Source organism: Curtobacterium sp. MCBA15_013 (assembly GCF_001865095.1).
Classification (GTDB): Bacteria; Actinomycetota; Actinomycetes; order Actinomycetales; family Microbacteriaceae; genus Curtobacterium.
In genome coordinates this window covers 28,002-82,703 of the sequence record NZ_MJGQ01000007.1, presented here as the reverse complement: position 1 = coordinate 82,703, position 54,702 = coordinate 28,002, and the positions used below count along the sequence as shown (strand labels likewise).

50 protein-coding genes are annotated in these 54,702 nt (G+C 71.2%); 37 read left to right on the top strand and 13 right to left on the bottom strand.

Translation table 11 applies throughout. The annotated features are described in order from the left end of the window. Nucleotides 1–45: 45 nt before the first annotated feature. The gene (locus BIV01_RS05630; protein WP_070416415.1) at nucleotides 46–1,074 is read right to left on the bottom strand and encodes a TerC family protein; all 1,029 of its coding nucleotides are present in this window, start codon (nucleotides 1,072–1,074) and stop codon (nucleotides 46–48) included. Between the two features lie 218 nt (nucleotides 1,075–1,292). Here BIV01_RS05630 and ftsY point away from each other — a divergent pair, with 218 nt between their 5' ends. Both ftsY and BIV01_RS19280 read left to right on the top strand, forming a co-directional pair. Next, nucleotides 1,293–2,162 (top strand): signal recognition particle-docking protein FtsY, encoded by an 870-nt coding sequence (ftsY, locus tag BIV01_RS05625; RefSeq protein WP_070416414.1) that lies wholly within the window; start codon nucleotides 1,293–1,295, stop codon nucleotides 2,160–2,162. Between the two features lie 58 nt (nucleotides 2,163–2,220). Next, nucleotides 2,221–2,379, top strand: a complete 159-nt coding sequence (locus tag BIV01_RS19280; protein ID WP_139199230.1) for a DUF4175 domain-containing protein — start codon at nucleotides 2,221–2,223, stop codon at nucleotides 2,377–2,379. A 96-nt stretch (nucleotides 2,380–2,475) separates the two neighbouring features. On the opposite strand, the gene lipA is transcribed toward BIV01_RS19280, so the two are convergent. The 3 genes from lipA to BIV01_RS05610 all read right to left on the bottom strand — a co-directional run bounded on the left by lipA (nucleotide 2,476) and on the right by BIV01_RS05610 (nucleotide 4,760). After that, on the bottom strand, nucleotides 2,476–3,459 hold the full coding sequence (gene lipA / locus BIV01_RS05620) for a lipoyl synthase (RefSeq protein WP_083413783.1): 984 nt from the start codon (nucleotides 3,457–3,459) through the stop codon (nucleotides 2,476–2,478). Next, nucleotides 3,456–4,163 (bottom strand): lipoyl(octanoyl) transferase LipB, encoded by a 708-nt coding sequence (gene lipB, locus BIV01_RS05615; protein WP_071302171.1) that lies wholly within the window; start codon nucleotides 4,161–4,163, stop codon nucleotides 3,456–3,458. Before lipB ends, lipA begins: the two co-directional genes overlap by 4 nt. Nucleotides 4,164–4,226: 63 nt before the next feature. Next, a complete protein-coding gene (locus tag BIV01_RS05610) occupies nucleotides 4,227–4,760 on the bottom strand; it encodes a hypothetical protein (protein WP_071302170.1) in 534 nt (177 codons plus the stop codon). A gap of 59 nt (nucleotides 4,761–4,819) precedes the next feature. On the opposite strand from BIV01_RS05610, the gene BIV01_RS05605 reads away from it, so the two are divergent. After that, nucleotides 4,820–5,527 carry a VOC family protein gene (locus BIV01_RS05605; RefSeq protein WP_071302169.1) on the top strand — a complete coding sequence of 236 codons (708 nt, stop codon included), beginning with the start codon at nucleotides 4,820–4,822 and terminating at the stop codon, nucleotides 5,525–5,527. Nucleotides 5,528–5,571: 44 nt separating this feature from the next. After that, nucleotides 5,572–7,122 carry a signal recognition particle protein gene (gene ffh / locus BIV01_RS05600; RefSeq protein ID WP_022905829.1) on the top strand — a complete coding sequence of 517 codons (1,551 nt, stop codon included), beginning with the start codon at nucleotides 5,572–5,574 and terminating at the stop codon, nucleotides 7,120–7,122. 74 nt (nucleotides 7,123–7,196) lie between these two features. Here ffh and BIV01_RS05595 read toward each other — a convergent pair whose 3' ends face one another. The 3 genes from BIV01_RS05595 to BIV01_RS05585 form a co-directional block, all read right to left on the bottom strand. Beyond that, nucleotides 7,197–8,441 carry an ATP-binding protein gene (locus BIV01_RS05595; protein ID WP_071302168.1) on the bottom strand — a complete coding sequence of 415 codons (1,245 nt, stop codon included), beginning with the start codon at nucleotides 8,439–8,441 and terminating at the stop codon, nucleotides 7,197–7,199. A gap of 23 nt (nucleotides 8,442–8,464) precedes the next feature. Continuing rightward, the gene (locus BIV01_RS05590; protein ID WP_071302167.1) at nucleotides 8,465–9,601 is read right to left on the bottom strand and encodes a tetratricopeptide repeat protein; all 1,137 of its coding nucleotides are present in this window, start codon (nucleotides 9,599–9,601) and stop codon (nucleotides 8,465–8,467) included. Between the two features lie 99 nt (nucleotides 9,602–9,700). Continuing rightward, entirely contained in the window at nucleotides 9,701–10,840 is a 1,140-nt protein-coding gene (locus BIV01_RS05585; protein WP_217637395.1) for a glutamate--cysteine ligase, read from the bottom strand. 118 nt (nucleotides 10,841–10,958) lie between these two features. On the opposite strand from BIV01_RS05585, the gene aroA reads away from it, so the two are divergent. The 8 genes from aroA (at nucleotide 10,959) to trmD (ending at nucleotide 20,454) form a co-directional block, all read left to right on the top strand. Beyond that, a complete protein-coding gene (gene aroA, locus BIV01_RS05580; protein WP_071302166.1) occupies nucleotides 10,959–14,111 on the top strand; it encodes a 3-phosphoshikimate 1-carboxyvinyltransferase in 3,153 nt (1,050 codons plus the stop codon). Between the two features lie 3 nt (nucleotides 14,112–14,114). Beyond that, a complete protein-coding gene (locus tag BIV01_RS05575; RefSeq protein WP_071302165.1) occupies nucleotides 14,115–15,284 on the top strand; it encodes an acyl-CoA dehydrogenase family protein in 1,170 nt (389 codons plus the stop codon). A gap of 78 nt (nucleotides 15,285–15,362) precedes the next feature. Then, complete coding sequence (locus tag BIV01_RS05570; RefSeq protein WP_071302164.1) at nucleotides 15,363–16,229, top strand: SDR family oxidoreductase; 867 nt, start codon at nucleotides 15,363–15,365, stop codon at nucleotides 16,227–16,229. A 4-nt stretch (nucleotides 16,230–16,233) separates the two neighbouring features. Next, nucleotides 16,234–18,366: an oxidoreductase gene (locus BIV01_RS05565; protein ID WP_083413782.1), complete on the top strand. Its 2,133-nt coding sequence runs from the start codon at nucleotides 16,234–16,236 to the stop codon at nucleotides 18,364–18,366. A 167-nt stretch (nucleotides 18,367–18,533) separates the two neighbouring features. Beyond that, nucleotides 18,534–18,950, top strand: a complete 417-nt coding sequence (rpsP, locus tag BIV01_RS05560; RefSeq protein ID WP_070416404.1) for a 30S ribosomal protein S16 — start codon at nucleotides 18,534–18,536, stop codon at nucleotides 18,948–18,950. 4 nt (nucleotides 18,951–18,954) lie between these two features. Beyond that, nucleotides 18,955–19,191, top strand: a complete 237-nt coding sequence (locus BIV01_RS05555) for an RNA-binding protein (RefSeq protein WP_022902329.1) — start codon at nucleotides 18,955–18,957, stop codon at nucleotides 19,189–19,191. Between the two features lie 19 nt (nucleotides 19,192–19,210). After that, on the top strand, nucleotides 19,211–19,756 hold the full coding sequence (gene rimM / locus BIV01_RS05550; protein ID WP_175473643.1) for a ribosome maturation factor RimM: 546 nt from the start codon (nucleotides 19,211–19,213) through the stop codon (nucleotides 19,754–19,756). 5 nt (nucleotides 19,757–19,761) lie between these two features. Next, the gene (trmD, locus tag BIV01_RS05545; protein WP_071302163.1) at nucleotides 19,762–20,454 is read left to right on the top strand and encodes a tRNA (guanosine(37)-N1)-methyltransferase TrmD; all 693 of its coding nucleotides are present in this window, start codon (nucleotides 19,762–19,764) and stop codon (nucleotides 20,452–20,454) included. Between the two features lie 301 nt (nucleotides 20,455–20,755). Here trmD and map read toward each other — a convergent pair whose 3' ends face one another. Next, nucleotides 20,756–21,547 (bottom strand): type I methionyl aminopeptidase, encoded by a 792-nt coding sequence (gene map / locus BIV01_RS05540; RefSeq protein WP_070416401.1) that lies wholly within the window; start codon nucleotides 21,545–21,547, stop codon nucleotides 20,756–20,758. Between the two features lie 166 nt (nucleotides 21,548–21,713). Between map and rplS the strand changes: the two genes are divergently transcribed. The 9 genes from rplS (at nucleotide 21,714) to BIV01_RS05495 (ending at nucleotide 28,853) form a co-directional block, all read left to right on the top strand. Next, nucleotides 21,714–22,070, top strand: a complete 357-nt coding sequence (gene rplS / locus BIV01_RS05535) for a 50S ribosomal protein L19 (RefSeq protein WP_022905818.1) — start codon at nucleotides 21,714–21,716, stop codon at nucleotides 22,068–22,070. A 142-nt stretch (nucleotides 22,071–22,212) separates the two neighbouring features. Further along, a complete protein-coding gene (gene lepB / locus BIV01_RS05530) occupies nucleotides 22,213–22,959 on the top strand; it encodes a signal peptidase I (RefSeq protein WP_070416400.1) in 747 nt (248 codons plus the stop codon). After that, entirely contained in the window at nucleotides 22,956–23,663 is a 708-nt protein-coding gene (locus BIV01_RS05525) for a ribonuclease HII (RefSeq protein ID WP_071302162.1), read from the top strand. The genes lepB and BIV01_RS05525 overlap by 4 nt, the downstream gene beginning before the upstream one ends. 102 nt (nucleotides 23,664–23,765) lie before the next feature. Next, nucleotides 23,766–24,089: a DUF2469 family protein gene (locus BIV01_RS05520; protein WP_070419101.1), complete on the top strand. Its 324-nt coding sequence runs from the start codon at nucleotides 23,766–23,768 to the stop codon at nucleotides 24,087–24,089. A 16-nt stretch (nucleotides 24,090–24,105) separates the two neighbouring features. Continuing rightward, nucleotides 24,106–24,546, top strand: coding sequence for an Lsr2 family protein (locus BIV01_RS05515; protein WP_368073346.1), 441 nt, complete (start codon nucleotides 24,106–24,108; stop codon nucleotides 24,544–24,546). A 153-nt stretch (nucleotides 24,547–24,699) separates the two neighbouring features. Further along, complete coding sequence (locus BIV01_RS05510; RefSeq protein WP_071302161.1) at nucleotides 24,700–25,068, top strand: YraN family protein; 369 nt, start codon at nucleotides 24,700–24,702, stop codon at nucleotides 25,066–25,068. Beyond that, entirely contained in the window at nucleotides 25,065–26,591 is a 1,527-nt protein-coding gene (locus tag BIV01_RS05505) for a YifB family Mg chelatase-like AAA ATPase (protein WP_083413781.1), read from the top strand. The genes BIV01_RS05510 and BIV01_RS05505 overlap by 4 nt, the downstream gene beginning before the upstream one ends. Beyond that, nucleotides 26,588–27,781 carry a DNA-processing protein DprA gene (dprA, locus tag BIV01_RS05500; RefSeq protein ID WP_071302160.1) on the top strand — a complete coding sequence of 398 codons (1,194 nt, stop codon included), beginning with the start codon at nucleotides 26,588–26,590 and terminating at the stop codon, nucleotides 27,779–27,781. The genes BIV01_RS05505 and dprA overlap by 4 nt, the downstream gene beginning before the upstream one ends. 25 nt (nucleotides 27,782–27,806) lie before the next feature. Then, nucleotides 27,807–28,853, top strand: a complete 1,047-nt coding sequence (locus BIV01_RS05495; protein WP_071302159.1) for a tyrosine recombinase XerC — start codon at nucleotides 27,807–27,809, stop codon at nucleotides 28,851–28,853. Nucleotides 28,854–28,859: 6 nt separating this feature from the next. Here BIV01_RS05495 and BIV01_RS19665 read toward each other — a convergent pair whose 3' ends face one another. Continuing rightward, complete coding sequence (locus BIV01_RS19665) at nucleotides 28,860–29,441, bottom strand: M23 family metallopeptidase (RefSeq protein WP_083413779.1); 582 nt, start codon at nucleotides 29,439–29,441, stop codon at nucleotides 28,860–28,862. Between the two features lie 334 nt (nucleotides 29,442–29,775). Between BIV01_RS19665 and BIV01_RS05485 the strand changes: the two genes are divergently transcribed. From BIV01_RS05485 to BIV01_RS05440, 10 genes are all read left to right on the top strand, one after another. Next, nucleotides 29,776–31,218: a sugar porter family MFS transporter gene (locus tag BIV01_RS05485; RefSeq protein WP_071296160.1), complete on the top strand. Its 1,443-nt coding sequence runs from the start codon at nucleotides 29,776–29,778 to the stop codon at nucleotides 31,216–31,218. Between the two features lie 300 nt (nucleotides 31,219–31,518). After that, a complete protein-coding gene (rpsB, locus tag BIV01_RS05480) occupies nucleotides 31,519–32,460 on the top strand; it encodes a 30S ribosomal protein S2 (RefSeq protein ID WP_070416392.1) in 942 nt (313 codons plus the stop codon). A gap of 81 nt (nucleotides 32,461–32,541) precedes the next feature. Then, nucleotides 32,542–33,369 (top strand): translation elongation factor Ts, encoded by an 828-nt coding sequence (gene tsf, locus BIV01_RS05475; RefSeq protein WP_071302158.1) that lies wholly within the window; start codon nucleotides 32,542–32,544, stop codon nucleotides 33,367–33,369. Nucleotides 33,370–33,522: 153 nt separating this feature from the next. Next, on the top strand, nucleotides 33,523–34,242 hold the full coding sequence (gene pyrH, locus BIV01_RS05470; RefSeq protein ID WP_070416390.1) for a UMP kinase: 720 nt from the start codon (nucleotides 33,523–33,525) through the stop codon (nucleotides 34,240–34,242). Between the two features lie 47 nt (nucleotides 34,243–34,289). Next, nucleotides 34,290–34,844 carry a ribosome recycling factor gene (gene frr, locus BIV01_RS05465; RefSeq protein ID WP_070416389.1) on the top strand — a complete coding sequence of 185 codons (555 nt, stop codon included), beginning with the start codon at nucleotides 34,290–34,292 and terminating at the stop codon, nucleotides 34,842–34,844. Then, nucleotides 34,844–35,836 (top strand): phosphatidate cytidylyltransferase, encoded by a 993-nt coding sequence (locus BIV01_RS05460; protein ID WP_175473642.1) that lies wholly within the window; start codon nucleotides 34,844–34,846, stop codon nucleotides 35,834–35,836. The genes frr and BIV01_RS05460 overlap by 1 nt, the downstream gene beginning before the upstream one ends. A 68-nt stretch (nucleotides 35,837–35,904) precedes the next feature. Then, nucleotides 35,905–36,453 (top strand): DivIVA domain-containing protein, encoded by a 549-nt coding sequence (locus BIV01_RS05455; protein ID WP_070419098.1) that lies wholly within the window; start codon nucleotides 35,905–35,907, stop codon nucleotides 36,451–36,453. A gap of 48 nt (nucleotides 36,454–36,501) precedes the next feature. Then, a complete protein-coding gene (locus BIV01_RS20185) occupies nucleotides 36,502–37,506 on the top strand; it encodes a transglycosylase SLT domain-containing protein (protein WP_254791782.1) in 1,005 nt (334 codons plus the stop codon). Between the two features lie 14 nt (nucleotides 37,507–37,520). Further along, nucleotides 37,521–37,826, top strand: coding sequence for a hypothetical protein (locus BIV01_RS05445; protein WP_070416388.1), 306 nt, complete (start codon nucleotides 37,521–37,523; stop codon nucleotides 37,824–37,826). Then, nucleotides 37,823–38,551, top strand: coding sequence for an alpha/beta hydrolase (locus BIV01_RS05440; RefSeq protein WP_071302157.1), 729 nt, complete (start codon nucleotides 37,823–37,825; stop codon nucleotides 38,549–38,551). The genes BIV01_RS05445 and BIV01_RS05440 overlap by 4 nt, the downstream gene beginning before the upstream one ends. Nucleotides 38,552–38,640: 89 nt before the next feature. Here BIV01_RS05440 and BIV01_RS05435 read toward each other — a convergent pair whose 3' ends face one another. Further along, entirely contained in the window at nucleotides 38,641–40,533 is a 1,893-nt protein-coding gene (locus BIV01_RS05435; protein ID WP_071302156.1) for a hypothetical protein, read from the bottom strand. 185 nt (nucleotides 40,534–40,718) lie between these two features. Between BIV01_RS05435 and BIV01_RS05430 the strand changes: the two genes are divergently transcribed. Continuing rightward, nucleotides 40,719–42,455, top strand: a complete 1,737-nt coding sequence (locus BIV01_RS05430; RefSeq protein WP_071296164.1) for a hypothetical protein — start codon at nucleotides 40,719–40,721, stop codon at nucleotides 42,453–42,455. Then, nucleotides 42,452–43,456 (top strand): tetratricopeptide repeat protein, encoded by a 1,005-nt coding sequence (locus BIV01_RS05425; RefSeq protein WP_071302155.1) that lies wholly within the window; start codon nucleotides 42,452–42,454, stop codon nucleotides 43,454–43,456. Before BIV01_RS05430 ends, BIV01_RS05425 begins: the two co-directional genes overlap by 4 nt. A gap of 190 nt (nucleotides 43,457–43,646) precedes the next feature. Here the strand turns inward: BIV01_RS05425 and glgB are convergent, their stop codons facing one another. From glgB to BIV01_RS05410, 3 genes are all read right to left on the bottom strand, one after another. Beyond that, nucleotides 43,647–46,403, bottom strand: coding sequence for a 1,4-alpha-glucan branching protein GlgB (glgB, locus tag BIV01_RS05420; RefSeq protein ID WP_254791781.1), 2,757 nt, complete (start codon nucleotides 46,401–46,403; stop codon nucleotides 43,647–43,649). Continuing rightward, nucleotides 46,400–48,400 (bottom strand): alpha-1,4-glucan--maltose-1-phosphate maltosyltransferase, encoded by a 2,001-nt coding sequence (locus BIV01_RS05415; RefSeq protein ID WP_175473641.1) that lies wholly within the window; start codon nucleotides 48,398–48,400, stop codon nucleotides 46,400–46,402. The genes glgB and BIV01_RS05415 overlap by 4 nt, the downstream gene beginning before the upstream one ends. Nucleotides 48,401–48,541: 141 nt before the next feature. Next, complete coding sequence (locus BIV01_RS05410) at nucleotides 48,542–50,560, bottom strand: glycogen debranching protein (protein WP_071302154.1); 2,019 nt, start codon at nucleotides 50,558–50,560, stop codon at nucleotides 48,542–48,544. Nucleotides 50,561–50,618: 58 nt separating this feature from the next. Here BIV01_RS05410 and BIV01_RS05405 point away from each other — a divergent pair, with 58 nt between their 5' ends. The 4 genes from BIV01_RS05405 (at nucleotide 50,619) to ftsX (ending at nucleotide 54,671) form a co-directional block, all read left to right on the top strand. After that, nucleotides 50,619–51,782 (top strand): cysteine desulfurase family protein, encoded by a 1,164-nt coding sequence (locus BIV01_RS05405; protein WP_071302200.1) that lies wholly within the window; start codon nucleotides 50,619–50,621, stop codon nucleotides 51,780–51,782. A gap of 61 nt (nucleotides 51,783–51,843) precedes the next feature. After that, a complete protein-coding gene (prfB, locus tag BIV01_RS05400; protein ID WP_070419094.1) occupies nucleotides 51,844–52,953 on the top strand; it encodes a peptide chain release factor 2 in 1,110 nt (369 codons plus the stop codon). A 51-nt stretch (nucleotides 52,954–53,004) separates the two neighbouring features. After that, nucleotides 53,005–53,760 carry a cell division ATP-binding protein FtsE gene (gene ftsE / locus BIV01_RS05395; RefSeq protein WP_070416382.1) on the top strand — a complete coding sequence of 252 codons (756 nt, stop codon included), beginning with the start codon at nucleotides 53,005–53,007 and terminating at the stop codon, nucleotides 53,758–53,760. After that, entirely contained in the window at nucleotides 53,757–54,671 is a 915-nt protein-coding gene (ftsX, locus tag BIV01_RS05390) for a permease-like cell division protein FtsX (RefSeq protein WP_070416381.1), read from the top strand. The genes ftsE and ftsX overlap by 4 nt, the downstream gene beginning before the upstream one ends. Nucleotides 54,672–54,702 lie beyond the last annotated feature (31 nt).

Sequence of the window (54,702 nt, the reverse complement as noted above, 5' to 3'; positions counted from 1 at the left end):
CGGTGCCAGCTGGCACCGCGCCTCCAGACCGTCAGACGGTTGCGACTAGTGCGCGTCGGCCTCGACGGCCTCCTTCGGCTCGCCCGTCGGGGTGAGCCCGCGCTCCTGGCGACGCTTCGACACCACGAGCGACGCCACCGTGGCGACCGCGATCGTCAGCATGATGAAGCCCAGCGAGAACCAGATCGGGATCTCCGGAGCCCACTCGATGTGCTCACCGCCGTTGATGAACGGCAGCTCGTTGACGTGCATGGCGTGGAAGACGAGCTTGACGCCGATGAACCCGAGGATGACCGCGAGGCCCTGCCCGAGGTAGATGAGGCGTTCGAGCAGCCCGGCGATGAGGAAGTACAGCTGACGGAGCCCGAGCAGCGAGAACGCGTTCGCGGTGAACACGATGAAGGCGTCCTGCGTCAGCCCGAAGATCGCGGGGATCGAGTCGAGCGCGAAGAGCACGTCGGTGAGGCCGATCGCGACCATCACGAGCAGCATCGGCGTGAAGAGGCGCTTGCCGTCGACCTTCGTGGTGAGGCGGTCGCCGTCGTAGTGGTCCGAGGTCGGGATGACGCGCTTGAGGATCCGGATCAGGCGGGAGTCACCCTCGTCGCCGCCGTGGTCGTTGCCGCTGCGGGCCTGCGACCAGGCGAGCCAGAAGAGCAGCGCGCCGAACAGGTAGAACACCCACGAGAAGTTGTCGATGATCGTGACGCCGAGGGCGATGAAGATGCCGCGTGCGACGAGGGCGATCGCGACGCCGACGAGCAGGACCTTCTGCTGGAACTCCTTCGGCACGGCGAAGCTCGTCATGATGATGAGGAAGACGAACAGGTTGTCGACCGACAGTGCCTTCTCGGTCAGCCACCCGGCGAAGTACTCACCGCCGGCCTGTCCGCCGCCGAAGACGAGGATGCCGACACCGAAGAGGATCGCGAGTCCGACGTAGAACGCCGACCAGAACGCGGATTCCTTGATGTGCGGGACGTGCGGGGTGCGCACGTGCGAGAAGAAGTCGAACACCAGCAGCGCGAGGATGCCTGCGATGGTGAGGAGCCAGACGAAGAGTGGGACGTCCACGGGTTTCCTTCAGGTCGATGGGCGCAACCAGGTGGTGGGTACGCCGAGGCCTGAAGGTCTCTTCCGCCGCGGTCCGCACGATGTGTCGACCACGACCGGCGCCCCGGGCCCGGATCGTTCCGGACCGTACTGACGGGGACACCGAGGAGGAATACTCCCCTTCGTGTCCCCGAGCGTACCGGGCGCAGCCCACATGCGCCGCGCTCTAAGCTGGGAACATGGCGAGTTCCTGGTCACTGTCCTCCCGGCTGCGCGGGCTGTTCCAGCGCAAGACGATCGACGAGACCACGTGGGAGGACCTCGAGACGGCGCTCATCGGTGCGGACTTCGGCCCGGACATCGCCGACGAGATCATCGAGGACCTCCACGCGCGCGTCGACCGCTACGGCACGACGGACCCCGCCGACCTCCAGCGGATGCTGCGCGAGGTGCTCGAGGAACGGCTGTCGAAGCTCGACACCACGCTGAAGCTCAGCAACCGGCCGGCGGTCGTGCTCGTCGTCGGGGTGAACGGCGTCGGCAAGACCACCACCATCGGCAAGTTCGCGAAGTTCCTCAAGACGTACGACCGCACGGTGCTCGTCGGCGCGGCGGACACCTTCCGAGCCGCCGCGGTCGAGCAGGTCGCGACGTGGGCGGAGCGAGCGGGCGTCGAGGTCGTGCGACCGGCCCAGCCCGGGCAGGACCCGGCGTCGGTCGCGTACCAGACGGTCGAGAAGGCCATCAGGGACAACACCGAGATCGTCGTCATCGACACCGCCGGCCGACTGCACACCAAGGCCGGGCTGATGGACGAGCTCACCAAGATCAAGCGCGTGGTCGAGAAGCAGACCGAGATCGCCGAGGTCCTGCTCGTGCTCGACGCCACGACCGGCCAGAACGGCCTCGCGCAGGCGCAGGCGTTCATCGAGGGCGCGGGCGTCACGGGGCTCGTCATCACCAAGCTCGACGGTTCGGCCAAGGCCGGGTTCGTGCTGAGCGTGCAGGAGAAGACGGGCATCCCGATCAAGCTCATCGGCCAGGGCGAGGGCATCAACGACCTCACCGGTTTCACCCCGCACGTGTTCGTGCAGAACCTCGTGGGCTGATTCCGGGTACCGTCTGCGCAGTACAGGGATCGTCCAGGTACACGGAAGGAGCCCTCACATGCCCGCTCTGCTGATCATCGCGATCATCGTCGGCCTCGTCCTGCTCTTCAGCGGCATCTTCGTCGGTGCCCTGAAGTTCCTGCTGTGGGTCGGGATCGTCCTCATCATCCTGGCCGTCATCGGCTGGCTGCTCAGGAGCATCCGCGGTCGCGCGTAGCGACCGACGCGTCCGTCACGGACGCATGCGCGGAACGGGAGGCGCGGTGCCAGCTGGCACCGCGCCTCCCGTCCGTCGTCCGTCCGGTCCCACCGCTCAGACGGCCTGGCGACCCGGCGTCGCGTCGAGCAGGTGCGACAGGTGCTCCGGCACCGTGCCGCCGCGGGCGACCGTGGCACGCGCCCAGAGGCGCCCGGCCCGGTAGGACGACCGGACCAGCGGCCCGGCGAGGACCCCGGCGAAGCCCATCTCCTCGGCGACCTCGCGCAGGGCGACGAACTCCTCGGGTGCGACCCATCGAGCGACCGGCAGGTGCCGCGGCGACGGGCGGAGGTACTGCGTCAGCGTGATGATGTCCGTGCCGGCGTCGTACAACCGCTGGAGGGCGTCCTCGATCTCGATGCGCTCCTCGCCCATGCCGAGGATCAGGTTCGACTTCGTGACGAGCCCCGCGTCGCGTCCCTGCGTGATGACGTCCAGGGAGCGCTCGAAGGTGAACGCCGGGCGGATGCGCTTGAAGATGCGCGGCACGGTCTCGACGTTGTGGGCGAAGACCTCGGGGCGGGCGTCGAACACCTGTCCGAGCTGGTCCGGGCGGCCGTTGAAGTCGGGCACGAGGATCTCGACACCGGTGCCGGGGGAGTGCTCGTGGATCTGGCGGATCGTCTCCGCGTAGAGCCAGGCGCCGCCGTCGGGCAGGTCGTCGCGGGCGACGCCGGTGACCGTGGCGTACTTCAGGCCCATCTCGGCGACGGAGTCCGCGACCCGGCGGGGCTCGTCGCGGTCGAGCGGCTCGGGCTTGCCGGTGTCGATCTGGCAGAAGTCGCAGCGGCGCGTGCACTGCGAGCCGCCGATGAGGAAGGTGGCCTCGCGGTCCTCCCAGCACTCGAAGATGTTCGGGCAGCCGGCCTCCTGGCAGACGGTGTGCAGCTGCTTGCTCCGCACGAGGCCGGACAGCTCGCGGAACTCCGGACCCTGGGTGGCGCGGGTCTTGATCCACGCCGGCTTGGTCTCGATCGGGGTCTCGGCGTTGCGGGCCTCGACGCGGAGCATCCGGCGGCCTTCAGGGGCGAGGGTCATACGAGGGTCTCCTGTCGTGCGGACGTGGTGGCGGGCGTGCCCGCGGCGCTGCTGATCCGGTGTCCGGAGTGCATGCCCTGCTCGGCGGCGCGGAGGCGGTCGAGCACCACGGGGACGATCTCGTCGACCGTCACGGTGCGACCGGCTGCGCGGCTGAGGGTCGTCACCCCCGCGTCGCTGATCCCGCACGGCACGATCGCGGCGTAGGCGTCGAGGCTGTTCGTGCAGTTGATCGCGAGGCCGTGGCTCGTCACCCCCTCGGCGACGTGCAGGCCGATCGCGCCGACCTTGGCGTGCGGGGCACCGGCCGGGCCTGGGACCCAGGCGCCGCTGCGTCCCGGGACCCGCTCGGCGAGCACACCCACGGCGGCCGCCGCGTCGACGATGACCTGCTCGAGGTCCCGCACCCAGGCGACGACGTCGAGCGGCTCGGCCAGCCGGACGATCGGGTAGGCGACGAGCTGCCCCGGTCCGTGCCAGGTGATCCGTCCGCCCCGGTCGACGTCGACCACGGGGGAGCCGTCCGTCGGCAGGTCGGACGGTTCGGTGCGACGCCCGGCGGTGTACACGGACGGGTGCTCGCACAGGACGACGGCCCCGGGTGAGCGGCCGGCGACGACGTCGGCGTGGAGGGCCCGCTGCAGTGCGAGTCCCTCGGCGTGGTCCAGCAACCCGGACGGGCGCACGATGTCGAGTTCCGGCATGCGCGCCAGGCTACGACAGTTTCTGTACTCCGTCCAACAACGGCATCGACGGGTGTCCGGAGGTCACGGCACGCGGACGTCCTGCCACGTTGCCGTGCGGAGCTCCTCCTCGTACAGCGCACGAGCCCGTGGCAGGTGGCGTCGTTCGACCGCGAAGACGTGCACCGCGATGCCCGCCCACAGCACCCCGGGGAAGAGCGCGAGCACGACGTCCTGCCAGTCGGTCGCACCGGCCAGTTGCGAGACGGCCGGTGCGAGGAACAGGACGGCCAGGACCGCGGAGAGCCACGCGAACCAGCTGGTCCGGTCGATGATGTGCGCGAGCCACCGGACCCGCCGTCGGGTGGGGACGCCGACCGGCTCCGGACCCCCTCGAACCCACTCCCGCAGCGCCCGCTGGGTCGCGTACCCGCCGATGGTGGCCCAGGCGACGACGACGAGGACGGTCACGAGCAACCCTGCGCCGATGCCGACGGCCACGACGGTCGACACCGGGATCGCGAACCGTGACGCGAACACGGCGGCGGCGAACCCGCAGAGCAGTGCGACGGCAGCGGCACGGGCCCAGCCGCCGAGGTCGATCTCCCGGAGGTGCATGCGACGGACAGTAGTCCGGGGCTTGACCTGAAGCGCGGTTGAGGGTGTCGGGTGGGGCCATGCACATCCGCCAGGTCCAGCTCGCCACCCGCTCCCTCGACGACACCGTCCGCTTTTACGAGCGACTCGGGTGCGCCGTGCTCGCCGACGACGACTCGGTCCGGGTCACCGTCGGGTCGTCGCAGCTCGTCTTCCGGGTGCTCGACGGGATGACCGGGGCGCACCACCTCGCGTTCACGATCCCGACCGGGACGTTCGCGGACGCGAAGCGCCGGGTGGCCGAGGTCGCGACGGTGCTCGGGGCGCAGGGTGTCGACGAGTTCGAGGGGCCGGCGGGCTGGGACTCGCGGTCGGTGTACTTCGAGGGGCCCGACCGGCAGCTGCTCGAGCTCATCGAGCGACGGGAGCTCCCCGACGCCGTGCCGGCCGCCGGGCGGGCCGCGCCGGCCGACGGGCACGCCGCGCGGGCCGACGGGCACGCCGCGCCGCTCGCCCCGCTGCTCGTGTCGGTCAGTGAGGTCGGCATCGCCGTCCCGGACGTCCCCGGGTCGGTCGAGGCCCTCCGCCGGCATGGACTCGACCCCTACGCCAACTCGGCGGGGCCCGACTTCGCCCCCGTCGGCGACGTCGACGGGCTGCTCATCCTGGTGTCGCCCGGCCGCCGGTGGTTCCCGACGCTGGATCGGGCCCCGTCGTCGGCTCCGGTGGTGGTCGATCTCGGGCTCGGCACGACGGTGGAACTGGCCGAGGGCGTCCTCCTGCGGTGAACGGGCGAGAGCGTCCGGGCGGGGCCTTGTAGAATCGACGGATCATGGCGCAATTCGGTTCACTCTCCGATCGGCTGACCGAGACCTTCCGCAACCTGCGGAGCAAGGGTCGGCTGACTCCGTCCGACGTCGACGGCACCGTCCGCGAGATCCGGCGGGCGCTCCTCGACGCCGACGTCGCGCTCGAGGTCGTCAAGGCGTTCACCGCAGCCGTCCGCGAGCGGGCCCTCTCCGACGAGGTCAACCGCGCGCTCAACCCGGCGCAGCAGGTCGTCCAGATCGTCAACGAGGAACTCGTCGGCATCCTCGGCGGCCAGCAGCGGCGTCTCGAGTTCGCGAAGCGGCCCCCGACGGTCATCATGCTCGCGGGCCTCCAGGGCGCCGGCAAGACCACGCTCGCCGGCAAGCTCGGCAAGTGGCTGAAGAAGGACGGCCACACGCCGATGCTCGTCGCGGCGGACCTCCAGCGTCCGAACGCCGTGCAGCAGCTGCAGGTCGTCGGCGAACAGGCCGGCGTGCACGTCTTCGCGCCGGAGCCCGGCAACGGCGTCGGCGACCCGGTCAAGGTCGCGAAGAACGCCATCAAGGCCGCGGTCGACCAGCAGTACGACACCGTCATCGTGGACACCGCCGGTCGTCTCGGCGTCGACGCCGAGCTCATGAAGCAGGCCGCGAACATCCGCAAGGCCGTCGACCCCGACGAGGTCCTCTTCGTCATCGACGCGATGATCGGTCAGGACGCGGTCAACACCGCCCGCGCCTTCCAGGAAGGCGTCGACTTCACCGGCGTCGTCCTCTCGAAGCTCGACGGCGACGCCCGCGGTGGTGCGGCCCTGTCGGTCGCCAGCGTGACCGGCCGTCCGATCATGTTCGCCTCCACGGGCGAGGGGCTGGACGACTTCGAGCCGTTCCACCCGGACCGCATGGCGAGCCGCATCCTCGACCTCGGCGACATCCTCTCCCTCATCGAGCAGGCGCAGGGTGCCTTCGACGAGGAAGAAGCGCGCAAGGTCGCCGAGAAGATCGCGAGCGACTCGTTCACGCTCAACGACTTCCTCGAGCAGATGCAGCAGCTCCGCAAGGCCGGCTCGATCAAGGGCATGCTCGGCATGCTCCCCGGCGCCAAGGGCATGCGCGAGGCGCTCGACAACTTCGACGAGCGCGAGATCGTCCGCACCGAGGCGATCATCCAGTCGATGACCCCGCAGGAGCGCGAGCTGCCGAAGCTCCTCAACGGCTCCCGCCGCCTCCGCATCGCCAAGGGTGCCGGCTCCACCGTGACCGAGGTCAACGCCCTCGTGAACCGGTTCGAGCAGGCCGCGAAGATGATGAAGACCGTCGCCCGCGGTGGCGTCCCGCAGATGCCCGGTATGGGGCCGATCCCCGGCATGCACGGCGGCAAGAAGCAGCAGCAGGGCGGCAAGAAGAAGTCCAAGGTCGGCAACCCGGCGAAGCGTGCGGCGCTCGCCGCGGGTGCGGCCGCGGCGCCGCAGCAGGCGCCGAAGGGGTCCGGTCTCGGGCTCGGCGGCGGCAAGGGCGGCAAGGCGCCGACCGAGGAAGAGCTCGCGTCGCTGCAGAAGTTCCTGGGTCGCTGACGCGGCTCGCGATCGCAACCGGTTGACGAACGGGAGGCGCGGTGCCGGCTGGCACCGCGCCTCCCGTCCGTCCGTCAGCGCTTGGACCGCTTGAGCCAGGCCCGCAGGTCGGCGTACGTCCCGTCGTCCTCGCCGAAGAGGACGACGTTGCGTGCGGCGTCCAGCCAGGCGCCGGTGGACGGGCGCACCTCACCGAGGGCACCGAGCAGGTCCGCCATGCCGATCAGCCGGACCGACCCGGTCGTGACGCTGTCCATGAGCGCCCGTTCCGCGGCGACCTCGCAGACGTAGGCGATGTCCGCGCCCGAGAACCCCTCGGTGCGCTTCGCGAGCGCTGCGGCGTCGATGCCCTCGACGGGTCGGTCCCGCAGGTGGCCGCGGAAGACCGCCTCGCGCGCAGGGGTGTCCGGCGGCAGCACGAGCACGGTGCGGTCGAGCCGCCCCGGTCGGCGGAGCGCGGGGTCGACGTCCCAGGGCTGGTTCGTCGCCGCCAGGACGAACACGCCCTCGTTCCCGCCGTCGATGCCGTCCAGCTCGGTGAGGAGCTGGTTGACCATCCCGCGGACGTGCGAGCTCCGGGTCTGACTGCGCCGTTGTCCGAGCGCGTCGACCTCGTCGAAGAACACCACGCAGGGCGCCGCAGCCCGGGCGGCGCGGAACACGGCCTCGATGTTCCGTTCGCTCTGGCCGACGTAGGGGTCGAGCACGTCGGTGATCGAGACGCTCATGAACCGTGCGCCGAGTTCGCCCGCGACGGCCCGGGCGATGAAGGTCTTGCCGCAGCCGGGCGGCCCGTACAGGAGCAGGCCGCCGCGGAGGCTCTTGCCGTAGAGCGTGCGCAGCTCGGGGTTCGCGAGCGGTGCGAGGAACGCCGCGGTCAGGCGCTGCTTCACGGTCTCCATGCCACCGACGTCGGCGAACCGGACACCGGCGCGCTCGACGGAGAACGCCGACGCGGGGTCCGGGTCGGGGCCGTCGTCGTCGACGAACGCCGGTTCGACGATGTGCTCCACCTGCTGCTCGGCGGCGTGCCAGTCGAACCCGGTCGCGGGCGGGGGACCGGCGGCGTCCGTCGCGGCGTCGTCCGGTCCGGGCGCGGCGGGGCCGGCCGTCGCGTCGGGTTGCAGTGCCTCGAGCATGAGCGCCCGGGCCGCGGCGTCGTCGGGGGCGACCGCGACCGCTGCCGCCGCTTCGGTCGTGGCCTCGACCCGGCGCCCCGCGTCGAGGAGCAGGCGCCCGAGGTGGACCCGGAGCGTGACGTCCTCCGGAGCGGCCACCACGGCTCGCCGGATCGCGTCGATCAGTGGGTCGTCGTCCATCGGGACTCCTCGTCCGTCGTCGGTCACCACGGGTTCCCCCAGCCGTCGTCGTCGCGGTCGGTCCGTCCCTCGTCGACGTCCTGCCGCACGGGCGTGGTCTTCGGGAACGCGCGCATCGTGCTCCGGATGCGCACCGAGGCGACGACGACCCCGGCGAACACCAGTCCCTGTGCCACCACGGCCGCATCCGGCGGGAGGAAGAGCCCCGCGACCGAGACGGCCGTCGCGGCCCCGAGGACGGCGACGGTCGTCGTCCACCCGGGCACCGCCCGTCGCGCCGCGCGCACGAGGAAACCCGTTCGGGGCCGGGTTTCGGCGGCGAACCGGAGCACGACGACCACCACGAGCGCGAGTCCGATCACCGGCGGGAGCGTCGTGTACCAGCGGTCGGCGTCCGACGGGGCGTCGAGGGAGACCAGGCACTGGAAGCCGGTCATCAGGGCGCCGGCACCGAGTCCGAACCGGATGCGTGCGAGCGGGTTGAGGACGCCGACGACGAGGTTCCGTCGCGCGAGCGCGTTCGTGGGGTCCGTCGCGAGGATCCCGGCGAAGGCGAGCGCGGACTCGCCGTCGTGACCCCGTCGGAGTCGCGACACCGCGAAGTTGTGCCGTGCGCCGCGGTCCTCCGGGGCGAGCTCGAGGCCGCGTCGGTAGGCGGCCTGGGCGTCGCGCTGCCGTCCCGCCGCGAGCAGCAGGTCGCCGTGCCTGCGGTGCGCCATCGGTTCGAGCGGCGCCAGCCGGACGGTCTCGTAGCTCGCACGGAGCGCCTCGGGCCGGCGCCGTTCGTCGAGCCAGAGGGCGTCGGCCACCGCGAGGTGTGCGAGCCACGACCCGGGATCGGCCTCGACGGATCGGCGCGCGGCGGCGACGGCTCCGGTCTGGTCGCCCAAGCGGACCAGGGCCGTCGAGAGGATCCGGAGCGCGACGGAGTCGGTGGGGGCGAGGCCGACCGCGCGTCGTGCCTCGTCCTGGGCGTCGTCCGGACGGTCGAGCGCCAGGAGGGCCAGCGCCCGCACACGGTGCCCGGCGACCGAAGCGCCCTGGTCCCGTTCGACGACGGCCAGGTCGGCGAGCGCGTCGGCGGGCCGTCCCGCGTCGATCAGCGCGGCCGCGCGCTGGACGGTCGGCCCTGCTCCGCGTTCCGCGGTCCCCCCTGTCACAGGGGAACTGTAGCGGTCGCGCGGACTCCCGCACGTCCCCCAGGACGGGAGGCGCGGTGCCGGCCGGCACCGCGCCTCCCGTCCGTCAGACGGTGACGGTCAGAGCGAGTCGCGCAGCTCGGTGACCAGGTGTCGGACGACGGCGCGGAGGTCTCCGCCGTTCTCCTGCGCGACCTGCAACTGCCGCTGGTAGGAGGCGCCGTCCGCGATCATCGTGTCGAGGTGGTGCAGCTCCTGCTGGCACCCGAGGCGGTCCGCCACCGGGTCGAGCCGCTGCACGAGGTCGTGCACCTCGTCGGTCACGAGCCGCTCGTCGCCGGCGGCGTTCGTGATGATCTCGGCCTCCATGCCGTACCGGGCCGCGCGCCACTTGTTCTCGCGGACGAACCAGGGCTGCATGGTCGGCAGGGTCTCGCCGGCGTCGAGCCGGTCGGACATCTCGGTGACGAGGCACTGGACGAGCGCGGTCACGGCCCCGACCTCGTGCAGGGTCGAGATGCCGTCGGAGACGCGGTTCTCGAGGGTGCCCCAGCCGGGCGACGGGCGGATGTCCCAGCGGAGGTCCTTGACGCCCTCGATGACGCCGGTGCGGGTGAGGTCGTCGACGACCTCCTCGAAGTTCGCCCACGCGCCGAGTGCCGGCGGCAGGCCACCGGTCGGCAGCTGCTGGAACATCAGGGCGCGGTTCGAGGCGTACCCGGTGTCGGTGCCGGCCCAGAACGGGCTCGAGGCGGTGAAGGCCTGCAGGTGCGGCACGTACGCGAGCATCGCGCCGAGGATCGGCAGCGCCTTGTCGCGGTCGTCGATGCCGACGTGGACATGGACGCCCCAGATGAGCATCTGACGGCCCCACCACCGGGTGCGGTCGATGAGGGTCGTGTAGTGCTCGCTGTCCGGTGTGATCTCCTGCTGGTCCCACACGGCGAAGGGGTGGGTGCCGGCGCACATGACCTGCGCGTCGAGGGGTTCGGCGGCGTCGACGACCTCGCCGATGATGCCGGACAGCTCGCTCGTGGCACCGCTCACCCGCGAGTGGACGCCGGTGACGACCTCGACCGTGTTCGTCAGGAGCTCCTCGGTCACCCGGTCGTGGTCACCGAGCCGCTGCTGCACCGCCTGGATGACGGCGGGGGCACGCGGGGTCAGGTCGCCGGTGTCCCGGTCGACCAGGGGGAGCTCCCACTCGACGCCGATGGTCGACGGGCGGGACTCGGTGAAACGGATGTCCATGCTGTACATCCTGCCCGGCTCCTTGTCGGACACGCACAAGGAACCGCACTCCCGGTCGTGCGGATCCGATTCACAGACGATCCACACCGGGCGTACCGTAGTAACGCTCAACAGGGAAGAGGTAGGCATGCAGCTGGTCGTGCGCGGGACGAACGCACCGCTCGTCGGAGAACTCGACATCCCGGTCTCGAAGTACCACGCGCACCGCGCGCTGGTGCTCGCGTCGCTGGCGAAGGGGACGAGCATCGTCTCCGGCATCAGTGCGACCCGGCAGGTCGAGTGGACCGTGGGCACGCTCCGTGCCCTCGGCGTCGACGTCAAGCGTCGCGGGAACGAGTACCACGTCACCGGCCTCGGCGGTCGGTACGAGGCTACCGACGTCGTCGACCACGGCTCCCGGGGCGCCGACGGGCTCCTCAACATGGGTTCCTCGGGCACCACGCTCTACTTCATGACGGGGCTCGCGTCGCTGGCGGACAAGCCGATGACCCTCTCGGGCATGAAGTACTTCCAGCGCCGCCCGATCAAGGCCCTGCTCACCTCGCTCACCCAGATGGGCATCGAGCTCGAGGCCACGAACGACTGCCCGCCGGTCACCGTGCAGCCGAAGCGTCCGCGCGGCGGCGACGTCCAGATCGCCGGCACCCTGTCGCAGTGGATCTCCGGCCTGCTCCTCGTCGCGCCCTTCGCGGAGGAGGAGACCCGGATCCACATCACCGGCGGACGGCTCAACGAGCAGCCGTACGTCGAGCTGACCGTGCGCATGATGCGCCAGTTCGGCCTCACGGTCGAGGTGTCCGACGACTGGCTCGAGTACCGGATCCCGGCGAACCAGCAGGCCACCCCGCACGACTACGTGATCCCGCCGGACATCGGCTCGGCCGCGTTCGGCATCGCTGCGGCCGGCATCCGCGAGTCGAACGTGCTGCTCCGCGGCATGACGGCGTTCACCACCGCCGAGACCGACCACCCGGAGAGCGAGTTCCTCGACCTCGCCACGGCGATGGGCGTCCCGATGCGGATCGACGAGGAGACCGGCTTCGTGCGCATCGAGCACGACGGCTCCCCGCTGCGCCCCCTCGACATCGACTGCCAGCCGATCCCGGACCTGCTGCCGATCCTGTCCACGATGGCGACCTTCGCCGAGGGCACGACCCGGCTCTGGAACGTCGCACACATCCGGTTGAAGGAGTCCGACCGCGTCGCGGCGATGCTCCAGCTCAACCGACTGGGCGGCCGCGCCGAGCAGGGCGCCGACGAGCTGCGCGTCACCGGTGTCCGTCCGGGTGACCTCCACGGGTCGCCGATGTCCTCGTTCAACGACCACCGCGTGCTCATGTCGCTGGCCGTGGCCGCGTCGAAGGCCGACGGCGTCTCCGCCCTCACCTACCCGCGCGCCTACCGGATCTCCTACCCGACCTTCCTCGAGGCGATGAACTCGGTCGGCCTCGACATGGAGGTCGGCGACGGCGCCGAGGCGCAGATCGCCCGCGACGACCGGATCGATGCCGCCGAGGCCGCTGCGGAGAGCACGGACCTGGGGGATGAGCAGGAGACGGTGACGAGCGCGCTGCCCGAGCTCGCCGGCGTCGACGCCGACCCGCTCGTCCTCAGCGAGAAGGTCCGCGCACTCTCCCAGCAGGACCCGGACGGCCTCGCCGTGATCGAGGTCGGCGGCCCCGAGCCGGTGAACACGACGTGGCGCGAGCTGCAGGACGAGGCCGACAAGGTCTCCGCCCTGCTCCTCGAGCTCGGTGTCCGCACGGGCGAGTCCGTGGCGATGCAGCTGCCGAACTGGCGCGAGTTCGTCTCGATCACCCTCGGTGCGATCCAGATCGGTGCCGTCGCGACGCCGATCATGCCCGTGTTCGGTCCCCGCGAGACCACGATGACGCTGGCCCGGTCCCGCGCCCGCGTGGTCTTCCTGCCGAACGTCTTCCGGAAGCGTCGCCCGGCGCTCGAACTGCTCGAGGTCATCGACGAGGCGAAGGCCCAGAAGCGCCGCCTGTCGGTCGAGCACGTGGTCGTGCTCCGCTCCGAGGCCCGCGGGCAGGCGGACAGCCCGACGAACCAGCCGCCGCTGCCCGCCGACGCCGCCGACCGCGTCGCCGCGAGCGAGTGGAACTGGCGCTACTTCGACACCGCGCTCGACTCGGTCCAGGTGGACGTCGACCAGATCCTGTCCCACGCGCCCGGCCCGGACGACGTCTGCCAGCTGCTCTTCACCTCCGGCACCACCGGCGAGCCGAAGGGCGTGCAGCACCCGCACCGCACGCTCGGCCTGGCGACCGCGATGCACGTCGCGCAGTCCGGCCTGACGAGCGAGGACCGGATCTACATCCCGTCGCCGCTCGCCCACCAGACCGGGTTCCTGTACGGCATGCTCCTGGCCTTCCGGCTCGGCGCACCGCAGGTCATCCAGCCCGTGTGGGACGGCACCGTCGCGCTCGAGCAGGCGTTCGGTGCCGCGAAGGCCACGTTCGTGCAGTGCGCGACGCCGTTCCTGACCGACCTCGTCGACCTCGTCGAGGCCGGGGCCGGACAGCCCGAGTCCCTCCGGATCTTCGTGCCGACGGGCGCCGCGGTGCCCCGTGCACTGGCCCAGCGTGCCGCGACGGTGCTCGGCACCGCGATCCTCGGCGCGTTCGGCACGAGCGAGACCTGCCTCGGGGCGCTCTCCAGCCCGACCGACGACCCGGCGGACGCCTACGGTCACGACGGTCGCGCGCTGCCCGGCATCCGGATCCGCATCGTCGACGACGAGGGGCACGAGCTGCCGGCGGACACCGAGGGCAACTTCGAGCTGCACTCGCCGACGATGTTCGACGGGTACCTCGACCGGCAGGACCTCACGGACGACGTCTTCACCGAGGACGGCTGGTACAAGACCGGCGACCTCGCGAAGGTCGACGCCAAGGGCTTCCTGTCCATCACGGGCCGCGTCAAGGACGTCATCAACCGCGGTGGTGAGAAGATCCCGGTCGTCGAGATCGAGAACCTGCTCTACCAGCACCCGCTCGTCACCGACGTGGCGATCGTCGCGATGCCGGACGCCCGCCTCGGGGAGCGCGCCTGCGCGTTCGTCGTGCCGGCGGCCGGTGCGGAGCAGCTCGACTTCGCCGCGATGCAGCGCGCGCTCGACAAGGCCGGCGTGAGCAAGTACTACTGGCCTGAGCGTCTCGAGTACATCGCCGAGCTGCCGCGCAACGCGGTCGGCAAGGTCCAGAAGAACGTCCTGCGCGAGCAGGCAGCCGCGCTCGTCGCGACGAAGGAGAACTGACAGATGACGATGGTCATGGAGCCGCAGACCGAGGCCGCCTTCCAGGAGCTCAAGGCCGAGGTGACCGAGTGGGTCCGCGGTCGCGGCGAGGAGTGGGCGGAGGAGATCGAGCGCACCGGCCAGGTCGCGCCCGAGCTGTTCCAGGAGCTCAAGGACAAGGGGTGGCTGTCGCTCGCCGCCCCGGCCGAGCTCGGCGGACGGGGCATCCCGTTCTCGCGCTACCTCGAGATCATGGAGATCGTGTCGCGCTCGCACGCGTCGATCCGCATGCTCGTGCACGTCATCAACGGCACCTGGCGCGCCATGCAGCCGTACGCGACGCCGGAGCAGCTCGACGAGGTCGTGAAGCCGAGCGTCGCCGGTGACAAGCTCGTCGCGTTCACGCTGACCGAGGCGACCGCGGGCACGGGTGCCGACATCCGCACGACCGTCCGCCGCGAGGGCGACACCTACGTGATGAACGGCGAGAAGCACCTCATCACGTTCGGCGTGAAGGCCGACTACTGGCTCATCGCCGCGCGCCTCGAGGGCACCACGGGCCAGGACGGCACCGTCGCGTTCCTCATGCCGAACTCCGGCCTGCCCGGCGCCGAGGTGATCGACGACTCCGACACCATGGGCATCCGTGGCACCGACCACGCGATCCTCCGCTTCACCGAGACCCCGATCCCGGCGTCCGCCCGTCTGGGCGAGGAGGGCCAGGGCCTCGAGGTCGCACTCGGCGGCTTCCTGCTGCCGAGCCGCGTGTCCGTCGCGATGAGCGCCGTCGGCCTCGCCGAGCGTGCGAACGAGCTCGCCGTCGAGTACGCGAACAAGCGCGAGACGTTCGGCAAGAAGCTCTCCAGCCGGCAGGCGATCCAGTTCTACGTCGCGGAGAACTACGCCGACATCGCCGCCGCGCGCGCCCTCGTCCTCGAGGCGGCCCGCGCCTACGAAGAGGGCCGTCCGGACGCCGGCACGCTGTCCAGCGCCTCGAAGATGGTCGCCGTCGACATGCTCGCCCGCGTCACCGACAAGGCACTGCAGGTGCACGGCGGCCAGGGCTACTGGAAGCGCAACGCCATCGAGCGCGTCTACCGCGACGCGCGCGCGCAGCGCTTCGAAGAGGGCACCAACGAGATCCAGAAGTTGGTCGTCGGCCGCGCCGTCGTGACCGGCCAGGCCGGGTTCTGACCCGCAACCACTCCATGGCCTGGAGGCGCGGTGCGGGCCCGCACCGCGCCTCCAGGCCCTGACAACGCAAGGAACACATTGGCTGCAACCACTGCTCCCATCGCCCTCATCACGGGTGCCTCCCGCGGCATCGGCCGCCTGCTCGCGCAGAAGCTCGGCCAGCGCGGCGTCACCGTCGTCGTGACGTACAAGGGCAACGCCGACCTGGCCGAGGAGTCGCTCGCCGACGTCAAGGCCGCGGGCGGCGACGGGATCACGGCGCAGGTCGACATCGAGCAGCCCGAGTCGATCGACGCGCTGTTCGACCTGGTCCGCGACACCTACGGACGCCTCGACTACTTCGTCGCCAACGCCGCCGCGAGCGCCTTCAAGCCCGTCGCGGACCTCAAGCTGCACCACCTCGACCGCAGCTACGCCACGAACGCCCGCTCGTTCGTCCTCGGTGCGCAGCGTGCCGCGCAGCTCATGGACAGGGGCGGCCGCATCGTGGTGGTCACCTCGTACGGGTCGCTCCGCGCGTTCCCGACCTACGCCGCGCTCGGTGCCGCGAAGGCCATGAGCGAGTCCTACATGAAGTACATGGCGGTCGAGTTCGGGCCCCGTCAGATCACCGTGAACGCGGTCAACGGCGGGCTCATCGACACCGACTCGCTCGAGTACTTCTACACGAAGGTACCCGGTCAGGCGCCGATCGACACCGTGTTCGAGAAGCTCCCGCTGCAGCGTCCCGGCACCGCCGACGACATGGCCGACGCGGTGGACTTCCTGCTCTCCGACAAGGCCGGCTACATCACGGGCCAGGTGCTGTCGGTCGACGGCGGCCTGACCGTGATCGCGCCGCCGTTCTGGGCGGACACGACGTCCCCGCTGCGCGACGCGGTCCTGCCGCCGGCCGACGCTGCTGCCGACTCGGCTGCCGACTCGGCTGCCGACACGGCAGAGTAGGCGCATGAGCACCGTCGCCATGCCCGACCTCGCCGTCGTCTCCTCGCCGTGGACGCTCGGCCCCCTGACCCTGCCGAACCGGGTGGTCATGGGGTCGATGCACACCGGGCTCGAGGTGCACGACGACGGCGGGGCCGGCATGGCGGCGTTCTACCGTGAGCGCGCCGCGGGGGGTGCCGCGTGCATCATCACCGGCGGCATCGCGGTGAGCGACGAGGCCCGTGGTGGCCCGGACTTCGCCGTGTTCGGCGTCGGGGGAGCGGACGAGCGGTTCCGTGCGGCGGTCGACTCCGTGCACGACGCCGGTTCGGTGATCCTCGCGCAGCTCTTCCACGCCGGGCGGTACGCGCTCGCGTCCGGCATGGTCGACCGGCACGGGGAACCCCAGCGCGTGGTGGCCCCGTCCGCGTTGCCGTGGGCGGCTGCCCGCGGCGTGGTGCCGGTCGAGCTGACCGCCGCCGAGATCGAGCAGACCATCGAGGACTTCGCGGACGCCGCCCGGTCCGCGCGGGACATCGGCTTCGACGGCGTCGAGATCATGGCGTCCGAGGGCTACCTCATCAACCAGTTCCAGTCGCCGCTGACGAACCTGCGCGACGACGAGTGGGGCGGGGACGCGGTCCGGCGTCGTCGGTTCACGGTGGCGGTCGTCGACGCCGTCCGCAGGGCGGTACCGGACCTCGCCGTGACGATCCGGCTCTCCGGCGCCGACCTGATGCCCGGCTCGTCGACCGACGACGACGTCGACGCGCTCGTGCACGAGTTGCTGCCCCTCGGCCTCGACGGGATCTCGGTCGGCATCGGCTGGCACGAGTCCCGCACGCCGACCGTGCAGGCAGCGGTGCCTCACGGCGCGTGGCTCGCGTACGCCGCCCGCATCGCCGGCGTCGTCCGCGCTTCGGCGTACCCGGACGTGAAGGTCATCGCGTCGAACCGGATGACGGACCTGCGCGACGGTGAGGCCGTGCTGGCCGACGGGCTCCTGGACGCGGTCGCCCTCGCGCGCCCGTTCCTCGCCGACCCCGCGATCGTGAACCGGTCGCTCGCCGGCGCCTTCGACCTCGTCAACACCTGCATCGGCTGCAACCAGGCCTGCCTCGACCGCTCGATCGTCGGCCAGCCCGTGTCGTGCCTGGTCAACCCGCGCGCGGCCCGCGAGGTCGCGTTCCCCGCCCGCCCGACGACCGACCCGAAGCGCGTCGACGTCGTCGGTGGTGGCCCGGCCGGGCTCGCCGCCGCGGTCGACGCCGCTCGTCGCGGCCACACCGTGACCCTCTGGGAGGCGTCCGACCGGCTGGGCGGACAGTTCGACCTCGCCGCGCTGGTGCCCGGCAAGGAGGACTACGCGGCGACGGTCCGCGCCGCCCGCGCCGAGCTCGAGGACCGCGGCGCGACGATCCACCTCGGTCGGGCCGCCACGGCCGCGGACCTCACCGCGAGCGAGGCCGTCGTGCTCGCCCCCGGTGTCGTGCCCCGGACGATCGACGTCCCCGGTGCCGACCTGCCGCACGTCCGGTCCTACGAGCGGGCGCTCCGCGAGGGCGTCCCCGCCGGGACCGTCGCGATCATCGGCGGCGGTGGGATCGGCGTCGACACGGCGGCGTTCCTCGTCGAGTCGCCCGACGAGGCCCGGCGTGCCACCGAGTTCGGCGTCCGCTGGGACCTCGACGTCGCCGACACCGTCGTGGGGGACGTGCCGCAGCGGCTCCCCGTGGCGACCCGCACGCTCCGACCCGGCGGCGACGTCACCGTCCTCCGTCGCACGGGCAAGTTCGGGCAGGGCATCGGCATCACCTCCCGCTGGGTGGCGATCGGCCGGCTCCGGGACGCCGGCGTGCACCTGGTCGGCGGCGTGCAGGAGTACCTCCGCATCGAGCCCGGTGTCCTCTGGATCCGCGACGAGCACGGCGAGGAGCGCGGCGTCCCCGCGGACAACGTGGTGGTCTGCGCCGGGCAGGAGCGGGCGCTCGGAACGGATGCCGAGGCGGGCGCAGGGCCGTCCGACGGACTCGAGCCGGGCCTCCTGGCAGCCGGTGTGCCGTACGCCGTCGTGGGCGGCGCACGCGACGCCCGGAGCGTCGACGCGGTGCGTGCCACGTCCGAAGCGCTCGAAGCGGTTCGACGACTCGCACCCTGACGGCGCGTCCCGACTCGCTTCTCGCTCGGAAACCTGCAAGAATGAACGGTCGAATCGTGTCCGCTCGACCCTCTATCCAGCGGATCACGGTCTCATCGAGCTTCCACCGTGTGTGCCCCCACGCCCGCGGTCCGGTTCAACCACAACAACACGCAACAGGAGCATTTGTGGCTGTCAAGATCCGTCTCAAGCGTCTCGGTAAGATCCGGGCGCCGTACTACCGCATCGTCGTCGCCGACTCGCGCACCAAGCGCGACGGTCGCGTCATCGAGGAGATCGGTCAGTACCACCCGACCGAGGAGCCCTCGGTCATCAAGATCGAGTCCGAGCGTGCGCTCTACTGGCTCGGCGTCGGCGCGCAGCCGACCGAGCAGGTCGCGGCCCTCCTCAAGCTGACCGGCGACTGGGCCAAGTTCAAGGGCGAGAAGGACACCGAGTCCAAGGTCAAGGTCGCCGAGCCCAAGCAGGCGTTCGTCGTGGACTCCTCCAAGAAGGCCGTCCTCAAGCCGAAGTCGGAGAAGACGGCCCCCGCCGCCGCTCCGGCCGAGTCGGCCGACGAGACCGCAGAGACGACCGAGGCGTAATTCCTTGCTCGAATCCGCGCTGACGCACCTCGTCAAGGGGATCGTCGATCACCCTGACGACGTGCGCGTCGCCAGTTCCACCTCCGCGCGGGGCGAGGTCCTCGAGGTGCGTGTGCACCCCGAGGACCTCGGCCGCGTGATCGGTCGCGCCGGACGGACCGCAAAGGCGCTGCGCACCCTCGTCTCGGCTCTCGCCGACGGCAAGCGGGTGCGTGTCGACGTGGTCGACACCGATTCCTAGGGAGACGACCCAGCTCCGGGTGGGTCGCATCACGAAGGCGCACGGGCTCAAGGGCGGCATCAAGCTCGAGCTCTACACCGACGACCCGGATCGTCGGTTCACGCCCGGAGCCGTGTTCACGCTCCAGGTCCCGGACGACTCGCCCTGGGCCGGCAAGACCATCGCGCTCGACGAGCTCCGCTGGTACAACGGCCACCCGGTCGCCTTCTTCGAGGGCATCGGGGACCGCAGCGCAGCCGAGACGCTCGCGCGGGCGATCCTCTGGGTCGAGCAGGACGCCGACGCCGAGACCGGTGAGGACGACGCCTGGTACGACCACCAGCTCGTCGGGCTGACGGTCCTCCGCGACGGCGTCGAGGTCGGTACCGTCGCGCGGGTCGACCACCTGCCGGCGCAGGACCTCCTCGCCATCGACACCCCGTCGCGGGGCGAGGTCCTCGTGCCGTTCGTCTCGGCGATCGTGCCCGCGGTGGACATCGCCGCCGGCACCGTCACCGTGACGCCGCCGACGGGCCTGTTCGAGGACCCCGAGGACACGTCCCGACCCGAGACCGTGACGGACTAGCGCGCGTGCGCATCGACATCGTCACGATCTTCCCGGAGTTCTTCTCCGTGCTGGACGTCTCGCTGCTCGGCAAGGCCCGCTCCGGCGGCCTGCTCGACCTGCACGTGCACGACCTCCGCTCGTGGACGACCGACCGGCACCGCACCGTCGACGACACCCCGTACGGCGGGGGAGCGGGCATGGTCATGAAGCCCGAACCGTGGGCGCTCGCGCTCGAGTCGCTGTTCCGGGCCGACGGCTCGTCGACCCTGGTGGTCCCGACGCCCGCCGGCACGCCGTTCACGCAGTCGATCGCGCGCTCGCTCGCGTCGACGTCGGACCACCTCGTGTTCGCCTGCGGGCGGTACGAGGGGATCGACGCCCGGGTCTTCGAGTGGGCCGCGGCGCACGCCACGGTCGTCGAGCTCTCGTTGGGCGACTACGTCCTGAACGGCGGCGAGGTCGCTGCGATGGCGATGATCGAGGCCGTCGGGCGACTCGTGCCCGGAGTCGTCGGCAACCCGGAGTCCCTCGTCGAGGAGTCCCACGAAGACGGGCTGCTCGAGTACCCGTCGTACACGAAGCCCGCGTCCTGGCGTGGCTTCGACGTGCCGGACGTGCTGCTCAGTGGGCACCACGCCCGCGTCGGTGCGTGGCGGCACGAGCAGCAGGTGGAGCGGACGCGGCGCGTCCGGCCGGATCTGCTGCCGGACGCGTAGCGCGCGGCTGGCGCTGCGGGCGGCTGCGCTGTGCGCGGCTGGCGCTGCGTGCGGCTGCGCGCGGGCGGCTTCGCGCGGGCGGTCGGACGCGCGCTCCGCGAAAGCGACAGCAGTGCGCCACCTGCTGGCGGGCGTCTGTCGCTCTCGCGGCACGGACCGCGCCGCACGGCTGTGACCTGTTGCTTTCGCGGCTTCGGCGCCGGCCGCGCACTGCGAGACGGGAGGCGCGGGAGCGGCCCGCACCGCGCCTCCCGTCCCGGACGTGACCACCTGGGCTCGGTGCGCCGCCGGTTGCGGACCCTCAGGCGGTCGCGTCGGCGCGCTGGGCGCGACGCAGGGTGAGGACCTCGGGACCGGCGTCGGTCACGGCGACGGTGTGCTCGACGTGCGCGGCGCGCGAGCCGTCGACGCTCTTGAGCGTCCAGCCGTCGTCGTCCTGGAACAGGTCGGCGGTGCCCTGCATGAGCCACGGCTCGATCGCCACGACCAGCCCCTTCTGGAGCTTGAGACCGCGCCCGGGCCGGCCGTCGTTCGGGACGTGCGGGTCGCCGTGCATCGTCCTGCCGACGCCGTGCCCGCCGAACTGCAGGTTCACGTCGTAGCCGGCGTCCTTCGCGACGCGACCGATCGCGTACGACACGTCGCCGAGCTTGTTGCCCGTGCGGAACTGGGCGATGCCCGCGGTGAGCGCGCGCTCGACGGTGTCGATCAGGCGCTGGTCGTCCTCGCGCGGGGTGCCGACCTGCACCGTGACGGCGGAGTCCGCGACCCAGCCGTCGACACTCGCGGCGAAGTCGAGGCTCACGAGGTCGCCGTCGACGAGCACACGGTCGTACGGCAGGCCGTGCAGCGCCGCGTCGTTGACCGAGGTGCACAGGTTCTTGCCGAACGGCGACTTGCCGAACGAGGGGTGGTAGTCGACGTAGCAGCTCACCGCGCCGCGGTCGGCGATCATCCGTGCGGCCACCCGGTCGAGGTCGAGCAGGTTCACGCCGACGTCGACGGTGTCGAGCAGTTCGTCGAGGACGTCGGCCACGAACCGACCGGCGGCGCGCAGGCCGTCCAGCTCGGCGGGGGTGCGGAGTTCGATCATGGGACCATCCTCGCGCGTTTTGCGGACGTGGGTTGCTGTGGCAAGATGGGTAGCCGTGCCCTGGCTGGACTCTGCCACGGGGGAGTCGCCGACACCGGGCACACACCTTCACTTACCGAATTCGATCCGCGGCGACCCGTGTGCGTCCGCAGAGAGTGACCCAATCATGAGCCAGCTCCTCGACCACGTCGACGCAGCGTCGCTGCGCACCGACGTCCCGGACTTCCGCCCCGGCGACACCATCAAGGTGCACGTCAACATCATCGAAGGCACACGCTCGCGTGTCCAGGTGTTCCAGGGCGTCGTCATCGGACGCCAGGGTCACGGCCTCGGCGAGACCTTCAAGGTCCGCAAGGTGAGCTTCCAGGTCGGCGTCGAGCGCTGGTTCCCGGTGCACTCGCCGATCATCGACCACATCGAGATCGTCACCAAGGGTGACGTCCGTCGTGCGAAGCTCTACTACCTCCGCGAACTCCGCGGCAAGGCTGCCCGTCGCAAGATCAAGGAGAAGCGCGACTCCTGATCGCCTTCACAGTGAGCGTCCGCGAGCCGGACGCCGCTGTCGGCCCCTCGTCCATGTACGGTTGTGCATCGACGGGGGGCTTTCCCTTTTTCGTGGACTCCTGCGGTCCGCGACGGGATCCTGTGGTTGAACGAGAGCGGAAATGACGGACACGACTGACGAAACCGGGCGCCGGCCCCGTGTCGAGAAGAAGCGGAACGGTGTCCTCACCTTCCTCCGCGACCTCGTCATCATCTTCATCGCGGCGTTGCTCGTCTCGTTCCTCGTCAAGACCTTCCTGATCCGGTCGTTCTACATCCCGTCGGCGTCGATGGAGAACACGCTGCAGATCAACGACCGCGTGATCGTCAACGAGCTCGTGCCCGACGTGGTGTCCCTCAAGCGCGGCGACGTCGTCGTCTTCAAGGACCCGGGCGGGTGGCTCACCGGGTCCGAGGTGCCGAGCGTGACGCCGACGACCCAGCCGGCGAAGGCCATCGACTGGCTCCTCACCCAGGTCGGCCTCGGCACCGGCGACAGCGACGACCACCTCATCAAGCGCGTCATCGGCCTGCCCGGCGACAAGGTGTCCTGCTGCAACGACCTCGGGCAGATGTCCGTGAACGGTGTGCCGATCAAGGAGCCGTACCTCAAGCTGCCCACGGGGGAGACCCGCGCCTCGGGGACCGACTTCTCGGTGACCGTGCCGAAGGGCACCATCTGGGTGATGGGCGACAACCGCTACGACTCGAAGGACTCGCGGTACAACGGCGACACCCCGTCGAAGGGGTTCGTGCCGCTGTCCGACGTGACCGGCCGTGCCTTCGTCATCTCGTGGCCGTCGAGCCGGTGGACCTGGCTGGACGACCACCCCGAGGTGTTCGCGGGCGTGGAGGAGCGAGAGAAGTGACCGCCGTCCGGCCGTCGCTCCGGCTCGAGAAGAAGCTCCTGGCCGACGGCCGGGTGACGGTCATCGGGATGGACGAGGTCGGCCGCGGCGCGATCGCCGGGCCCGTCGCCGTCGGGGTCGCTGCCGTGACGCTCGACATCGGCCGGGTGCCCCAGGGGCTCGCGGACTCGAAGCTGCTCACCGCTGCTCGTCGCGAGGCCCTCGACCCCGTCGTCCGCCGGTGGACCCGGACCGCGGTGGGGATGGCGTCCGCCTCGGTGGTCGACGAGCAGGGCATCGTGCCGGCGTTGGGCCAGGCCGGGGCGTCGGCGATCGCCGCGCTGGTGGCGGACGGACTCTCGCTGGATGGCGCCGTGGTCGTGCTCGACGGTTCGTTCGACTGGCTCACCCGTGCCGTCCCCGTGACGCTCCGGCTACCGTCCGACCCGCTCGAGGTCGTCGTGGGGGTCAAGGCCGATCGGGACTGCGCTTCGGTCGCTGCGGCCTCGGTCGTGGCGAAGGTCGCCCGTGACGCGCTGATGACGGCTGCGCACGACGAGGCGCCGCACTACGCGTGGGCGTCGAACAAGGGGTACGGGTCGACGGCGCACTACGACGCGATCCGGTCGGTGGGGGCGCACGCGCTGCACCGGAAGAGCTGGTTGCACCAGGCGTCGAGCGTGGCGCTGGACGGGTTCGCCGAGTTGGACGCGCTGGCGGGCTGAGCGCGTTCGGTCGCGCGTCGGGCTGTGGGTCGGTCGCGCGTTGTGGTGAGGGTCGGTCGCGGTGTGTCGTCGGTGCTTCCATCGCCGTAGACTGTGGGCGCGATGGATGACGACGAATTCGACGACTACGACCGCGAGGTCGAACTGGCCCTGTACCGCGAGTACCGCGACGTCGTGTCGCAGTTCCGGTACGTGGTCGAGACCGAGCGACGTTTCTACCTGGCCAACGAGGTGGAACTCGCCCGCCGTGACACTGAACACGATTTCTACTTCGAATTGACGATGAACGACGTCTGGGTGTGGGACGTCTACCGTTCCGACCGCTTCGTGAAGTCCGTCCGGGTGCTGACGTTCAAGGACGTGAACGTCGAGGAACTCACTTCCCGCGAACTCGAGCTGCCGAAAGAACTCGCGCTCGACGAGTGATCTTCACTTCTTTTCGGTGAATCTGAGAATCGCCGAGACAATTGTGCCGGAATGCATTCCGCCCGCTAATGTGAAGGGGATTTCCCGTCCCCTGTACAAGGAGCACGTCATGGCACAGAAGGTCACCGTTCAACTCGTCGACGATCTCGACGACACGCCCATCACCGCCGGCTCGGGTCGGACCGTCGAATTCGCCTTCGACGGATCGTCGTACGAGATCGACCTGACCGACGACAACGTCGACAAGTTCCGTGAGGCGATCTCCGACTACGTCGCCGCTGCGCGCAAGGTCTCCGGCCGCCGATCCGGTGGGACTGCCCCGAAGGCGGCGCCGAAGCGCGGCAACTCGGAAGAGCTCGCCAAGATCCGTGAATGGGCGAAGGAGAACGGGTACGAGGTCTCGACCCGCGGGCGTATCTCCACCCAGGTGCAGGAAGCGTACGCAGCCGCACACTGAGTGCCCCTGCTGCAGGACCCCGGACGGCTTCGGCCGACCGGGGTCCTTCCTTGTCCTCCACAGGTCGTCGTCCGCCGATTCCCGTCCACAAATCGTCGAGGTGCGACTTGATGGCGCGTCGATTCCCGGGATCGTCGTGGCGGAGGCAACGACATGGAACGAACACCGCTGCGGAACAGCAGTCTCGGACGATTCGGCGAAGAACAGGCTGCGGAATGGCTCGAACGCCACGGGTTCCGCGTCGTCGAACGCAATTGGCGATGCGCCCGCGGGGAGATCGACATCGTCGCGTGGCAGTCCTGCACGCTGTGCTTCATCGAGGTGAAGACCCGGTCGGGGAACGCGACCGGTCATCCGTTCGAGGCGATCACGGCCTCGAAGGTCATACGACTGCGCCGTCTCGTGCCGGCCTGGTTCGCGGACCATCCCGAGGTGTCGGCGCGGATGATCCGCATCGATGCCGTCGCCGTGCACGTCGACGGTGATCGCGTCGGGGTCGAGCACGTGGCGGGTGTGCTGTGACGACGGACATCGGGCGCGCGTCGGCGATCGCGCTCGTCGGGGTCCAGGGGCGCGTGATCGAGGTCGAGGCACACCTCACGAGCCAGCTGCCCGGCTTCAGCATCATCGGTCTTCCCGACGCGGCCCTGGGCGAAGCGCGTGAGCGGGTCCGGTCGGCCAGCGCCGTCGCCGGCTGTCCGCTCCCGGCGCGGCGGATCACCGTGAACCTCACCCCGGCGTCGATCCCGAAGCGTGGTTCCGGGTTCGACCTCGCCATCGCCATGGCGGTCCTCGGGGCCGAGGGCATCGCGCCGCAGGTCTCCCGCGACGTCGCGTACATCGGTGAGCTCGGACTCGACGGGCGGGTCCGGCCCGTGCCCGGGGTCATCCCGATGGTGATCGCCGCGCGGGACGCCGGCATCCACACGGTCGTCGTGCCGTTCGGCAACGTCGAGGAAGCCCGGATCGTGCCGGGCGTCGAGGTGATCGGCACACCGTCGCTCCGGGCGAGCGCGATCACCGCCGGAGCGCTCCTGCCGCCGGTCGAGACCGACCCCGTCCTGCAGCCCGCCGTGGCAGAGGTCCGTCCGGACGTGCACGACCTGGCTGACGTGATCGGCAACGCCGTCGGCGTCCGGGCGGTCATCGCGGCCGCGGCCGGAGGGCACCACGTGTTCCTGCTCGGCCCGCCCGGTGCCGGCAAGACGATGCTCGCCGAGCGGCTGCCGGGCCTCCTGCCGGACCTCGACCCCGAGGCAGCGCTCGAGGTCGCGGCCGTCCGCTCCGTCAGCGGGCTCGGCAACCAGTCGTGGAGCGTGCGACCGCCGTGGGAAGCGCCGCACCACTCGTCGTCGGCGATGGCCCTGATCGGCGGGGGCTCGGGGCTCCTCCGCCCCGGTGCCGTGTCGCGGGCCACGCGCGGGGTGCTCTTCCTCGACGAGGCGACCGAGTTCCCCCGGGCGGTCCTCGACGCGCTCCGCCAGCCGCTCGAGTCCGGTCGGATCACGATCCACCGCAGCGTCGGCAGTGCCGAGTTCCCCGCACGGTGTCAGGTCGTGCTCGCGGCGAACCCCTGCCCGTGCGGGAACGCGGGGACCCGGGGTGGCCCATTGTGCTCCTGCAGTCCGAGCACGGTGCGGAAGTACCTCGGACGCCTCTCCGGACCGCTCCTCGACCGGATCGACATCCGCGTGGCGGTGCCCCGGGTGACGACGGGCACGATCCGCTCGGCGGAGGGCACCGCGCCCACCACGGCCGAGGCGGCAGCGCGTGTGGCCGCAGCCCGACGTCGGATGGCCGATCGGCTGCACGGCACCGGCTGGGCCTGCAACGCCGAGGTCACCGGGCCGTGGCTCCGGTCGGAAGGTCGGGCAGAGCCGGGCGCGACGGCACCCCTCGACCGGGCACTCGACTTCGGCACGCTGACGATGCGGGGGTGGGACCGGGTCATGCGGTTGGCGTGGACGATGGCCGACCTCGACGACGTCGAGCGTCCGGGTTCCGCCGAGGTCCGGCGCGCGCTGACGCTGCGGAGCGCGCTGTGAACCCGTCGTCCGGCGACGACACCCTCGCCCGGGTCGTCTGGAGCGTCCTCGCCGAACCGGGCGATGCCGTCGCGGGAGAACTCGTCGCGGCGCTCGGACCGGACGAGTCCCTCGCACTGGTCCGTCGTGCGGCTGCGGGCGGCGCGAGCGAACTCCTCGAGCAGGTCGGTACGGACGCGTCGTTCGCCGACGGCCCCGACCGGGTCCGCGCGGCGCTCGAGTCGGCGTTCGACCGGTGGCGACCGCGCCTCGGGGGAGCGGACGACCGCGCCGTCGCGGCCATGGCGTCCGCCACCGCGGTCGGCGCGCGCCTCCTCGTCCCGGGCACGCCTGAGTGGCCGAGCGGGTTGGAGGACCTCGGGCCGCACGCGCCGTTCGTGCTGTGGAGTCGTTCGGAGCTGGACGACCCGGTCGGTGCAGCCGGCTGCCGCGGGGCGCTCGCGATCGTCGGGTGCCGGGCGAACACCGTCGCCGGTGCCGAGGCCACGGCGGAGATCGCCTCCGTCGCGGCGGACGACGGCGTCGAGATCGTGTCCGGCGGCGCGTACGGCATCGACGCCGTGGCCCATCGGGTCGCCGTCGCCGCCGGGACCCCCACGACGGCGGTGCTCGCCGGCGGGGTCGACCAGTTCTACCCGGCGGGCAACCACGACCTGCTGCGCAACGTGCTCGGACGGGGCCGGGTGCTGTCCGAGTCGCCACCGGGGACCCGGCCGACGCGGTGGCGCTTCCTGCACCGCAACCGGCTGATCGCCGCGCTGTCCGGGGCGACGGTGGTCGTCGAGGCCGCTGCTCGTTCGGGGGCGCTCAACACCGCCCACCACGCGCTGCACCTCGGTCGTCCGGTGTTCGCCGTGCCCGGTCCCTTCGCGTCGGCCGCCTCGGTCGGGTGCCACCGGTTGATCGCCGACGGCACCGCGCAGATCGTCGTCCAGCCCCGCGACCCGGTCGCAGCGGTGTCCGCGGTCGTCGTCCACGACGCGCCGCCGGTGGCGGAGGTCCTCGTCCTCGGGACCCGGTCGGATCCGCACGTCACGCGGGCGCTCGACGCACTCGACCGGCGGCCGCTCCCGGTGGAGGAGATCGCCCGTCGCAGCGGGCTCTCCGTCGACGACACGGCGGACGCCCTCGCCCTGGCGCAGCTCGAGGGGCTGGTGGTGGCACTGGCCGAGGGATGGTGCCGTCGATGACGGACGTCGGACCTACGCTGGGCGGGTGACGGAACGCACCGGGGAACGGCTCGCAGTGGCGGTGGACGCGTTCCTCGCGCACGCCCGCCACGGCCGCGGGCTCAGCGAGCAGACCGTCCGCGCCTACGCCAACGACCTCGAGCAGTTCGTCGCGTTCGCCACCGCCCGCGGAGTCGATCGGCTGTCGGACCTCGGCCTCGAGCTGCTGCGCGACTGGCTGTGGGACGCCGACCACCGGGGCCTGGCTCGGTCCACCATCGCTCGCCGGTCGTCGTCGGTCCGGGCGTTCACCCGGTGGGCGAGCGAGTCCGGGTGGATCGCGTCCGACCCGGGCGTGCGGCTCCGGGCGCCGAAGGGGGCGTCGCACCTCCCGCGCGTGGTGTCGTCCGACCAGGTCCGGACGATGCTCGACGGATTGGCCGCTCGGGCTGCGACCGACGATCCCGGCGCGCTGCGCGACCTCGCGGTCGTGGAACTCCTGTACGCGGCGGGGATCCGGGTGAGCGAACTCGTCGGCATCGACGTGCGCGACCTCGACCGGGGCCGGCTGACCGTCCGGGTGCTCGGCAAGGGCGGGAAGGAGCGCGTCGTGCCGTTCGGGGTGCCCGCACGCGACGCGCTCGAGGCGTGGCTCGACCGTGGTCGCCCGGCGTTGCTCGCCAGCGCGCATGCGGGCGACGGCCACGCGGCGGGCGATGGCCGCGCGTCGGGCGATGGCCGCGCGGCGGGCGATGGCCGCGCGGCGGGCAACGGCCACGCGGCGGTCAGCGGTGCCCGGAACGCCGCGCCGGCTGCGGACGCGCTGTTCCTCGGTGACCGCGGCGGTCGGCTCGGCGTCCGTGGCGCGTACCGGATCGTCGCTCGGCTCCTGCAGGACCTGCCGGGCGAGGGCCCGAGCGGTCCGCACACCTTCCGGCACACGGCGGCGACGCACCTGCTCGACGGGGGAGCGGACCTCCGTGCCGTGCAGGAGCTGCTCGGGCACGCGAGCCTCGGGACGACCCAGATCTACACGCACGTCTCCTCCGCACGGCTGCGCGAGGTCTACCGGACGGCCCACCCCCGCGCCTGACCGGACTCACCCCGTCCAGGCGGTCTCGGGCAGCAGCACCGGCCACGCCGCCGCGGGCAGGTACGGCGTCGGATCGGCGTACCGGTCGTCGAGCCGTGCGCCCAGGTGCAGGCACGGGTCCGCTGCCGGACAGTGGCCGACCGACACCGTGCCCACCGCGTCACCCTGCGCCACGGTGTCTCCCGTCGCGACCCCGGGCGCGACTGAGTCCACCGTGCTCCGGAGCCCGCCGCCGTGGTCGATCGTCACGACCCCCCGTCCGGCGACCTGCCCGGCGAACGTCACCGTCCCGTCGTCGACGGCCACCACCACGGTCCCGATCGGTGCCCCGACGTCGATCCCGCGGTGGCCCGCTGCGTAGTCGTCCGCCGGGGCCTCCCACGGCCGGCCGACCACCCGGCTACCGGTCGGCCACACCCACGGTGCCTCCGCCGACGCAGGCGTCGGGCGGTCACGGGCGACGTCGTTCCGGACCGGCGATGACGTGGCGATGGGTGACCCGGTCGCACGGGAGTCGATCCCGTGCTGCAGTGGGCACAGGAGCAGCAGGAACACGACGACGACTGGGCCCAGGTGACGGAACGACATCCGCCCAGCATCGCGGTGCGTGGCGTCGACCGCGCCGGAGGTGACCCGTCCTGTGGACGGTGATCCGCGCCTCCTGGACCGTGGAGGGGAAGCGGGAGCGATCCGGACGAGCAATGCGACACTCCACCAGCGGTTCGACGCGCGGAATGTCGAAAGACTCGTGGATCGCACCAACCGGCCACCCACCGCCCCGCGCGCCCGGTTGGCCCCCGCGCCCGATCCGGGAGTACAGTCGGGGCCGCTCCGGAACACGCAACGCCGCTCGGACGGCGAACCAGCCGACCGCCGGGGCACCGTGCAGCATCCCGCACGGCGGCGGGAAACCTGGAGCATCGTGTCGAACGCGACAACGCAGCACGGCGAAGACCGTGCCTTCAAGGGGAAGGTCACGCTGTTCGCCATCGCGGCAGCGGTCGGCGGCTTCCTCTTCGGATTCGACTCGTCCGTCATCAACGGTGCGGTCGAGGCAATCAAGGGCGAGTTCGGTCTGTCCGAGGCCGCAAGCGGCTTCGCCGTCGCCTCGGCACTCATCGGCTGCGCGTTCGGTGCCTACTTCGCCGGCCGCCTCGCGGACCGCTGGGGTCGCACGCGCGTCATGTTCTGGGCCGCCGTCCTGTTCTTCGTGAGCTCGATCGGCAGCGCGTTCGCGTTCGCCACCTGGGACCTCGTGATCTGGCGCCTCGTCGGCGGTCTGGGCATCGGCACCGCGTCGGTCATCGCGCCGGCGTACATCTCCGAGGTCTCGCCGAAGGCCATCCGCGGTCGCCTGGCCTCGTTCCAGCAGCTCGCGATCACGCTCGGTATCTTCGCCGCGCTCCTGTCCGACCAGCTCTTCGCGGTGACCGCCGGCGGCGCCTCGGAGCAGGTGCTCGGCCTCGCCGCGTGGCGCTGGATGTTCCTGGTCGGCGTGATCCCCTCGGTCGTGTACGGCGTCCTCGCCATCACGCTCCCCGAATCGCCGCGCTTCCTCCTCGCCAAGGGCAGGACGGACGACGCGCGCGAGGTGATGGGCAAGATCGTGCCGCGCGACACGGTGAACACCAGCCTCGAGGAGATCCAGGACGGCATCAAGAAGGAGGCCAGCGAGAAGAAGGGCTCCATCCGGGGCAACCGCTTCGGACTCCAGCCGATCGTCTGGGTCGGCATCATCCTCGCGGTGCTGCAGCAGTTCGTCGGCATCAACGTGATCTTCTACTACTCGACGACGCTCTGGCAGGCGGTCGGCTTCAAGGAGGACCAGTCCTTCCTCATCTCGACCATCACCTCGGTCGTGAACGTCGCCGTCACCTTCATCGCGATCTTCACGGTGGACAAGCTCGGCCGGAAGCCGCTGCTCATCGCGGGTTCGACGGGCATGTTCGTGTCGCTGCTCATGGTCGCGATCGCGTTCTCACAGGCGACGATCGTGAACGGCGAGCCGAACCTCCCCGGTGCGTGGGGCGTCATCGCGCTGATCTTCGCGAACCTCTTCGTCGTGTCGTTCGGCGCCACGTGGGGTCCGCTCATGTGGGTCCTGCTCGGTGAGATGTTCCCGAACCGCATCCGTGCGACCGCACTCGGCATCGGGTCCGCGGCGAACTGGATCGCGAACTTCCTCGTCACCATCACGTTCCCCGTCCTGTCCGGCTTCAACCTGACCGTGACCTACGGCATCTACGCGCTGTTCGCCCTGCTCTCCCTGTTCTTCGTCATCGCGAAGATCCCGGAGACCAAGGGCCGCTCCCTCGAGGAGATGGGCATCACGGCCGAGGGCGACACGGTGGACGCCAAGGCCTGACGCACCAGCGTCACCACCGTCCAGGAGGCGCGGTGCGGGTCCGACCCGCACCGCGCCTCCTGTGCGTCCACCGTCTGCTAGCATCTCCTCAGCAGTGCGCTCCGGCGCGCTGACTTCGCGTGTCCACAGCGCCGTCACCGGCGCGGCACCCGACCATCGGTCTCGCTCTCACGAGCGGGCGGTCGCGTGCCAGGGCACCAGGGACCACGACCGACGGTCGTGATCGACACAACCGCAACAGGTCCGCAGCGACGTGCGAGAGCACGGCTGCGCGCCGAGAAGACAGAAGGAGGACGGCACATGGCCGTCGTCACCATCCGCCAGCTGCTCGACAGCGGCGTCCACTTCGGACACCAGACCCGTCGGTGGAACCCGAAGGTGAAGCGATTCATCCTCGCCGAGCGCTCCGGCATCCACATCATCGACCTGCAGCAGTCGCTGGCCTTCATCGACCGCGCGTACGACTTCGTCAAGGAGACGGTCGCGCACGGTGGCACGATCCTCTTCGTGGGCACCAAGAAGCAGGCCCAGGGCTCCATCGCCGAGCAGGCGACCCGCGTCGGCCAGCCGTACGTCAACCAGCGTTGGCTCGGCGGTCTGCTCACGAACTTCCAGACGGTCTCCAAGCGCCTCGCGCGCATGAAGGAGCTCGAGGAGATCGACTTCGACGACACGACGAAGGGCTTCACCAAGAAGGAGCTCCTCATCAAGAAGCGCGAGCTGGACAAGCTCCACAAGACCCTCGGTGGTATCCGCAACCTCACGCGGACCCCGAGCGCGCTCTGGATCGTCGACACCAAGAAGGAGCACCTCGCCGTCGACGAGGCGCAGAAGCTCGGTATCCCGATCATCGGCATCCTCGACACCAACTGCGACCCCGACGAGATCACGTACCCGATCCCGGGCAACGACGACGCGATCCGCTCCGTCGGTCTCCTCACCCGCATCGTCGCCGACGCCGCGGCCGAGGGCCTGAAGACCCGCCACAACGGTGGCGACGACGAGGCTGCGGCCGAGCCCCTCGCCGAGTGGGAGCAGGAGCTCCTCGGTGGCGAGACCGCCGCGCCGGCCGCTGCGACCGCGACGCCCGCCGCCGCCGAGGCCGAGACCCCGGTCGAAGAGAACGACGCTGACGCGCAGGTCGCCGCGAAGGAGATCGGCGAGCCGATCGCCGACGACGCGAAGAACGCAGAGCCGACGGCCGAGGCCGAGGCCGCTGCGGAGACCACCCCCGCCGAGTGACCATCGGGGGCGTCGGGCCGATCGGTCCGGCGCCCCTGCTCCACTCTCCACAAACGCTCAGTCCAGAAAGGACTCCAGTCAATGGCCAACTACAGCCTTGCTGACGTGAAGAAGCTCCGCGAGGAACTCGGGGCCGGCATGATGGACGCGAAGACCGCGCTCGTCGAGGCCGACGGCGACTACGACAAGGCCGTCGAGCTGCTCCGCATCAAGGGCGCGAAGGCCGTCGCCAAGCGCGACGACCGTGCGACCTCCGAGGGTGTCGTCGTCGCGTCGACCGACGGTGGCGCCGCGACCGTCGTCGAGCTCGCGAGCGAGACCGACTTCGTCGCGAAGAACGAGAAGTTCACCACCCTCGCCGACAAGGTCGTCGCCGCGGTCGCCGCCGCCGGTGCTGCCGACGTCGAGGCCGGCAACGCCGCGCCGCTGGACGGCAAGACCGTCGCCGAGGTCATCGACGAGGCCGCCGCCGCGCTCGGTGAGAAGCTCGCGCTCCGCACGGTCACCCGTGTCGAGGGCGACGCCTTCGAGGTCTACCTGCACAAGACCAGCCAGGACCTCCCGCCGCAGATCGCCGTCGTCATCGCCTACTCGGGCTCCGACGCGGCCGAGGCCCGTTCCATCGCGCAGCACGTCGCGTTCGCGAACCCGACCTACCTCACGCGGGACGAGATCCCGGCCGAGGCGATCGAGAAGGAGCGCGCGACCGTCGAGGCGATCACGCGCGAGGAGGGCAAGCCGGAGGCCGCCCTGCCGAAGATCGTCGAGGGTCGCCTCAACGCCTACCGCAAGCAGGTCGCGCTCCTCGACCAGGACTACGCGAAGGACAACAAGATCTCCGTCGCGAAGGCCGCCGAGAACGCCGGCATCACGATCCAGGGCTTCGCCCGCGTCAAGGTCGGCGCGTAACGAACCCGTGACGGGGCTCGGAACCACCAGGTTCCGGGCCCCGTTTTCGCGCGCCGACACGCGCGAGCACCGACTGGAGGCGCGACCCGCCTCCGCCGGACCGGCTGCGGCCGGGTAGATTCCCACGAGACATTCGACGAAGGGTGCGACCACATGACGAACGAGAAGACCGGACGCCGCCGGGTCCTGCTGAAGCTGTCGGGGGAGGCGTTCGGTGCCGGTTCGCTCGGTGTGAACCCGGACGTCATCAGCACGATCGCGAAGGAGATCGCGGTCGCCGCGCAGGAGGTCGAGGTCGCGATCGTTGTCGGCGGCGGGAACTTCTTCCGCGGTGCCGAGCTCTCCCAGCGGGGCATGGACCGCGGGCGCGCTGACTACATGGGCATGCTCGGGACGGTCATGAACGCCCTCGCGCTGCAGGACTTCCTCGAGCAGGCCGGAGCCGCCACGCGCGTGCAGTCGGCGATCAGCATGACCCAGGTCGCCGAGCCGTACATCCCGCGGCGCGCCGAGCGGCACCTCGAGAAGGGGCGCATCGTCATCTTCGGTGCCGGAGCGGGCCTGCCCTACTTCTCGACCGACACGGTCGCCGCGCAGCGTGCCCTCGAGATCGACGCGCAAGAGGTCCTCGTCGCCAAGAACGGCGTCGACGGCGTCTACACGGCGGACCCGAAGAAGGACGCCACGGCGGAGAAGCTCCACCACGTCACCTACCAGGACGCGCTCCTGAAGGGCCTCAAGGTCGTCGACGCCACCGCGTTCTCGCTCTGCATGGACAACGGCATGCCGATGCACGTCTTCGGCATGGAGGGCGACGGCAACGTCGCCGCCGCGATCCGGGGCGAGCGCATCGGCACGGTGGTCAGCAACTGACCCCGTCCGCTGACTAGACTCGACGCCAGTACCGAAGGAGTAACACCGTGATCAGTGATGTCCTGACCGAAGCCACCGAGAAGATGGCGAAGGCGGTCGAGGTCGCCAAGGACGACTTCTCGACCGTCCGCACCGGCCGCATCAACGCGGCGCTCTTCCAGAAGATCCCGGTCGAGTACTACGGCACGCCGACGCCGCTCGCGCAGCTCGCGTCGCTGCAGACCCCCGAGGCCCGCACGCTCATCGTGACGCCGTACGACAAGACGGCGCTCAAGGAGATCGAGCGCGCGATCGCGACGTTCCCGAACCTCGGCGCCAGCCCGACGAACGACGGTGACATCGTCCGCGTGACGATCCCGGAGCTCACGCAGGACCGCCGCAAGGAGTTCGTCAAGCTCGTCCGGAGCAAGGGCGAGGACCACAAGGTCGTCATCCGCAACATCCGCCGCAAGGCCAAGGACGACCTCGACGCGCTCAAGGGCGAGATCTCGGACGACGAGATCTCCCGTGGCGACAAGGACCTCGAAGCCCTGACGAAGAAGCACGTCGACCAGATCGACGACTCGCTGAAGAAGAAGGAAGCCGAACTCCTCGAGGTCTGATGCACCGTCCGGACCAGGGCGGTGACCGCCCCACAGCAGAGAAGCGTTCCGCCAAGGGGCTGCGTCAGGACTTCGACGCGCGCGCACGAGCCGCACGCACCGACTTCGAGGCGCAGCTCCGGCAGCGGAAGGCCGACTTCGGCGCCCGCAACGAGGCGCTGACGGCACGCACCGGACGCAACCTGCCGGCCGCGATCGGGATCGCCCTGGCGTTCGCGGTCGTGATGCTCGGCTCGTTGCTCATCTGGAAGCCGTCGTTCATGGTCGTCGGGGCGTTCCTGCTCGGCGTCGGCGTCTACGAGCTCGCGAGCGCCATGCGGTTCGCCGGGCGCGACGTGCCGCGCATCCCGAGCGTCATCGTGAGTGTGGCGATCGTGCCGGCGGCGTTCATCGGCGGTCAGATCCCGGCGCTGTTCACGCTCCTCGGCGGCATCGTGTTCATCAGCCTCTGGCGCCTGGTCGAGGTCGCGATCGCGCGTCCGAAGCCGGCCGCGGGCAACGTGGTGCGGGACCTCACGAACGGCTTGTTCGTGCAGGCCTACATCACGCTCCTCGGCGCCTGCGTCGTGCTGCTGGCGGCACAGCCCAGCGGGCAGCTCTGGGTGATCGGCTTCATCCTCGTGGTCGTCGCGGTCGACACCGGCGCGTACGCCACCGGGCTCAACCTCGGCAAGCACCCGATGGCGCCGCGGATCAGCCCGAAGAAGACGTGGGAGGGCTTCGCCGGCTCGGTCGCCGCCAGCATCATCGTCGGCATCCTCGTCTCGTGGCTCATGCTCGGGCTGCCCTGGTGGACGGGCATCATCCTCGGCGTGCTCATCTCCGGGTCCGCCACGCTCGGCGACCTGACCGAGTCGATGATCAAGCGCGACCTCGGCATCAAGGACATCTCGTCGTTCCTGCCCGGGCACGGTGGACTCCTCGACCGCATCGACAGCATCCTGCCGTCCGCCGCCGTCGCCTACGTGCTGTACCTCGTCGTCAACCACTGAACGGACCCCTGGCCCACGCCCCAGCGCGTCCAGGTCACACCATGGTCCGGTCCTGGCAGAATGTCGCCGTGGCCACCACCTTCCCGAACGCAGACCGCTCCGCCCTCGGATACGACGTCGACGAGGTCGAGCGCTTCCTCGAGGACGCCCGCCGCGCCTACACGGCGAACGACACCGCTCCGGCGATCGAGGCCGCGAAGATCCGGGCCACCGCCTTCTCGATGCGCAAGGGCGGCTACTCCACCGCACACGTCGACGCCGCACTCGAACGGCTCGAAGACGCCTTCGCGGCTCGTGAGCGCGAGCGGGAGATCGCGGACATCGGGCAGAAGGCCTGGTACGCCGAAGCCCGGTCGAAGGCCTCCGACGTCGTGGCGCGTCTCGAGCGTCCGGACGGACAGCGGTTCGGTCGCGTCAGCTTCCTCGGCACCGGGTACCACCCGAAGGACGTCGACGCCTTCGCGAAGCGGCTCGAGGGCTACTTCCGCGACGGCAAGCCGCTCAGCCTGACCGAGGTCCGCTCGATCGTCTTCCGACCCAAGCACGGCGGCTACCGCGAAGCGCAGGTCGACGCGCTGCTCGACGCCGTCGTCGAGGTCATGCTGGCTGTCCGCTGACGACGCGCTGGTGGCGGGTGCTTCGCTTTCCGTGATCGTTCCGTTATCATGGTCGAACTCATGGGCAGGCACACGGCAGACATCAGCTCCGACCGCGATACCCGCGAGCACCTCGGCCTCACGGCCGCCGGTGAGCGCCGCGCGGCACTGAACCGAACCCGCACGGCGGAGAACTCGGTCCTCCCGGCGAACCCGACGGTGGTCACGGCATCGGTGCCGACCGCTCCGGCCGTCGCCCCCAAGTCGGTCGCGGCGAACCGCGTGTCGGACACGACGGACGCGCAGGCGTCGGTCGCCCACGCGGTGCCCGCCACCCCTGCCGACCCTCGGATCGTCAAGCAGCGTCGTGCCCGCGCCGTCGCCGCAGCCGCGAAGCCGTCGTCGTCCCCGCAGAGCATGAACACCTTCGTGCGCAAGCGCGCTGCAGTGCCGGTGCTGTCCTTCTTCGCGGTGTCCGGCATCGTCGTCGGCTCGCTGTTCAACCCGCTGCAGCCCGACGTGGCCCAGGCAGCGGTCTCCGCTCCGGTGCTCGTCAAGGCGCCGGCGGCCCCGCAGGAGTACACGGCGCACGGCACCTACGCCGCGTTCGACGTCTCCCGCGACGCGTACGGCGTGACGCTCCCGAAGCCCAAGGTCGTCGAGAAGCCGAAGACCGAGACCGAGACCACGGATGCCGACGCGGACACCGCCACGGACGAGACCGCCTCGGTGAGCGCCTCGAACACCCTCGCGGCGACCGCTGCGACGCCGGACCCGGGCAGCGCCCAGGCCATCGCGCAGGAGATGGTGGCCGCGCGCGGCTGGGGGACCGACCAGTACAACTGCCTCGTCTCGCTCTGGAACAAGGAGTCGGGCTGGCGCGTGAACGCGTACAACCCGAGCGGTGCCTACGGCATCCCGCAGGCGCTCCCCGGCAGCAAGATGGCCACGGCCGGCGCTGACTGGCAGACGAACCCGGCGACGCAGATCACCTGGGGCCTCAACTACATCTCCGGCGTCTACGGCACGCCGTGCGGTGCCTGGGGCCACAGCGTCGCGAACAACTGGTACTGATCGGCTGAACGCAGGTGCCGCGGAGCAACCGGCCGCGACGCCCTCGGGGCCGCGGTCCCGAGCAGGACGACGAGCCGACCGGTCTCGACCGGATGATGAGCTCGTGGAAGCGCACCGAGGTGCGCCGCGGCCGTGAGTACCTCGTGCAGCCCATCTCCGCCGCCTCGGCGCAGAAGGAGTACATCTGCCCGGGCTGCGGCGGCACGGTGCTGCCCGGCGTGGCGCACGTCGTCGTCTGGCGTGCCGACGGTGTCCTCGGGGACGAGGCCGACCTGGCGTCCCGCCGCCACTGGCACAACCACTGCTGGAGCATCGCATGACCACCGAGATCCGGTCGAACACCGAGCTGCCGGCCCGACGCACCGACATCGAGCTCGTCACGGACGACCACCTCACCCTGGTCGGTGAGCTCGCCGAGCCGCTGGAGCACGCTGCTCGCGGCACGATCGTGACGCTGCACCCGCTGCCGACCGCGCACGGTTTCATGGACTCGCACGTGCTGAAGAAGGCGGCGGCTCGGCTCCCGGCCCTCGCGGACATCGCGGTGCTCCGGTTCAACTTCCGTTCGGTGACGTCCCCGCGCGGCACGTCCGAGGGCGTCTTCGGCGACGGCGTCTCCGAGGGGTTCGATCTGCGTGCCGCCGTCACGGACGTCGTCGACCGCGGTCTGCCGACACCGTGGCTCGTCGGGTGGTCGTTCGGCACCGAGGTGATCCTCAAGCACGCGCTCGAGCACGTCGAGGCCGGCCGGGTCGCCGGTGTCGTCCTGCTCTCGCCGCCGCTGCACCGCGCCACCGACGACGAGATCGCCCGCTGGGCGGGGGTGTCCGTCCCCGTCGTGGCCCTCGTCCCCGAGCACGACGACTTCCTGCAGCCGGACGAGGCGTCACGGCGCTTCGCCAACGCGCCGAACGTCCGTGTCGTCCCGGTCGAGGGGGCGAAGCACCTCTGGGTGGGGGAGAAGTACGTCCGGATCGTGCTCGACGCGATCGCGGACCTCGTCGTGCCGGGCAGTGCACCGCTGCCGACGCACGTCGCCGACTGACGGACGGGCCGGGTCGCGGGGAACGGGTCGCGTCGACGACGCGGGCCGGTCCAGGAGGCGCGGGTCGCGCCTCCTGGACCGGCCGACGCTCAGCGCGTGGTCGCGTCCTCGTCGTCGGTGACCGTCGCGTCGTTGGTGACCGACTCGTCGTCGGGCTCGATGACGAGCTCGGCCGGCTCCGCGGTGTCGACCGACGGTGCGGTGCCGAGCAGGCCGGTCGCGTTGGTCAGGACCCCGCGGAGGTTCTCGAGGTAGCCGGCGACGGCGTCGCGTTCGGTCCGGATGGCCGCGAGGCGGTCCTCGGACTCGGCGATGATGCCGGCGGTGCGCTCCTCGGCGTCGGCGATCATCTTGTGCACGCGGTCCTGGGCGTCCGCGACGATCGTGCGTGCGTGCTCCTGCGCGTCCGAGGTGCTGGAGCGCTCGAGGTCGTCGGCCTCCTGCTGGAGGCGCTCGGCCCGTTCGCGTGCCTCGGTCGCGCGGCGCGTCGCCTCGGCGAGCTGCAGGTTCGCCTCGTCGAGGTACTTCTGCGTCTCGGTGACGGTGTCGTGGTGCTTCTGCAGGTAGTCCTGCTCGGCGTCGTCGCGTCGGGCGGCGAGTTCCGACTCGAGGGTCGTGCGGGCCTCGTCGCGTTCGCGGGCGATCTCGGCACGGACCTCGTCGCGCTCGCGGGTGAGGTCGGCACGGGCCGTGTCGATCTCCTGCCGGAGCGCCGTGCGCTCGGCCTCGAGCGTGCCGAGCTCGGCGGTGCGGCGGTCGGCGATCTCGGTGTCGACCTCGGCGTGTTCGCGTTCGCGGCGGGCGGCGAGTTCGTTCTCGTGCTCGCGGGCGGCGCGTTCCGCGGTCGCCTCGGCCTCGGCGCGCTCCCGCTCGATGCGCGTTGCGTGCTCGTCGAGTTCGCGGGCGATGCGGTCCGCGGTCTCCTGCACCAGCCGGGCGTTCTCGGCGCGGGTCTGCTCCTCGTCGACGCGGAGCTGGGCGCGTGCAGCCTCGATCTCCTGCTCGAGCGCGGCGCGAGCCGAGGCGAGCTCGCGGTCCCATTCGGCGCGGGCGGCCGCGAGCTCCTCGTCGAGGACACGGCGGCGGTCGGCGAGCTCGGTGTCGAGCTCGGCGCGACGGCGGTCCACCTCGGCGGCGAGGTCGGCGCGTCCGGTCTCGAGCTCGAGCGCGTGGGCCTGCTGCTCGTCGTCGCGTTCACGGTGCCAGGCGGCGCGACCCTCGGCGATCTCGCGCTCGAGTGCGTCGCGGCGGGTGGTCTCGTCGCGGTCGAGGTCCTCGACACGGCGGGCGTGGTCGGCCTCGAACACGCTGCGGCGGTGCTCGGTCTCGCGGTCGAGGTCGGCGGCGGCGCGACGGGCCTCGGCGGACTCGCGCTGGGTGATCTCGCGGAGCTCGGCGACCTCGTGCTCGACCTGGGCGCGCAGCGCGTTCGTTTCGCGGATCGCGACCGAGCGGACCTCGGCCGCCTCGGTCACGGCGGCACCGCGGATCGCGGCGGCCTCGTTGCGGGCGTCCTGCGTCAGGAGCCCGGCCTCGGCGCGGGCGCGTTCGACGGTGTCGGCCGACTCGGCGCGGGCACGGGTGAGCTCGTTCGTCGACCGGGTGCGGGCGTCCTCGAGCGTGTCGCGGGCTTCGTCCTGCGCCTCGCGCAGGGTGCGGTCGGCCTCGGCACGGCTCGAGGCACGGAGCCGCTGCGCGTCGATGTCGGCCTGGCTGATGAGCCGCGTGGACTGTTCCTCGGCGACGCGGAGGGTCGACTCGAGACGGGTGCCGAGTCCGCTGTACGTGGGGGTGCCGGCTTCGTCGAGCTCGCCCTGCAGCTCGGAGACGCGCGCCTGCAGGAGGCGGATCTCCTTCGCGGCGTCGGCCCGGTCGTTGTTCGACTTGATGAGCTCACGGCGCAGATCGTTCAGCGAGCGGTCCACGTCTTCGCGGCGGTACCCGCGCAGCTCGGTCCCGAACTCTGCCTCGTCGTTCGCCACGTGTTCGCTCCTGGGTGCTCGGCGGAGGGCACAGGGAAGGCCCGGCACGATTGTAGTGGCGTGCGGAGACGGTGGGCTGTGACCGCGGACAGCGGTGGGGGATGCGCCGTCCAGACTCCCTCGCTATCCTGGAGCGCTGATTCGCGCGCCGACACCCCCACCCCGGCGCGGTAGGGAGAAGATCCGTGCGATTCGTCCTGGCGATCGTCAGTTTCGTCATCGGGCTGCTGCTCGTCGCCCTCGCGGTCGGCCAGCGGACCGTGTTCGAGCCACCGTCGTCGCTCGTCGCGGCATCGTCCTCGAAGAGCTCCGCCCCGGTGACCGTGATCCCGGGCTCGACGCTCAACGCCAACCCCGGCTACCAGCGCATCAACGTCTCCGGCTCGGGCAAGGTGTTCGCGGCCTACGGCAAGACGAGCGACGTCGACGCCTGGATCGGCGACGCGAAGCACACGACGATGCGGTTCGACGCCGAGCAGGCGAAGCTCGTCGGCCGCACGACCGGCTCCGAGTCCACCGTGCCGGACCCCGCGGGAAGCGACCTCTGGTACCAGGAGTACGACAGTGCCGGACAGTTCACCGTCCGTCTGCCCGAGGACGTCAGCGTGATCATCGTCGGCGACGGCACGGCCGCGGCCCCGAGCGACGTCTCGGTCACGTGGCCGCGCGACACCGCGACGCCGTCGGTCGGTCCGCTCCTCGTCGCCGGTGGCGTGTTCCTGGTCGGCGGCATCGTCCTGCTCGTCTGGGCGTTCGTGCACCAGCGTCGTGGTCGCGGTCCCCGCCGCCGCAGCGGGGGCTCCCGTCCGCCGCGCGTGCGTGCCTCGCGCCGTGCCGCGGCCGCCGGCGCCCAGGTACCGGTCCGCGGTCGTCGTGGCCGCCGGGCGTTCGTGGCGATCCCGGTCCTGCTCGTCGGGGCCCTCGGTCTCGCCGGCTGTTCGTCCGACTACTGGCCGCAGGGGGCGTCCGCGGCCAGCCCGACGCCCACCGCGACGGCGACCGGGACGGCTGCGCAGACCGAGCCGACCGCCGCCACCAAGCAGCAGATCACCCGGATCGTCCAGCGGGTCGCGTACGTGGCGAAGCGTGCCGACGACGCTCGCGACGCGAAGCTCGCCGAGCAGCGCTTCACCGGTGCGGCCCTCGACCTGCGCGCGGCGAACTACACGATCCGCGGCAAGGACTCGGACGTCGACGCCCCGCCGACGATCTCGGGGGAGCAGGTGTGCGTGGCGTTGCCGCAGCAGACCGACTCGTGGCCGCGCACCGTGTTCGCGGTCGTCGCCGAGGACTGCGACGCGAAGTCGGCCCCGCAGGCGCTGACGCTCGTGCAGGACTCCGCCCGCGACGACTACAAGGTCGCCTACGACGTCTCGCTCGAGGCCGCGGCGAAGATCCCGAGCCTCGCGCCCACGTCGATCGGCGCCGCCCTGCTCGCGTCGAACACGAAGCTGCTCGCCATCGCGCCCGACGAGATCGCGAAGGCGTACGGCGACATCCTCTCGAAGGACAAGGACAGCTCGTACGCGTCGCTGTTCCAGGCGGACGGCGACGGCCTCCGGTCGACCATCGGCAAGGCCTACAAGGACAAGAAGTCCGAGTCGCTGCCGGACACCGCGAAGATCGAGTACTCGTCCGAGGTCCCCGACGACAGCGCCGTGGCGATCGCGACGGACGGCGCCGGAGCGCTCGTGTCCGCCGACCTGAACGAGGTCGAGAAGGTCACGCCGACCGCGGCCGGCGCCGAGGTGAACACCGAGGGTGCTGTGAAGGCGCTCTCCGGTGTCGACTCCAGCACGAAGGGCATCAGCGCGACCTACGGTGTGCAGCTGCTCTTCTACGTGCCCCCGGTGGGCACCGATGACAAAGTGGTCCTGCTCGGGTTCACGCAGGGCCTGACAGCAGCGAGTGAGGTGCAATGACCAACGTCCCCCCGACCCCGTCCGGTCTCCGCGGAGCCGTCGACCTGTCGTCCCTGGTGGACCGCGCCCAGCGGCCGCCCCAGCCCGGCGGGGCCGCTGCCGGCGGCCCCGGGTCCGGCGTCGCCGCCGGTGCTCCCGGCAGCGAGACCGGTGCCGACCTGACCGTCCCGTCGCTCGTCCTCGACGTCACCGACCAGACCTTCCAGGACGTCCTGCAGCTCTCCACGATCGTCCCCGTGATCGTCGACATCTGGGCCGAGTGGTGCGGGCCGTGCAAACAGCTCTCGCCGATCCTCGAGCAGCTCACCGCCGAGTACGACGGCCGTGTGCTGCTCGCCAAGGTCGACGCCGACACGAACCCGCAGCTCGTGCAGGCGTTCCAGGCGCAGTCGATCCCGACCGTGGCCGCGCTCATCGGCGGACGCCCCCTCGGGCTCTTCGTCGGGGCGCTGCCCGAGGCGCAGGTCCGCGACGTCTACGAGCAGGTCCTGGCCGCGGCCGCCGAGAACGGTGTCTCCGGCCGCGTCACGGTCGACGGAGCGGCCCCGGCCGACGCCGTCGAGCAGGGCGAGCCCGAGCCGGAGCCGCTGCCGCCGCACCACCAGGCCGCGTACGACGCGATCGAGCATGGCGACTACGCCACCGCGATCCAGGAGTACAAGACCGCGATCGCGCAGGACCCGCACGACCAGATGGCCGTCGCCGGGCTCGCACAGGTGTCGCTGCTCGACCGGCTGAACGGTCGCACCGCGGACGACATCCGGGCTGCTGCGGCCGCCGGGCCCTCCGACGTGCAGGCGCAGCTCGCGGTCGCCGACCTCGACATCTCGGGCGGGCACGTCGACGACGCGTTCGGCCGGCTGCTCGACCTCGTCCCGACGGTGTTCGGGGACGAGCGCGAGGCGCTCCGCGTGCGGCTCGTCGAGTACTTCGAGCTGATCGGCACCGAGGATCCGCGCGTGGTCGCCGCGCGCCGGCGTCTGGCGAGCGCGCTGTACTGAGCGCCGACGCGAGCGTCGAACCACGAAACCGACGTCGAACCACGGTCGCACCCTGGTTCGACGTCGGTTTCGTGGTTCCACACCGTGGTCCTGCGCCGCGGTCGTGGTCGCGTCCGGGACGCGACCGCACGACGGACGGGAGGCACGGTGCCAGCGAGCACCGCGCCTCCCGTCCGTCGTGTGCGCGGGGCTAGCGCGCCAGCTTCAGCCAGACCGCGCCGAGCGGCGGCACCACGAGGTGCGCGGACGCCGGACGCCCCGCCCACGGGGTGTCCTCGGCCGTGACCACGCCGAGGTTCCCCACGCCCGACCCGCCGTACTCCGCGGCATCGGTGTTCAGGACCTCGTGCCAGGCACCGGCCGCCGGCAACCCGAAGCGTCGCTCGACCGGCACGCCGGAGAAGTTCACGAACACCGCGAGCCGGTCGTCGCCGTCCTTCCGCAGGAACCCGAGCGTCGAGTGCGGTGCGTCGCCACCCTCGATCCACTCGAAGCCTTCGGCCGTGGCGTCGTGCGTCCAGAGCGCCGGCGTCTCGCGGTACACCCGGTTGAGCGAGGACACGAGGTCCTGCACACCGCGGTGCCCCGGGTCGTCGAGGAGCCACCAGTCCAGCCCGCGTGCCTCGGACCACTCGCTGGGCTGGGCGAACTCCTGCCCCATGAAGAGCAGCTGCTTGCCGGGGTGCGCCCACATGAACGCGAGGTAGGCCCGCACGTTCGCGAGCTTCTGCCACTCGTCGCCGGGCATCTTGCCGTAGAGCGATCCCTTGCCGTGCACGACCTCGTCGTGGCTGATCGGCAGGGTGAACTGCTCGCTGAACGCGTACACGAACGAGAACGTGATCTCGTCGTGGTGGTAGCTCCGGTACGCCGGGTCGCGCTCGATGTACTGCAGGGTGTCGTGCATCCAGCCCATGTTCCACTTCTGGCCGAACCCGAGACCGCCCGCGCTGGTCGGCTGCGTGACGCCCGGCCACGAGGTGCTCTCCTCGGCGATCATCACGATGCCCGGGTAGCGCTTGTACGCGGTGGCGTTCGTCTCCTGCAGGAAGGAGATCGCCTCGAGGTTCTCGCGTCCGCCGTGGATGTTCGGCAGCCACTCGGTGCGCGAGTAGTCGAGGTAGAGCATCGAGGCGACGGCGTCCACGCGGAGCCCGTCGATGTGGAACTCCTCGAGCCAGTAGAGCGCGTTCGCGACGAGGAAGTTGCGGACCTGCGGCTGCCCGAAGTCGAACACGTAGGTGCCCCAGTCGAGCTGCTCGCCACGGCGGGGGTCCGGGTGCTCGAACAGCGCGTAGCCGTCGAACTTCGCCAGGGCCCACTCGTCCTTCGGGAAGTGCCCGGGGACCCAGTCCATGATCACGCCGATGCCGGCGGAGTGCAGCCGGTCGACGAGGTACCGGAGGTCGTCGGGGGAGCCGAACCGGGCCGTCGGGGCGTAGTAGCCCGTGACCTGGTAGCCCCACGATCCGCCGAAGGGGTGCTCGGCGAGCGGCAGGAACTGCACGTGGGTGAAGCCCGTGTACTGGACGTGGCCGATGAGCTGGTCGGCGACCTCGCGGTAGGACAGCCCCGGACGCCACGAACCGAGGTGGACCTCGTAGACGCTCATCGGACGGTCGTGCGTGGTCGTCCGTGCCCGGTGCTCCATCCACTGCGCGTCGCCGTCGGACCACTCGTGGTGCGACTCGTCGATCACGGAGGCGGTCAGCGGCGGGACCTCGGTCCGGCGGGCGAACGGGTCGGCCCGCTCCACCCAGCCGGAGTCGGTGAGGAGCTGGAACTTGTACCGCTGACCGACGAGGGCGCCGGGCCAGAACAGCTCCCAGACACCGAGGTCGGTCAGACGACGCATCGCGGTGGTGCGGCCTTCCCAGCCCTCGAAGTCACCGATCACCCGGGCTGCGGTCGCCCGCGGGGCCCAGAGCGTGAACGAGACGCCGTCCACGCCGTCGACCGTGGTGACGTGCGCGCCGAGGTGGTGCCACAGCTGCTCGTCACGGCCCTCGCCGAAGAGGTGCAGGTCGAGCTCGCCGATCGTCGGGGGGAACCGGTACGCGTCGTCGGTCGTCCAGGTGATGTCGTCGCTGTCGGTCGACGGGTCCGGGTCGTAGTCGGCCTCGACCCGGTACCGTCCGAGCTCTCCGGGGGTCGCGCCGGCCCAGAGGCCGTCGCCTTCGTGCGTGAGCTCGACGTCGTCGCCGTCCGGTCGGACGATCCGGACGGCGGTCGCGAGGTGGCGGACCACCCGGACGCTCGTGCCGCCGTCGACGGGGTGCGGTCCGAGGACGTCGTGGGGCTGGGACCAGCGGGCCTCGGCGACCTGCTGGCGGAGCCACTCCTCGACGGGGGCGGGGCGCGGGCCGGTCGTCTCCGGCGTGGTGTCGGTCGGACGGGAGGCGCGGATCGACCCCGCCTCGCTCGTCGCGGCGAGCGGGCTGCCGCCTTCGCTGGTGGGCGCGTCCGCCCCGTCGCCGGGGCCGTCCGTGTCGCCCGCGTCGGCCGACGTCGTGACGCCGGTCGCGCCTCCTGTGCCGTCACCGGCGGCCGCGGACCGATCGACGGACTCGACCGCCTCGACCGTGACGTGGCGCGGGTGGGCCGCGTCGGACGCGTGCCCGGCGAGCGTGGCCGACTCGGCGACGTCGCGGTCCGGCGCTTCCCGTCGGGCGGGGGGTGCACCCGGCAGGTCCTCGCCGGGCGCCGAGACACGCGGCTCGTAGCGGGGGGTCGCGGGCTCCGGGGAAGCGGACGGACGCGGTCCTCCGGCTGCCGGCGTCTCCGGTGCGACGTGCTGTGCCGGGTGCGTCGGGCGCGGGGTGTCGGCTGGCATGCGGCGGGGCAGCACGGGCGGCGGAGGCGGCGGCACCGGCGGAACGCTCGGCCCCTGCCCCCGGTCGTTCGGCGCTGCCGTCGGTGCGTCGTCCTCGGGGTGGGTGTCGGTCATCGGTGGGGTCCCTCCACGACGAGCAGGTGCACGGGTTCCTGGAACGCGTCCAGGCGGACGTAGTTCGACGATCCCCAGACCCAGCGCTGGCCGGTCACGACGTCGCGGACGTCGAACGCCTGCTCCGGGTCGAGGCCGAGGGCGGCGAGGTCGAGGTGGACCGTGGTCTCACGGGCCGAGTGGGGGTCGACGTTCGCGACGACGATCACGGTGTCGTCGCGCCCGGAGCGGATGAACCGTCCGGGCAGGTGCTTGGAGTACACGACGATCGCCGGGTCCTCGGCGTCGTGCACGTGCAGGTTCCGGAGCTGGCGGAGCGCCGGGTGTGCCTGCCGGAAGCGGTTGAGCATCGTCACGTACGGCGCCAGGCTCGCGCCCTCGGCCTCGGCCAGGGCGAAGTCTCGCGGCTTGTACTCGTACTTCTCGTTGTCGATGTTCTCTTCCGACCCGGGGCGTGCGACGTCCTCGAACAGCTCGTACCCGGAGTACATGCCCCACGTCGGCGCACCGGTGGCCGCGAGCGCCGCACGGATCTTGTACCCGGCGCGGCCGCCGAACTGCAGGTACTCGGTGAGGATGTCGGGCGTGTTCACGAACAGGTTCGGACGCAGGTACGCGCTCGTCTCGTGCGAGAGCTCGTCGAAGTAGTCGGCGATCTCGTCCTTCGAGTTCCGCCACGTGAAGTACGAGTACGACTGCTGGAACCCGACCTCGGCGAGGGCGCGCATCATCGCCGGGCGCGTGAACGCCTCGGCGAGGAACACCGTGTCGGGGTGCTCGTCGCGGATCTCGCGGATGACCCGCTCCCAGAACCAGAGCGGCTTGGTGTGCGGGTTGTCCACGCGGAAGATCCGGATGCCGAGGGCGATCCAGTGGCGCAGGACCCGCAGGACCTCGGCGACGAGCCCCTCGGGGTCGGTGTCGAACTGGATCGGGTAGATGTCCTGGTAGCGCTTCGGCGGGTTCTCGGCCGTGGCGATGGAGCCGTCCGCGCGCACCGTGAACCAGTCGGGGTGCTCGGTGACCCAGGGGTGGTCGGGCGAGCACTGCAGGGCGAAGTCGAGCGCGACCTCCATCCCGGTGTTCTTCGCCGTCTCGACGAAGTCGCGGAAGTCGTCCTCGGTGCCGAGGTCCGGGTGGATGGCGTCGTGCCCGCCGTCGGGGCCGCCGATGGCCCACGGGCTGCCGGGGTCGTGCGGGCCGGGGGTGAGCGTGTTGTTCGGGCCCTTGCGCGCGGTCGTGCCGATGGGGTGGATCGGCGGGAGGTACACCACGTCGAAGCCCATGCGCGCGACGCCCGGGAGCCGTCGTGCCGCGGTGCGGAAGTCGCCGCTCTTCCACGAGCCGTCGGGGTTCTTCTTCGCGCCTTCGCTGCGGGGGAAGAACTCGTACCAGGCGCCGACACCGGCGCGGGTGCGCTCGACGTCGAGCAACTGCGTGGGCGAGTGCGTCCGGAGCGAGGTGAGCGGCGCTTCTTCGACCTCGCCCGTGATGCGCGGGTCGTCGACGGCGGCGAGTCGTTCGGCCGGGTCGAGGTCGGTGTCGCGGATGCGCGCCGCCGCACGCGTGGCGGCGGGGGAGTCGGTCTCGTCGGCGAGTCGGTCGAGGAGTGCCGCCCCATCGAGCAGGGTGGCCTCGGTGTCGACGCCCGCGGCGATCTTCAGGCGGGCACCGTGCAGCCAGGACGACCAGTCGTCGGCGTAGGACTCGACGTGCCACGTCCACACACCGGTGTGGTCGACCTGGACGGTCGCTTCGTAGCGGTCGGTGCCCGGGGCGACGAGCACCATCGGGACGGTCCTGGTGCCGCCGTCCGGTCGTTCGAGGACGAGGTCGGCGCCGATGACACCGTGCCCTTCGCGGAAGACGGTCGCACCGAACGTGATCACCTCGCCGTCGAACGCCTTGCCGGGGAACCCGTTGGGCGTCGTGGGGGCGAGCTCGGTGATCGGGATGCGCCCGATCTTCGGTCGGCGGGGTCGGTCTGCAGTGGCCACGGAGCCGACGCTACCCGGCGAGCGCCTCCGCGTTCCCCGGAACGTGCCGTCCGTGGAGACCCGGGCGCGCCGTGGCGCTGTGGAGGAGCACCGCGCGACCGTCGTGCCGGAGCCGACCCGCGCCTCCTGGACGGGCCGCCGTCAGGCGATCTCGAACACGTGGATGCCCGGTCCGTACGCCGTGAACACCTGACCCGCGGGCCGGAGCCGCTCGTGGTCGCGGTGCTTCTCGCTGGACCAGGCGAGCCGGTACCCGAGCACGTCCTCGCGCACGGGCAGCGTCAAGTCCCGCGTGCGCCCACTGCCGTGCACCACCACGAGGACGCGGTCGAACGGCTCGTGCTCCGGCGTCGACTCGACGAAGTACTGCAGCGCGCGGTGGATCGGCTGGTCCCACCCCTCGGCCGTCATCGGGTGACCGTCGGGCCCGTACCAGGACATCCGGGACGCACCGGGGGTCTCCTGCCCCTCGACGCCGAACCGGGTCGGCCGGAGGGCGGGGTGCGCGGCGCGGAGCCGTGCGAGTGCGGAGACGGCCTCGGTCATCGCCTCGGCGTCCTCGTCGTCCGACCAGTCGACCGGGGTGAGGTCCTCGGACACCACGTAAGCGTTGTTGTTGCCGTGCTGCGTCCGGCTCCGCTCGTCGCCGGCGGTGAGCATCGGCACGCCCGCGGAGAGCATGAGCGTCGCGACGAGGTTCCGCATCGACCGGCCCCGCGCCGCCCGCACGCCGCGGTCGGCGGTGTCGCCCTCGATGCCGTGGTTGAACGAGCGGTTGTCGTTCGAGCCGTCGCGGTTCTCCTCGCCGTTCGCCTCGTTGTGCTTGCCGTCGTACGACACCAGGTCGAGCAGGGTGAAGCCGTCGTGGGCGGTGACGAAGTTGATGCCGGCGAGCGGCCCGCGTGCGGTGTCGAAGAGGTGGCGCGAGCCGGTCAGGGCCCCGGCGAGCGCGCCGATGCCGGTGGCGGGGGCGCCGTGGCGGCGCTCCTCGGCGATGTCGGTGAGCCAGAACTGCCGCACGGTGTTCCGGAAGCCGTCGTTCCACTCGCTCGTCCGCGCGCCGAACGAGCCCGTCTTCCACCCGTCCGGTCCGACGTCCCACGGTTCGGCGATGACCAGGGTGTCCTGCAGGTCCGGGTGGTTCCGGATCCGCTCGAGCAGCGGGTGCGACGGGTCGAACACGTGGTCGGCGTCGCGGCCGAGCGCCGCCATCAGGTCGAACCGGAACCCGTCGACCTGCACCTCGCGCGCCCAGTAGCGCAGGCTGTCGACGATGAGGTCGGCCGTGGCCTCGACCGAGGTGTCGAGGGTGTTGCCGCAGCCGGTGGTGTCGTAGTACGAGGCGCCGTCGGCGGTCCACCGGTAGCGGTTCGCCCCGTCGATGCCCCGGAGCGAGGTCGTCGGGCCGCCGAGGCCCTCTTCTGCGGTGTGGTTGTAGACGACGTCGAGGACGACCTGGATCCCGGCGGCGTGCAGGAGCCGGACCATGCCCTTGAACTCGCGCAGCACCGCGGAGGCGCCCGCGGCCCGCGCGCCGGGGGAGGCGTGGGCGGCGTGCGGCGCGAAGAACCCGAGCGTGTTGTAGCCCCAGGCGTTCTCGCGTCCGGCGTCCCGCAGCCACCGTTCTGTGTCGAAGGCGTGCACGGGCAGCAGCTCGAGCGTGGTCACGCCGATCCGGTGCAGGTGCGCGATGGTGCTCTCGTGGGCGACGCCGGCGTACGTGCCGCGGAGGTCCTCCGGGACGGCCGGGTTCGTCGCGGTCAGGGTCCGGACGTTCGCCTCGTAGACGACGACCCGGTCGAGCGGCGTCGTCGGCTTCACCACCCCGCCCCAGTCGAACGCGTCGTCGACCACGACACCCGTCCAGCGTGGTCCGGCGCCGCGCACGATCCCACGGGCGTACGGGTCGAGCAGCGGACGCACCGCGTCGAACTCGTCGCGCGGACCGGCGGGACCGTCCACGAGCAGGTGGTACGTGTCCCCGGGTTCGGCTCCCGGCACGGCACCTGCCCAGACGTCGCCGGACCGCGTCAGCGGGAACGTGCCGCGGCCGTCGACCACGACCGACACGGCCGTCGCCGTCGCCGACCGCACCGAGAACCGCGGGACGTCGGCGGTCAGGAGGAACCCCGGGGTCTCGTCGATCGCCGTCTCGTGCATGGCACCAAGGGTACGAGGACCGACGAGTATCCTGGAAACGCTCGTTCAGGGGGTGCAGATGCCGGTCTACCTCGACCACGCCGCGACGACGCCGATCCTGCCGGAGGCGCTCGCCGCGTTCACCGCCGCGCTCGGCACCGTCGGCAACCCGTCGTCGATCCACAGCGCGGGGCAGCAGGCGAAGATGCTGCTCGAGGACGGCCGCGCCGCCGTCGCTGCCTCGCTCGACGCCGACCCGGTCGAGGTCGTCTTCACCTCCGGCGGCACCGAGAGCATCAACCTCGCCGTGAAGGGCATGTTCTGGGCGCGGCAGCAGGACCGTCCGCGCCCGCGCATCGTCGTCCCCGGCGGGGAGCACCACGCGACCGTCGACACGGTCGAGTGGCTCGAGCGCCACGAGGGCGCGGTCGTCGACGTGGTCCCGTTGGACGCACAGGGTCGCGTCGACCTGGTTGCCCTGGAGGCGCGGCTCGCCGACGCCTCGGACGTCGCCCTGGTCACGTTCCTGTGGGCGAACAACGAGGTCGGCACGATCGCGCCGGTGTCACGCATCGTCGAGCTCGCGCACGCCGCGGGCGTGCCCGTCCACAGCGACGCGGTCGCCGCGTACGGCCAGGTACCGGTGTCGTTCGCCGCCTCCGGGCTCGACGCGTTGAGCGTGTCGGCGCACAAGATCGGCGGCCCGGTCGGCATCGGCGCGCTCGTGCTCGGCCGTCGTGCGACCGTCGAGCCGCTCATCCACGGCGGCGGGCAGCAGCGCCAGGTGCGGAGCGGGACGCAGGACGCCCCGGCAGCGGCGGCCTTCGGGGTCGCGGCCTCCATGCCGCACGCGGACGTCCGGGCACTGCGGGACCGGCTCGTCGCCGGGGTCCGGGCAGCGGTGCCCACCGCGGTGCTGATGGGGGACCCGGTCGACCGGCTCCCCGGCAACGCGCACTTCACGTTCCCGGGCTGCGAGGGGGACTCGCTGCTCTTCCTGCTCGACGCCGCCGGGGTCGCGGTGTCGACCGGCTCGGCGTGCCAGGCCGGCGTGCCCGAGGCCTCGCACGTCCTGCTCTCCATGGGGCTGTCGGAGCAGGACGCCCGCGGTGCGCTCCGGATCACGCTCGGGCACACCACGACCGACGCCGACGTCGACGCGTTCCTCGCCGCGCTGCCGGACGCGGTGGCGCGCGCCGGAGCCGCGGGGATGGCGTCGAGGGAACCGCTCCTGGGACGCTGACCGGTCCACCGGGGCCGAGCCGCGCCTCCCGGGCTGGGAAGCACCGGTAGGATCGGTGATCATGGTCGAACTGGACTTCACCGAGCAGCTCTCCGCCCTCCGCGAGACCTTCGGCAACATCCGCTCGGTGGTCGACGTCGACCGCCTGCAGCGTGAGATCGCCGACCTCAGCGAGCAGGCCGGGGCCCAGGACCTCTGGGACGACGTCGAGCACGCGCAGCAGGTGACGAGCGCGCTCTCGCACCGGCAGTCGGAGCTGAAGAAGATCACCGACACCGAGCGCCGCATCGACGACCTCGAGGTGTTGGTCGAGATGGCGAACGAGGCCGACGACCAGGACTCCGCCGACGAAGCTGCCGCCGAGCTCAAGGCGATCCAGAAGACGATGGGCGACCTCGAGGTGCAGACGCTCCTCGACGGCGAGTACGACGACCGACCCGCGGTCATCACGATCCGTGCCGGTGCCGGTGGTGTCGACGCCGCGGACTTCGCCGAGATGCTGCTGCGCATGTACCTCCGCTACTCGGAGCAGCACGGCTACAAGACCACCGTGATGGACACGTCCTACGCGGAAGAAGCGGGCATCAAGTCCGCCACGTTCGAGGTCGACGCCCCCCACGCCTTCGGCACCCTGTCGGTCGAGGCCGGCACGCACCGCCTCGTCCGGATGTCGCCCTTCGGCGCCGCGGGCAAGCGGCAGACGTCGTTCGCCGCGGTCGAGGTCATCCCGCTCATGCCGGAGACCGAGTCGATCGACATCCCCGAGAACGACATCCGCGTCGACGTGTTCCGCTCGTCGGGCCCCGGTGGGCAGTCGGTCAACACGACGGACTCCGCGGTCCGCCTGACCCACATCCCGACCGGCACCGTCGTCTCGATGCAGAACGAGAAGTCGCAGATCCAGAACCGTGCCGCCGCCATGCGCGTGCTGCAGTCGCGCCTCCTGCTCCTCAAGAAGGAAGAGGAGAACGCGAAGAAGAAGGAACTGGCCGGCAACATCACGGCGAGCTGGGGCGACCAGATCCGCTCGTACGTGCTGGCGCCGTACCAGATGGTCAAGGACCTGCGGAGCGAGCACGAGGTGAACAACCCCTCAGCCGTGTTCGACGGTGACCTCGACGGGTTCATCAACGCGGGCATCCGCTGGCGCAAACAATCCGACGATTCCTGAGCCGCGCGCCTCGGTTGATTTCCGGGCGACGCGACCTACCCTGATCCGGTCATGATCAAATTCGACCAGGTCACCAAGGTGTACTCGGGCAACCCGAGCCCCGCCCTCGACGCCATCTCCCTCGAGATCCTCAAGGGGGAGTTCGTCTTCCTCGTGGGCGCGTCCGGGTCCGGCAAGTCCAGCTTCCTCCGCCTCGTGCTGAAGGAGGAGAAGCCGTCGCGCGGGCAGATCCACGTGCTCGGGCAGCGGCTCGGCGCCCTGTCGTCGCGCAAGGTCCCGTACTTCCGCCGCAACCTCGGCGTGGTCTTCCAGGACTTCCGGCTCCTGCCGAACAAGAACGTGTTCGACAACGTCGCGTTCTCGCTGCAGGTGATCGGCAAGAGCAAGGGCTTCATCAGCGAGGCCGTCACCGACGTGCTGAAGCTCGTGGGCCTCGCCGGCAAGGCGACCCGCATGCCGCACGAACTCTCCGGTGGTGAGCAGCAGCGCGTGGCGATCGCCCGTGCGGTCGTCAACAAGCCGGCGATCCTCCTCGCCGACGAGCCCACCGGCAACCTCGACCCGACGACCTCGGCCGGCATCATGGCGCTCCTCGAACGCATCAACCAGGGAGGCACCACCGTGCTCATGGCGACCCACGACGCCAGCATCGTCAACCAGATGCAGCGCCGCGTCATCGAGCTCTCGAACGGGACGATCCTGCGCGACGAGCAGTCCGGCGGCTACCAGACCCAGGCCGTGCCGATCCAGCGCGCGGGCGTCTCGAACACCACCGGCATCCAGACCATCCCGGGGATCATCCGATGAGGCTCGGGCTCGTCATGTCCGAGGTCGGCTCGGGCCTGCGGCGCAACGCGTCCATGGTCGTGTCCGTCGTCCTCGTGACCTTCATCTCGCTCACCTTCGTCGGCACCGCGATCCTGCTCCAGATGCAGATCAACCAGATGAAGGGGTACTGGTACGACCGGGCGCAGGTCGCGGTCTACCTCTGCACCGACACCGACACCACGGGCAACTGCACGGGGGCCAAGGCCACCGACGACCAGCGCAAGCAGGTCCAGGAGCAGCTCGACTCGTCGACCCTCAAGCCGTACATCGAGAAGACGTACTACGAGGACCAGGACCAGGCGTACGACCGGTTCAAGCAGCAGTTCAAGGACTCGCCGGCGACGGAGTTCGTCAAGCCCGAGTACCTCAACGAGACGTTCTGGGTGAACCTGAAGAACCCGTCGCAGGCGGACGTCCTCGTCGAGAGCCTGTCGAAGGTCGCCGGCGTGCAGAGCGTGGTCGACCAGCGCGGGTACCTGCAACCGATCTTCAACCTGCTCAACGCCTCGTCGTACACGGCGATCGGCATCGCGGCGCTCATGCTCGTCGCCGCCGTGCTGCTCATCGCGACGACCATCCGGTTGTCCGCGTTCAGTCGACGGCGAGAGCTCGGCATCATGCGCCTGGTGGGGGCGTCGAACCGGTTCATCCAGACACCCTTCGTGCTCGAGGGGGTGATCGCCGCTGCCATCGGGGCCGTCCTGGCCGGTGGCGCGATCACTGCGGTGGTCTGGTTCTTCGTGCGGAACTACCTCGCGCAGCGGTTCTCGGGCACGGCGTTCATCGGCATGGGGGACGCGGCCGTCGTGGTGCCGTCGGTGATCGTGATCGGCATCGTGCTGGCGGGACTGTCCGCCTTCGTCGCGATCCGCCGCTACCTGAAGGTCTGACGCGCCGGCGGTCGTGCTGGCCGAGTCTCGG

Bases quoted from the DNA above. Each gene is read 5' to 3' on its own strand.
- BIV01_RS05460 (WP_175473642.1), top strand. From the start codon at position 34,844: ATGCACCGTCCGGACCAGGGCGGTGACCGCCCCACAGCAGAGAAGCGT.
- ftsY (WP_070416414.1), top strand. From the start codon at position 1,293: ATGGCGAGTTCCTGGTCACTGTCCTCCCGGCTGCGCGGGCTGTTCCAG.
- lipA (WP_083413783.1), bottom strand. From the start codon at position 3,459: ATGACCCTCGCCCCTGAAGGCCGCCGGATGCTCCGCGTCGAGGCCCGC.
- ftsE (WP_070416382.1), top strand. From the start codon at position 53,005: ATGATCAAATTCGACCAGGTCACCAAGGTGTACTCGGGCAACCCGAGC.
- pyrH (WP_070416390.1), top strand. From the start codon at position 33,523: ATGACGAACGAGAAGACCGGACGCCGCCGGGTCCTGCTGAAGCTGTCG.
- lepB (WP_070416400.1), top strand. From the start codon at position 22,213: ATGACGGACACGACTGACGAAACCGGGCGCCGGCCCCGTGTCGAGAAG.
- ffh (WP_022905829.1), top strand. From the start codon at position 5,572: ATGGCGCAATTCGGTTCACTCTCCGATCGGCTGACCGAGACCTTCCGC.
- BIV01_RS19280 (WP_139199230.1), top strand. From the start codon at position 2,221: ATGCCCGCTCTGCTGATCATCGCGATCATCGTCGGCCTCGTCCTGCTC.
- BIV01_RS05405 (WP_071302200.1), top strand. From the start codon at position 50,619: ATGCCGGTCTACCTCGACCACGCCGCGACGACGCCGATCCTGCCGGAG.
- BIV01_RS05510 (WP_071302161.1), top strand. From the start codon at position 24,700: ATGGAACGAACACCGCTGCGGAACAGCAGTCTCGGACGATTCGGCGAA.
- BIV01_RS05605 (WP_071302169.1), top strand. From the start codon at position 4,820: ATGCACATCCGCCAGGTCCAGCTCGCCACCCGCTCCCTCGACGACACC.
- lipB (WP_071302171.1), bottom strand. From the start codon at position 4,163: ATGCCGGAACTCGACATCGTGCGCCCGTCCGGGTTGCTGGACCACGCC.
- BIV01_RS19665 (WP_083413779.1), bottom strand. From the start codon at position 29,441: ATGTCGTTCCGTCACCTGGGCCCAGTCGTCGTCGTGTTCCTGCTGCTC.
- BIV01_RS05440 (WP_071302157.1), top strand. From the start codon at position 37,823: ATGACCACCGAGATCCGGTCGAACACCGAGCTGCCGGCCCGACGCACC.
- prfB (WP_070419094.1), top strand. From the start codon at position 51,844: ATGGTCGAACTGGACTTCACCGAGCAGCTCTCCGCCCTCCGCGAGACC.
- BIV01_RS05610 (WP_071302170.1), bottom strand. From the start codon at position 4,760: ATGCACCTCCGGGAGATCGACCTCGGCGGCTGGGCCCGTGCCGCTGCC.
- map (WP_070416401.1), bottom strand. From the start codon at position 21,547: ATGATCGAACTCCGCACCCCCGCCGAGCTGGACGGCCTGCGCGCCGCC.
- ftsX (WP_070416381.1), top strand. From the start codon at position 53,757: ATGAGGCTCGGGCTCGTCATGTCCGAGGTCGGCTCGGGCCTGCGGCGC.
- BIV01_RS05425 (WP_071302155.1), top strand. From the start codon at position 42,452: ATGACCAACGTCCCCCCGACCCCGTCCGGTCTCCGCGGAGCCGTCGAC.
- tsf (WP_071302158.1), top strand. From the start codon at position 32,542: ATGGCCAACTACAGCCTTGCTGACGTGAAGAAGCTCCGCGAGGAACTC.
- aroA (WP_071302166.1), top strand. From the start codon at position 10,959: ATGCAGCTGGTCGTGCGCGGGACGAACGCACCGCTCGTCGGAGAACTC.
- BIV01_RS05565 (WP_083413782.1), top strand. From the start codon at position 16,234: ATGAGCACCGTCGCCATGCCCGACCTCGCCGTCGTCTCCTCGCCGTGG.
- BIV01_RS05585 (WP_217637395.1), bottom strand. From the start codon at position 10,840: ATGTACAGCATGGACATCCGTTTCACCGAGTCCCGCCCGTCGACCATC.
- glgB (WP_254791781.1), bottom strand. From the start codon at position 46,403: ATGACCGACACCCACCCCGAGGACGACGCACCGACGGCAGCGCCGAAC.
- BIV01_RS05575 (WP_071302165.1), top strand. From the start codon at position 14,115: ATGACGATGGTCATGGAGCCGCAGACCGAGGCCGCCTTCCAGGAGCTC.
- BIV01_RS05595 (WP_071302168.1), bottom strand. From the start codon at position 8,441: ATGGACGACGACCCACTGATCGACGCGATCCGGCGAGCCGTGGTGGCC.
- rpsB (WP_070416392.1), top strand. From the start codon at position 31,519: ATGGCCGTCGTCACCATCCGCCAGCTGCTCGACAGCGGCGTCCACTTC.
- BIV01_RS05520 (WP_070419101.1), top strand. From the start codon at position 23,766: ATGGATGACGACGAATTCGACGACTACGACCGCGAGGTCGAACTGGCC.
- BIV01_RS20185 (WP_254791782.1), top strand. From the start codon at position 36,502: ATGGTCGAACTCATGGGCAGGCACACGGCAGACATCAGCTCCGACCGC.
- rplS (WP_022905818.1), top strand. From the start codon at position 21,714: ATGAGCCAGCTCCTCGACCACGTCGACGCAGCGTCGCTGCGCACCGAC.
- BIV01_RS05410 (WP_071302154.1), bottom strand. From the start codon at position 50,560: ATGCACGAGACGGCGATCGACGAGACCCCGGGGTTCCTCCTGACCGCC.